Source organism: Streptococcus ferus DSM 20646, from assembly GCF_000372425.1.
Lineage (GTDB): Bacteria > Bacillota > Bacilli > Lactobacillales > Streptococcaceae > Streptococcus > Streptococcus ferus.
Map to the genome: position 1 here is coordinate 1 of NZ_AQVD01000007.1, position 55,741 is coordinate 55,741.

68 protein-coding genes and 1 rRNA gene (1 of these 69 cut by a window edge) are annotated in these 55,741 nt (G+C 41.0%); 6 read left to right on the forward strand and 63 right to left on the reverse strand.

Translation table 11 applies throughout. The features are described from left to right. From A3GY_RS0108675 to A3GY_RS0108870, 42 genes are all read right to left on the reverse strand, one after another. Positions 1-112 (reverse strand): 16S ribosomal RNA (locus tag A3GY_RS0108675); the annotation flags it as partial. 136 nt (positions 113-248) lie between these two features. Further along, positions 249-1,556 (reverse strand): glutamate-cysteine ligase family protein, encoded by a 1,308-nt coding sequence (locus A3GY_RS0108680; protein WP_018031013.1) that lies wholly within the window; start codon positions 1,554-1,556, stop codon positions 249-251. 221 nt (positions 1,557-1,777) lie between these two features. Then, the gene (rplQ, locus tag A3GY_RS0108685) at positions 1,778-2,164 is read right to left on the reverse strand and encodes a 50S ribosomal protein L17 (RefSeq protein ID WP_018031014.1); all 387 of its coding nucleotides are present in this window, start codon (positions 2,162-2,164) and stop codon (positions 1,778-1,780) included. 18 nt (positions 2,165-2,182) lie between these two features. Continuing rightward, positions 2,183-3,121 (reverse strand): DNA-directed RNA polymerase subunit alpha, encoded by a 939-nt coding sequence (locus A3GY_RS0108690; protein ID WP_018031015.1) that lies wholly within the window; start codon positions 3,119-3,121, stop codon positions 2,183-2,185. Positions 3,122-3,170: 49 nt separating this feature from the next. Continuing rightward, positions 3,171-3,554 (reverse strand): 30S ribosomal protein S11, encoded by a 384-nt coding sequence (rpsK, locus tag A3GY_RS0108695; protein WP_018031016.1) that lies wholly within the window; start codon positions 3,552-3,554, stop codon positions 3,171-3,173. A 17-nt stretch (positions 3,555-3,571) separates the two neighbouring features. Continuing rightward, the gene (gene rpsM / locus A3GY_RS0108700) at positions 3,572-3,937 is read right to left on the reverse strand and encodes a 30S ribosomal protein S13 (protein ID WP_018031017.1); all 366 of its coding nucleotides are present in this window, start codon (positions 3,935-3,937) and stop codon (positions 3,572-3,574) included. 17 nt (positions 3,938-3,954) lie between these two features. Next, a complete protein-coding gene (gene rpmJ / locus A3GY_RS10170) occupies positions 3,955-4,071 on the reverse strand; it encodes a 50S ribosomal protein L36 (protein WP_000868345.1) in 117 nt (38 codons plus the stop codon). Between the two features lie 25 nt (positions 4,072-4,096). Further along, on the reverse strand, positions 4,097-4,315 hold the full coding sequence (infA, locus tag A3GY_RS0108705) for a translation initiation factor IF-1 (RefSeq protein ID WP_001040189.1): 219 nt from the start codon (positions 4,313-4,315) through the stop codon (positions 4,097-4,099). 117 nt (positions 4,316-4,432) lie between these two features. Then, positions 4,433-5,074 carry an adenylate kinase gene (locus tag A3GY_RS0108710; protein WP_018031018.1) on the reverse strand — a complete coding sequence of 214 codons (642 nt, stop codon included), beginning with the start codon at positions 5,072-5,074 and terminating at the stop codon, positions 4,433-4,435. 93 nt (positions 5,075-5,167) lie between these two features. Then, the gene (gene secY, locus A3GY_RS0108715) at positions 5,168-6,472 is read right to left on the reverse strand and encodes a preprotein translocase subunit SecY (RefSeq protein WP_018031019.1); all 1,305 of its coding nucleotides are present in this window, start codon (positions 6,470-6,472) and stop codon (positions 5,168-5,170) included. Next, positions 6,472-6,912 (reverse strand): 50S ribosomal protein L15, encoded by a 441-nt coding sequence (gene rplO / locus A3GY_RS0108720; RefSeq protein ID WP_018031020.1) that lies wholly within the window; start codon positions 6,910-6,912, stop codon positions 6,472-6,474. Before rplO ends, secY begins: the two co-directional genes overlap by 1 nt. A 215-nt stretch (positions 6,913-7,127) precedes the next feature. After that, on the reverse strand, positions 7,128-7,310 hold the full coding sequence (rpmD, locus tag A3GY_RS0108725; RefSeq protein ID WP_018031021.1) for a 50S ribosomal protein L30: 183 nt from the start codon (positions 7,308-7,310) through the stop codon (positions 7,128-7,130). 13 nt (positions 7,311-7,323) lie between these two features. Continuing rightward, complete coding sequence (rpsE, locus tag A3GY_RS0108730; RefSeq protein ID WP_018031022.1) at positions 7,324-7,818, reverse strand: 30S ribosomal protein S5; 495 nt, start codon at positions 7,816-7,818, stop codon at positions 7,324-7,326. An 18-nt stretch (positions 7,819-7,836) separates the two neighbouring features. Further along, positions 7,837-8,193, reverse strand: a complete 357-nt coding sequence (gene rplR, locus A3GY_RS0108735; protein WP_026161999.1) for a 50S ribosomal protein L18 — start codon at positions 8,191-8,193, stop codon at positions 7,837-7,839. 97 nt (positions 8,194-8,290) lie between these two features. After that, the gene (gene rplF / locus A3GY_RS0108740) at positions 8,291-8,827 is read right to left on the reverse strand and encodes a 50S ribosomal protein L6 (RefSeq protein WP_018031024.1); all 537 of its coding nucleotides are present in this window, start codon (positions 8,825-8,827) and stop codon (positions 8,291-8,293) included. Positions 8,828-9,151: 324 nt separating this feature from the next. Continuing rightward, entirely contained in the window at positions 9,152-9,550 is a 399-nt protein-coding gene (rpsH, locus tag A3GY_RS0108745) for a 30S ribosomal protein S8 (RefSeq protein ID WP_018031025.1), read from the reverse strand. A 269-nt stretch (positions 9,551-9,819) separates the two neighbouring features. Beyond that, complete coding sequence (locus tag A3GY_RS10175; RefSeq protein ID WP_001085697.1) at positions 9,820-10,005, reverse strand: type Z 30S ribosomal protein S14; 186 nt, start codon at positions 10,003-10,005, stop codon at positions 9,820-9,822. Positions 10,006-10,022: 17 nt separating this feature from the next. Next, positions 10,023-10,565: a 50S ribosomal protein L5 gene (rplE, locus tag A3GY_RS0108750; RefSeq protein WP_018031026.1), complete on the reverse strand. Its 543-nt coding sequence runs from the start codon at positions 10,563-10,565 to the stop codon at positions 10,023-10,025. Between the two features lie 23 nt (positions 10,566-10,588). Then, positions 10,589-10,894, reverse strand: coding sequence for a 50S ribosomal protein L24 (rplX, locus tag A3GY_RS0108755; RefSeq protein WP_018031027.1), 306 nt, complete (start codon positions 10,892-10,894; stop codon positions 10,589-10,591). A 70-nt stretch (positions 10,895-10,964) separates the two neighbouring features. Continuing rightward, positions 10,965-11,333 (reverse strand): 50S ribosomal protein L14, encoded by a 369-nt coding sequence (rplN, locus tag A3GY_RS0108760; protein WP_018031028.1) that lies wholly within the window; start codon positions 11,331-11,333, stop codon positions 10,965-10,967. A gap of 24 nt (positions 11,334-11,357) precedes the next feature. Then, a complete protein-coding gene (gene rpsQ, locus A3GY_RS0108765) occupies positions 11,358-11,618 on the reverse strand; it encodes a 30S ribosomal protein S17 (protein ID WP_018031029.1) in 261 nt (86 codons plus the stop codon). A 24-nt stretch (positions 11,619-11,642) separates the two neighbouring features. After that, positions 11,643-11,849, reverse strand: a complete 207-nt coding sequence (rpmC, locus tag A3GY_RS0108770) for a 50S ribosomal protein L29 (protein WP_018031030.1) — start codon at positions 11,847-11,849, stop codon at positions 11,643-11,645. A 9-nt stretch (positions 11,850-11,858) separates the two neighbouring features. Then, a complete protein-coding gene (rplP, locus tag A3GY_RS0108775) occupies positions 11,859-12,272 on the reverse strand; it encodes a 50S ribosomal protein L16 (protein WP_003062852.1) in 414 nt (137 codons plus the stop codon). Positions 12,273-12,275: 3 nt separating this feature from the next. Continuing rightward, entirely contained in the window at positions 12,276-12,932 is a 657-nt protein-coding gene (rpsC, locus tag A3GY_RS0108780; RefSeq protein WP_018031031.1) for a 30S ribosomal protein S3, read from the reverse strand. A 12-nt stretch (positions 12,933-12,944) separates the two neighbouring features. Next, complete coding sequence (gene rplV / locus A3GY_RS0108785; protein WP_018031032.1) at positions 12,945-13,289, reverse strand: 50S ribosomal protein L22; 345 nt, start codon at positions 13,287-13,289, stop codon at positions 12,945-12,947. 15 nt (positions 13,290-13,304) lie between these two features. After that, positions 13,305-13,583, reverse strand: a complete 279-nt coding sequence (rpsS, locus tag A3GY_RS0108790; protein WP_000533765.1) for a 30S ribosomal protein S19 — start codon at positions 13,581-13,583, stop codon at positions 13,305-13,307. Positions 13,584-13,901: 318 nt separating this feature from the next. After that, positions 13,902-14,735: a 50S ribosomal protein L2 gene (gene rplB / locus A3GY_RS0108795; RefSeq protein ID WP_018031033.1), complete on the reverse strand. Its 834-nt coding sequence runs from the start codon at positions 14,733-14,735 to the stop codon at positions 13,902-13,904. A gap of 17 nt (positions 14,736-14,752) precedes the next feature. After that, positions 14,753-15,052 (reverse strand): 50S ribosomal protein L23, encoded by a 300-nt coding sequence (locus A3GY_RS0108800; protein WP_018031034.1) that lies wholly within the window; start codon positions 15,050-15,052, stop codon positions 14,753-14,755. Continuing rightward, on the reverse strand, positions 15,052-15,675 hold the full coding sequence (gene rplD / locus A3GY_RS0108805; protein ID WP_018031035.1) for a 50S ribosomal protein L4: 624 nt from the start codon (positions 15,673-15,675) through the stop codon (positions 15,052-15,054). The genes A3GY_RS0108800 and rplD overlap by 1 nt, the downstream gene beginning before the upstream one ends. A 24-nt stretch (positions 15,676-15,699) precedes the next feature. Further along, entirely contained in the window at positions 15,700-16,326 is a 627-nt protein-coding gene (gene rplC / locus A3GY_RS0108810) for a 50S ribosomal protein L3 (protein ID WP_018031036.1), read from the reverse strand. A 219-nt stretch (positions 16,327-16,545) separates the two neighbouring features. Then, positions 16,546-16,854 (reverse strand): 30S ribosomal protein S10, encoded by a 309-nt coding sequence (gene rpsJ / locus A3GY_RS0108815; protein WP_003046044.1) that lies wholly within the window; start codon positions 16,852-16,854, stop codon positions 16,546-16,548. Between the two features lie 225 nt (positions 16,855-17,079). Further along, positions 17,080-18,354, reverse strand: a complete 1,275-nt coding sequence (locus tag A3GY_RS0108820; protein ID WP_040804170.1) for an MATE family efflux transporter — start codon at positions 18,352-18,354, stop codon at positions 17,080-17,082. Positions 18,355-18,384: 30 nt separating this feature from the next. Beyond that, complete coding sequence (gene thrC / locus A3GY_RS0108825) at positions 18,385-19,869, reverse strand: threonine synthase (protein ID WP_018031038.1); 1,485 nt, start codon at positions 19,867-19,869, stop codon at positions 18,385-18,387. 120 nt (positions 19,870-19,989) lie between these two features. After that, a complete protein-coding gene (locus A3GY_RS0108830) occupies positions 19,990-20,856 on the reverse strand; it encodes a hypothetical protein (protein ID WP_145980029.1) in 867 nt (288 codons plus the stop codon). Between the two features lie 203 nt (positions 20,857-21,059). Further along, complete coding sequence (gene adhE, locus A3GY_RS0108835; protein WP_018031040.1) at positions 21,060-23,708, reverse strand: bifunctional acetaldehyde-CoA/alcohol dehydrogenase; 2,649 nt, start codon at positions 23,706-23,708, stop codon at positions 21,060-21,062. 195 nt (positions 23,709-23,903) lie between these two features. Continuing rightward, positions 23,904-25,688, reverse strand: a complete 1,785-nt coding sequence (locus A3GY_RS0108840) for an acyltransferase family protein (RefSeq protein ID WP_026162000.1) — start codon at positions 25,686-25,688, stop codon at positions 23,904-23,906. Further along, on the reverse strand, positions 25,685-26,065 hold the full coding sequence (locus tag A3GY_RS0108845) for an MORN repeat-containing protein (protein ID WP_026162001.1): 381 nt from the start codon (positions 26,063-26,065) through the stop codon (positions 25,685-25,687). The genes A3GY_RS0108840 and A3GY_RS0108845 overlap by 4 nt, the downstream gene beginning before the upstream one ends. Before the next feature lie 58 nt (positions 26,066-26,123). Further along, positions 26,124-26,561, reverse strand: coding sequence for a low molecular weight protein-tyrosine-phosphatase (locus tag A3GY_RS0108850; protein ID WP_018031043.1), 438 nt, complete (start codon positions 26,559-26,561; stop codon positions 26,124-26,126). 264 nt (positions 26,562-26,825) lie between these two features. Then, positions 26,826-27,824, reverse strand: coding sequence for a Holliday junction branch migration DNA helicase RuvB (gene ruvB / locus A3GY_RS0108855; protein ID WP_026162002.1), 999 nt, complete (start codon positions 27,822-27,824; stop codon positions 26,826-26,828). Positions 27,825-27,865: 41 nt separating this feature from the next. Then, positions 27,866-28,114 (reverse strand): hypothetical protein, encoded by a 249-nt coding sequence (locus A3GY_RS0108860; RefSeq protein WP_018031045.1) that lies wholly within the window; start codon positions 28,112-28,114, stop codon positions 27,866-27,868. Between the two features lie 143 nt (positions 28,115-28,257). Further along, positions 28,258-29,166 carry a helix-turn-helix domain-containing protein gene (locus A3GY_RS0108865; RefSeq protein WP_018031046.1) on the reverse strand — a complete coding sequence of 303 codons (909 nt, stop codon included), beginning with the start codon at positions 29,164-29,166 and terminating at the stop codon, positions 28,258-28,260. Positions 29,167-29,505: 339 nt separating this feature from the next. Next, a complete protein-coding gene (locus A3GY_RS0108870; protein ID WP_018031047.1) occupies positions 29,506-30,618 on the reverse strand; it encodes a vitamin B12 independent methionine synthase in 1,113 nt (370 codons plus the stop codon). A 250-nt stretch (positions 30,619-30,868) separates the two neighbouring features. Between A3GY_RS0108870 and rpmF the strand changes: the two genes are divergently transcribed. Beyond that, the gene (rpmF, locus tag A3GY_RS0108875) at positions 30,869-31,051 is read left to right on the forward strand and encodes a 50S ribosomal protein L32 (protein ID WP_018031048.1); all 183 of its coding nucleotides are present in this window, start codon (positions 30,869-30,871) and stop codon (positions 31,049-31,051) included. Positions 31,052-31,066: 15 nt separating this feature from the next. After that, a complete protein-coding gene (gene rpmG / locus A3GY_RS10180) occupies positions 31,067-31,216 on the forward strand; it encodes a 50S ribosomal protein L33 (RefSeq protein WP_002262412.1) in 150 nt (49 codons plus the stop codon). A 227-nt stretch (positions 31,217-31,443) separates the two neighbouring features. Here rpmG and A3GY_RS0108880 read toward each other — a convergent pair whose 3' ends face one another. The 16 genes from A3GY_RS0108880 to A3GY_RS10330 all read right to left on the reverse strand — a co-directional run bounded on the left by A3GY_RS0108880 (position 31,444) and on the right by A3GY_RS10330 (position 47,726). Then, entirely contained in the window at positions 31,444-32,337 is an 894-nt protein-coding gene (locus tag A3GY_RS0108880; RefSeq protein WP_018031049.1) for an aldose 1-epimerase family protein, read from the reverse strand. A gap of 64 nt (positions 32,338-32,401) precedes the next feature. Then, positions 32,402-33,808: a 6-phospho-beta-galactosidase gene (gene lacG / locus A3GY_RS0108885; protein WP_002941144.1), complete on the reverse strand. Its 1,407-nt coding sequence runs from the start codon at positions 33,806-33,808 to the stop codon at positions 32,402-32,404. 234 nt (positions 33,809-34,042) lie between these two features. Further along, the gene (locus tag A3GY_RS0108890; RefSeq protein WP_018031050.1) at positions 34,043-35,722 is read right to left on the reverse strand and encodes a lactose-specific PTS transporter subunit EIIC; all 1,680 of its coding nucleotides are present in this window, start codon (positions 35,720-35,722) and stop codon (positions 34,043-34,045) included. Continuing rightward, the gene (locus tag A3GY_RS0108895; RefSeq protein ID WP_018031051.1) at positions 35,722-36,039 is read right to left on the reverse strand and encodes a PTS lactose/cellobiose transporter subunit IIA; all 318 of its coding nucleotides are present in this window, start codon (positions 36,037-36,039) and stop codon (positions 35,722-35,724) included. Before A3GY_RS0108895 ends, A3GY_RS0108890 begins: the two co-directional genes overlap by 1 nt. Before the next feature lie 131 nt (positions 36,040-36,170). Continuing rightward, positions 36,171-37,004, reverse strand: a complete 834-nt coding sequence (locus A3GY_RS0108900; protein WP_018031052.1) for a PRD domain-containing protein — start codon at positions 37,002-37,004, stop codon at positions 36,171-36,173. A 187-nt stretch (positions 37,005-37,191) separates the two neighbouring features. Then, entirely contained in the window at positions 37,192-38,169 is a 978-nt protein-coding gene (gene lacD, locus A3GY_RS0108905) for a tagatose-bisphosphate aldolase (protein ID WP_018031053.1), read from the reverse strand. 1 nt (position 38,170) lies between these two features. Continuing rightward, the gene (locus A3GY_RS0108910) at positions 38,171-39,103 is read right to left on the reverse strand and encodes a tagatose-6-phosphate kinase (RefSeq protein ID WP_018031054.1); all 933 of its coding nucleotides are present in this window, start codon (positions 39,101-39,103) and stop codon (positions 38,171-38,173) included. A gap of 9 nt (positions 39,104-39,112) precedes the next feature. Then, on the reverse strand, positions 39,113-39,628 hold the full coding sequence (gene lacB / locus A3GY_RS0108915) for a galactose-6-phosphate isomerase subunit LacB (protein WP_018031055.1): 516 nt from the start codon (positions 39,626-39,628) through the stop codon (positions 39,113-39,115). A 26-nt stretch (positions 39,629-39,654) separates the two neighbouring features. Then, entirely contained in the window at positions 39,655-40,077 is a 423-nt protein-coding gene (gene lacA, locus A3GY_RS0108920; RefSeq protein ID WP_018031056.1) for a galactose-6-phosphate isomerase subunit LacA, read from the reverse strand. A gap of 205 nt (positions 40,078-40,282) precedes the next feature. Continuing rightward, on the reverse strand, positions 40,283-41,050 hold the full coding sequence (locus A3GY_RS0108930) for a DeoR/GlpR family DNA-binding transcription regulator (protein WP_026162003.1): 768 nt from the start codon (positions 41,048-41,050) through the stop codon (positions 40,283-40,285). Between the two features lie 168 nt (positions 41,051-41,218). After that, positions 41,219-43,243: a UvrD-helicase domain-containing protein gene (locus tag A3GY_RS0108935; RefSeq protein WP_018031059.1), complete on the reverse strand. Its 2,025-nt coding sequence runs from the start codon at positions 43,241-43,243 to the stop codon at positions 41,219-41,221. Between the two features lie 3 nt (positions 43,244-43,246). Then, positions 43,247-45,487, reverse strand: coding sequence for an AAA family ATPase (locus A3GY_RS0108940; RefSeq protein ID WP_018031060.1), 2,241 nt, complete (start codon positions 45,485-45,487; stop codon positions 43,247-43,249). A 10-nt stretch (positions 45,488-45,497) separates the two neighbouring features. Next, positions 45,498-46,271 carry a type II toxin-antitoxin system toxin PezT gene (gene pezT / locus A3GY_RS0108945; protein ID WP_018031061.1) on the reverse strand — a complete coding sequence of 258 codons (774 nt, stop codon included), beginning with the start codon at positions 46,269-46,271 and terminating at the stop codon, positions 45,498-45,500. Further along, on the reverse strand, positions 46,271-46,747 hold the full coding sequence (gene pezA, locus A3GY_RS0108950; RefSeq protein ID WP_018031062.1) for a type II toxin-antitoxin system antitoxin PezA: 477 nt from the start codon (positions 46,745-46,747) through the stop codon (positions 46,271-46,273). Before pezA ends, pezT begins: the two co-directional genes overlap by 1 nt. A gap of 84 nt (positions 46,748-46,831) precedes the next feature. Then, positions 46,832-47,389, reverse strand: coding sequence for a TMEM175 family protein (locus A3GY_RS0108955; RefSeq protein ID WP_018031063.1), 558 nt, complete (start codon positions 47,387-47,389; stop codon positions 46,832-46,834). Between the two features lie 196 nt (positions 47,390-47,585). Next, positions 47,586-47,726 (reverse strand): YciI family protein, encoded by a 141-nt coding sequence (locus A3GY_RS10330; RefSeq protein ID WP_018031064.1) that lies wholly within the window; start codon positions 47,724-47,726, stop codon positions 47,586-47,588. Between the two features lie 141 nt (positions 47,727-47,867). On the opposite strand from A3GY_RS10330, the gene A3GY_RS0108965 reads away from it, so the two are divergent. From A3GY_RS0108965 to A3GY_RS0108975, 3 genes are all read left to right on the forward strand, one after another. Continuing rightward, the gene (locus A3GY_RS0108965; RefSeq protein ID WP_026162004.1) at positions 47,868-48,377 is read left to right on the forward strand and encodes a phosphatidylglycerophosphatase A family protein; all 510 of its coding nucleotides are present in this window, start codon (positions 47,868-47,870) and stop codon (positions 48,375-48,377) included. Positions 48,378-48,458: 81 nt separating this feature from the next. Then, positions 48,459-49,079 (forward strand): CPBP family intramembrane glutamic endopeptidase, encoded by a 621-nt coding sequence (locus tag A3GY_RS0108970; protein ID WP_018031066.1) that lies wholly within the window; start codon positions 48,459-48,461, stop codon positions 49,077-49,079. Positions 49,080-49,292: 213 nt separating this feature from the next. Then, positions 49,293-50,447: a low temperature requirement protein A gene (locus A3GY_RS0108975; RefSeq protein WP_018031067.1), complete on the forward strand. Its 1,155-nt coding sequence runs from the start codon at positions 49,293-49,295 to the stop codon at positions 50,445-50,447. A gap of 27 nt (positions 50,448-50,474) precedes the next feature. Here A3GY_RS0108975 and A3GY_RS0108980 read toward each other — a convergent pair whose 3' ends face one another. Further along, positions 50,475-51,881 carry a prolyl oligopeptidase family serine peptidase gene (locus A3GY_RS0108980; RefSeq protein ID WP_018031068.1) on the reverse strand — a complete coding sequence of 469 codons (1,407 nt, stop codon included), beginning with the start codon at positions 51,879-51,881 and terminating at the stop codon, positions 50,475-50,477. Between the two features lie 358 nt (positions 51,882-52,239). Beyond that, positions 52,240-53,100, reverse strand: a complete 861-nt coding sequence (locus A3GY_RS0108985; protein WP_018031069.1) for an aldo/keto reductase — start codon at positions 53,098-53,100, stop codon at positions 52,240-52,242. A gap of 115 nt (positions 53,101-53,215) precedes the next feature. Here A3GY_RS0108985 and A3GY_RS09835 point away from each other — a divergent pair, with 115 nt between their 5' ends. Then, positions 53,216-54,121: a LysR family transcriptional regulator gene (locus A3GY_RS09835; protein WP_018031070.1), complete on the forward strand. Its 906-nt coding sequence runs from the start codon at positions 53,216-53,218 to the stop codon at positions 54,119-54,121. 9 nt (positions 54,122-54,130) lie between these two features. Here the strand turns inward: A3GY_RS09835 and A3GY_RS0108995 are convergent, their stop codons facing one another. The 3 genes in view from A3GY_RS0108995 to A3GY_RS0109005 are tightly spaced (at most 27 nt apart) and all read right to left on the reverse strand, a layout consistent with a single transcriptional unit that may run on beyond the window. Then, positions 54,131-54,790 (reverse strand): potassium channel family protein, encoded by a 660-nt coding sequence (locus A3GY_RS0108995; RefSeq protein ID WP_018031071.1) that lies wholly within the window; start codon positions 54,788-54,790, stop codon positions 54,131-54,133. A 12-nt stretch (positions 54,791-54,802) separates the two neighbouring features. After that, a complete protein-coding gene (locus tag A3GY_RS0109000; RefSeq protein ID WP_018031072.1) occupies positions 54,803-55,456 on the reverse strand; it encodes a potassium channel family protein in 654 nt (217 codons plus the stop codon). A 27-nt stretch (positions 55,457-55,483) separates the two neighbouring features. Beyond that, positions 55,484-55,741: the end of a cation-translocating P-type ATPase gene (locus tag A3GY_RS0109005; RefSeq protein ID WP_018031073.1), read on the reverse strand. It continues 2,535 nt past the right edge of the window; the window shows 258 of its 2,793 coding nt (coding positions 2,536-2,793); its start codon lies off the right edge, out of view — the gene reads right to left on this strand; its stop codon occupies positions 55,484-55,486.

Genomic DNA, 55,741 nt, shown 5'->3' on the forward strand with positions numbered 1-55,741 from the left:
GCGACTCATGATGAATGGTGGAGCAAGCTCCGGTATCCATCATGCGTTCCACTTGCATGTATTAGGCACGCCGCCAGCGTTCGTCCTGAGCCAGGATCAAACTCTCTGATAAAAGTTGATCAAACTCAAGCTATCACTAGCTCTTCCGTTTTATTGTTTCTTCATTGACAGGTTACTTCCGTAACCCGCACTTAACGTCTTGTTCAGTTGTCAAAGGGCTTTCTCCTTACGGAGACAACTATTATATTCTAGCACCTACTCTTACCTTTGTCAACTACTTTTTTGCGTTTTTGAAGAATTATGTCCAAATATTTTTCTTCCTGATAGCCCCTATCTTTTAAACCCTCTATGGCACACTCCAGCAAGCCTCTACTAAAAGCCGCAACAGCGGACTCAGACGCTTTAGAAAGATGCTTTTGAGAAAAATAGTGTCGCAATTCTCGTTGATTCATATGAACTTCTTCAAAGAAGGGACTTGTAGCCAGAAGGTCTTCCATGACTTCAAAATTAGCGAACAGACCCAAATGAAAAGCTGTTGGGGCGAAGGTTTGATTGAGAGGCTGCGTACAGACACTCCTAAATTCAATGGTTCCCCTGCGAGTGAGATCCTGATAGTGATAGCTTCTATGCGTGTTAAAATCTGCCTCTTCAGGAGCTATTTGATAACTGCGCCCATTTAAATCCCAGGCCTTAATAGAGCCTTGTGTCAAATAGTCACACGCTTGAATCGGTTCAAAATATAACACTTTTCCATCTCGCTCAGCTGTAAAGATGGCTGACTTAGATAGATAGGTAAAATAAGCTTCTTCGGACAGAAAGGGAGTTGGGCTAATACCTACATTTTCTTCATAAACACCATGCATAGAGCGCTCCCAAAAGAGATCTCTTGAAAGACGAGTATTCCAATCAGCTCCTGAGAAGGTTGAATTAGCAAAAAGATAGGCTTTGGCTGCTTCAATCTTATTGAAGGCATTAATCACACGTAAATAATTTTGCTGGCTAATATCAAGCTGCACCTGATTTCCGCAAATAAAGGAACCGTATTGTGGAAACTGATGATAGAAGCCAGTATTCTCTTTATGCTCTGATAGAGCTAAGAAATCCAAAAGCATTTGATAACGAGGAAGTTTTACGGCCCGATTGTCGTTTATGTCCCAGTATGGGTGAATACCTTTCCCTTGAATTTCATGGTCATATGGCCTCAAAAACAACTGAATCACTTCTAGATAGTGCTTAAAGCGAGTTTCGATTTCTTGTATTTGACACGCTTTACCGAAAGCCATCTCCAGAATATTATAAGAGACCTCAAAGAGAATGCGATCGTCATTCCTCGGATTAAAAATCTGAACAGGGTAACCATCTAGATCGCTTTTCTCAACTTGAAAGTCTAAAACTTCCACTAAATGGGGCAGCAAGGCCTTGGTAACAGATAAATCTGTTGCCCTACCCGTCAGGTTGACAATTGGAAATTCCAGCTCTGCCCCAATAAATAGTTCTGGATTCTCTTTGATATTGCTCAAATATAACTTTTTTAGGATTTCGGTAGCCTTGGTCATCTTTTCTCTCCTAAGTGTTTCCTAACATTATAACAAAAATCGGAAGGAAATCAAAAACGCCTACTTACGATATATTTCTAAATTTAGAGACATTTCGTAAATAAGCGTTCTACGACAATATGATGAGTGTTACCGCTAGTTTAACTAGCGGTAGACCAGAGCTAGACTAAGAACTATCTTTAATAGTCCCATCATCGTAACACTCAACAAAATTGATGATTTTATACTAATTCAATGATTGCCATTGGAGCTGCATCACCACGGCGTGGTTCTGTCTTAAGGATACGTGTATATCCACCATTACGTTCGGCATAACGAGGTGCAATTTCAGAGAACAGTTTTTGAAGAGCTGTTGTTGATGTGTACTCATCAGTAGCTTCATCATAATTTTCTGATGCAATTTCGTTACGAACAAAAGCAGCTGCTTGACGACGTGCATGAAGGTCACCACGTTTACCAAGAGTAATCATTTTTTCAACTGTTTTACGGATTTCTTTTGCACGAGCTTCAGTTGTCACAATTGATTCATTGATAAGAAGGTCTGTTGTCAAATCACGAAGCATTGCTTTACGCTGGGAGCTAGTACGTCCAAGTTTACGGTAAGCCATTTTATCCTCCTGTGTTATTTATTTATCGTTTTTTAAGCCTAAACCAAGGTCTGCTAGTTTTACTTTAACTTCTTCAAGACTCTTGCGGCCAAGATTTCTGACTTTCATCATTTCAGGCTCAGTTTTTTCTGTCAGATCGAACACGGTGTTGATACCTGCACGTTTCAGACAGTTATACGAGCGAACTGATAAATCAAGTTCTTCAATTGTACGATCAAGGATTTTCTCATCGGACGCTTTTTCCGTTTCCTTCATCACTTCTGTTGTCTTAGCAACTTCTGTTAAGTCAGTAAACAGGTTCAAGTGTTCCATCAGCACACGAGCCGATAAACCAAGGGCATCTTCAGGAATAATCGTACCATTTGTCATAATTTCAATGGTTAATTTATCATAGTTATCTTTACTACCTACGCGAGCAGGCTCTACTTGATAATTAACTTTTTTGACAGGGGTATAGATTGAATCTATAGCAAGTGTTCCAACTGGCGCACTATCATTTTTATTTTCTTCTGCTGGAACATAACCACGATTAGTAGCAACTGTGAGCGTCGCTTTCATGCTTGCACCATCAGCAATCGTAAAAAGATAATGATCAGGGTTCACAATTTCAATGTCGCTATCCGTCAAGATATCTCCGGCAGTTACTTCTGCTGGACCTTCAACATCAAGTTCCATTGTTTTTTCGTCTTCTACATAAGACTTTACAGCAAGTCCTTTAAGGTTAAGGATGATTTGCATCACATCTTCACGTACACCTGGGATTGTATCGAATTCGTGTAGTACACCATCAATCTTGATTGATGTTACCGCTGCACCCGGAAGTGAGGACAAGAGTACACGACGAAGAGAGTTACCAAGAGTTGTACCGTAACCACGTTCTAAAGGTTCGATGACAAATCTGCCGTAATCTTTATTTTCATCAATTTTTGTTATTATTGGTTTTTCAAACTCAATCATCTATTTTTACTCCTCTGAAACGAATCTTGTGTACTAGTAACAATTATGATTATACACGACGACGTTTTGGAGGACGAGCACCATTATGCGGTACAGGAGTCACATCACGAATTGCAGTAACTTCAAGACCGGCAGCAGCAAGCGCACGAATAGCAGACTCACGACCTGAACCAGGGCCTTTTACGGTAACTTCAACTGTTTTGAGACCATGTTCTTGTCCGGCCTTCGCAGCAGCTTCAGCAGCCATTTGAGCAGCAAATGGAGTAGATTTACGAGAACCTTTAAACCCAAGAGCACCAGCGGATGACCATGCCAGAGCGTTACCATGCACATCTGTAATCATAACAATTGTGTTATTAAAAGTAGCGTGAATGTGAGCAATACCAGATTCGATATTTTTCTTCACACGACGTTTACGTGTTGGTTTAGCCAATTTTTTTACCTCCTATTTTATTTTTTCTTACCAGCAATCGCAACAGCTTTGCCTTTACGAGTACGAGCGTTGTTTTTTGTGTTTTGTCCACGGACAGGAAGTCCACGACGATGACGGATTCCGCGGTATGAACCGATTTCCATCAAACGCTTAATGTTCAGATTGACTTCGCGACGAAGATCACCTTCAACCTTGATAGCATCCACTTCACGGCGGATGGCATCTTCTTGGTCAGTTGTTAAGTCTTTCACACGAATATCTTCTGAAACGCCTGCTGCAGCAAGAATTTTCTTAGAAGTTGGAAGACCGATACCATATACATAAGTTAGTGATACTACTACACGCTTGTCATTTGGAATATCAACACCAGCAATACGAGCCATTTTTTCTCCTTTCTATTTTATCCTTGACGTTGTTTGTGTTTTGGATTTGTTGGACAAATTACCATAACACGGCCGTTACGGCGAATCACCTTACAGTATTCGCAGATTGGTTTAACCGATGGTCTTACCTTCATGTTCTAATCCCTCCAAGTATTTCGATTATTTAAAGCGGTATGTGATCCGTCCACGTGTTAAATCGTAAGGACTCATCTCAACAGTAACCCGATCTCCTACTAAAATTCGGATATAGTTCTTCCGAATTTTCCCAGATACGGTTGCTAGAATTTGGTGTCCATTTTCTAATTCAACTGTAAACATCGCATTAGGCATCGTCTCAACGACCTTACCCTCAATTTCAATCACATCTTCTTTTGCCACGCAAAAGTACCCCCTAAATTTCGATTTGATGTCCTCTGAGCACAGAGGTAACAATTATAAGTCAGACTAGCCTATTATATCACGTCTTAAGGTCTTGTGCAAGTAGGCTAATTCAAATTATTTTAAGTTTGACAAGGCTTTTTCAATGTCAGCAAAAACATCCTGAATGTCTTGGTTGCCTTCAATATCTGTCACCAAATTTTCTTTGCGATAATGCTCAAGAATAGGTGCTCCCTGCGAAATATTGACATCCAGCCGACGTTTAACGGTTTCTGGCTTATCATCTTCGCGTTGGTAATAATCATTTTCATCATAGCCAGCTGCCGGCGGATTGAAAATCTTATGGAAGGTTTCGCCAGTTTCTTTATGGATAATGCGGCCACTCAGACGCTCCACAAGACTTTCCGGATTAACATCGATATTGATGACTCCATCCAGCTGAATCTCTAGAGCGGACAAAGCTGCGTCCAGAGCCTGGGCCTGTTCAATCGTTCTTGGATAACCGTCGAGCAAGAAGCCTCTTTCTGCGATATCCTTTTGAGAGAGACGTTCTTTTACAATCCCATTGGTGACTTCATCTGGCACGAGTTCTCCCTTGTCAATGTAGGATTTAGCCAGGAGCCCCATTTCAGTTTGATTGGCTATTGCCGCCCTAAACATATCTCCTGTCGAAATATGAATGAGTCCAAACTTTTCAACGATTTTTGCCCCCTGTGTTCCCTTACCTGCACCTGGTAAGCCCATAATTAAAAGATTCATTGTTCTCTCCTTATTTTATCTTCAAATAAATTCATCAACCGCTGACAAACTTATTAAAAAACAAAATAGAAGGTTGACTTCGTCAACCTGTATCTATTCTGTTACATTCATAAAACCAACATATTTTCTCTTTAAGAGATAACCTTCAAGCTGTTTGATACCTTCAATCCCAGTTGAAATAACAATCAAGAGACTGGTACCACCTAGAGCGACACTTGATGAAAGACCAAATGACTGCTGAGCAATAATAGGACTCAGCGCGACAAAGGCTAAGAAAACCGAACCAATTGTCGCCAGTTTTTTGAGCAATGAAGACAAATATTGTTCTGTTTCGCGCCCAGGTCTCACACTCGGGATATAAGAAGCGTTCTTTTGCAAGTTCTCAGCAGTCTTCTCAGGGTTGACCTGTACAAAAGTATAGAAGAAAGAGAAGAGAACAATCAAAATCGCATAAACTGCCATCCCGGTAGGGTTCGTGTAGGTCAGCCACTCTTGAAGAGTGGTCATCCAAGGAATATCTCGACCATTTTGGAAGAACGGAAGAATCGTGCTTGGAATGGTTGTAATAGAGCTTGCAAAGATAACAGGGATAACACCCGCTGGATTTACCTTTAATGGTAGGTAAGAACTAGTTGCTGCCCCTTTCTCTAACTTCGTATACTGGATTGGAATTTTATACTCCGCCTGCTGTACAAAAGTGGTAAAGAAAATAATAATCAGACTTGCAAGAACCAACAATCCTACGAAAATGAAAGAGCTAGTTAACTCACTTGAACGGATATTGACAAAATAGTCTTCATAAATGGATTTAAATGTGCTTGGAATTGATGAAATAATCCCAGCAAAGATAATCATAGAGACCCCATTTCCGAAACCTTTATCAGAAATCTGATCTCCCAGCCAAGTCACAATGACACTGCCGGCAGTCAGAATGACTCCAATAAGGACGTAGGTTTGGACATTGGGGGTTTGAACCAAGGACACACTGGATAGGGCACTGAAGCCTGCTGTGATACCGATTGATTGGAAAAAAGCAAGAACCAGCGAGATATAGCGCGTTGCTTGATTCAGTTTACGCCGACCAACTTCACCTTGCTTTCCCCATTCGACAAACTTAGGCAGGATATCCATCTGCAAAAGCTGAACAACGATGGAGGCTGTGATGTAAGGACTGACCCCCATTGAGAAAACAGAGAAGTTACTCATCGCATTACCACTGACAAGGTTAAGCATATTTAAGAAAGGCAAATCGCTTAACTGTTCCAAACTTTTGGCATTGATACCCGGTACCGTAATGATTGTACCAATACGGAAAACAAAAATGATGAAAATGGTGAAAAGAATCTTGTTGCGGACATTTTTCACCTTAAAGGCGTCTTTTAGAAGTCTAAAGAACATTAGATCACCTCGATTGAACCACCTTTAGCAGTGATTGCCTCTTGGGCAGATTTTGAGAATTTAGCAGCTTTCACTGTTAATTTCTTTGTCAATTCGCCGTTGCCAAGAATTTTAATTCCTGATTTTTCAGCTTTAACGATGCCTGCCTCTTTCAAAAGAGCAGGTGTTACTTCAGTACCATCTTCAAAGACATTTAACTTGTCAAGATTGACAAGCGCATACTCTTTAGCATTGATATTCGTAAAACCGCGTTTTGGAAGACGACGGAACAATGGTGTTTGTCCACCTTCAAAACCTGGACGGACGCCCCCGCCGCTACGAGCCTTTTGACCCTTTTGACCACGTCCGGCTGTTTTACCATTACCAGATGATGAGCCTCGACCTACACGGTTACGGACTTTACGAGAACCTTCTGCAGGTTTAAGTTCATGAAGTTTCATTTTAGTTTCTCCTTATGTGTAAAATGCTAGCGCCTTTACAGGGAAAAGGTGCTCCCTGTAAAAACTCGCCTATACCTTATTATGGCGCTTAAGTCGCCAAGTGTCAAACACCAAGCGACTTAACATCGTTATGACAAGCCAGTTTAACTTAGAAATATGCTATTCCTAATGCCAAACCAACTAGGTCTTCGTTAAAATAGTTTTTACCTTAACGCTTATTTAACATCTTCAACAGTTACCAAATGAGATACAGCAGTAACCATACCGCGGATAGCTGGTGTATCTTCTTTGACAACTGAACTGTTTAATTTACCAAGTCCAAGAGCAACAACTGTTTTACGTTGTTCTGGCTTACGACCGATTGGAGACTTAGTCAAAGTAATTTTAATTTGTGCCATGACTTCTCCTTTCTTATGCTAAATCAGATACTGAAACACCGCGAAGCGCAGCAACTTCTTCAGCACGTTTCAGTTGTTTCAAACCTTCAACTGTTGCACGAACAATATTGATCGGTGTGTTTGATCCAAGTGATTTTGAAGTAATATCCGCAATACCAGCCAATTCAATGACGGCACGAACAGAACCACCAGCAGCGACTCCTGAACCTTCTACAGCTGGTTTCAGCAAGACACGCGCACCACCAAATTCTGAACGAACTTCATGTGGAATAGTTGTACCAACCATTGGAACTTCAATCAGATTCTTCTTAGCGGCTTCTACTGCCTTACGGATAGCTTCTGGTACTTCTTGAGCCTTACCTGTACCAAAACCAACGCGACCATTACGGTCACCAACAACTACGAGAGCAGCAAAGCGAAGACGACGTCCACCTTTTACAACTTTTGTAACACGGTTAATCGCAACAACGCGTTCTTCAAGTTCAACTGCATTATCTTTAAATGCCATTCTTTAGTGTCCTCCCTTTTAGAATTTCAATCCATTTTCACGAGCTGCATCAGCCAAAGCCTTAACACGTCCGTGATAGAGATATCCACCGCGGTCAAACACCACTTCAGAAATACCTTTAGCTACTGCGCGTTCTGCAACGAGTTTGCCGACAACCTCGGCTTGTTCTGTTTTTGTTCCTTTTGGAACGTCTTTGTCAAGAGTTGAAGCACTTGCGAGCGTTACACCCGCTACGTCATCAATCACTTGAGCGTAGATGCCTGTATTAGAACGGAAAATGTTCAAACGTGGGCGATCAGCAGTTCCAGAGAGTTTACCGCGAACGCGACGATGGCGTTTTTGACGGATTTTATTTTTATCTGGTTTCGAAATCACAATTTTCACCTCTTATAATTTTATGCTTTATCAAACTGACAAAGTTAGATTTGGTTTTAAACAGAGAATAGAAAACACGGCCTTAAACCGGTAACTATTACTTACCTGTTTTACCTTCTTTACGGCGAACGAATTCACCGACATAACGGATCCCTTTACCTTTATATGGTTCAGGCGAACGAAGGCTGCGGATGTAAGCAGCTGTTTGACCAACAACTTCTTTGTTAATCCCCAAGACATTGATCGTTGTTGCAGAAGGAACTTCAAAAGTGATTCCTTCTGGAGCATCTACTTCATCTTGGTGAGACTTACCAACTGAAAGGACTAATTTTTTGCCTTGCAGCTGAGCACGGTAACCAACCCCGCGCATTTCAAGTTCTTTTTTGAAACCTTCCGAAACCCCTACAACCATGTTGTTGAGGTTGGCACGGCTTGTACCGTGGATGGTTTTCATTTCTTTAGAATCATTAGGGCGGTGAAGCGATACTTCGTTGCCTTCAATTTTGATTTCAATGTTTTTGTTGAACTCGCGAGTGAGTTCGCCTTTAGGTCCTTTTACAGTAACCACATTGTCTTTGTTGTTGACTTCAACACCAGCAGGCAATGTAATCACTTTATTACCAATACGTGACATAGTTAGTTTTCTCCTGTTAGATTATCAAGCCGCATCTACGACTAGTTTTCACGGGGGCACTCATGATACAAAGGGCGTTAAGAAGTCAAAGTAAAAATAGGAATCCTGACGAAGAAGCCAACGCTTCAAGGAAGGATTGTCTTTTTTACACAGACTTTAGCCCGTGTTCAAATGAGTAGGTTCCATAATACAACCAGCTAATCTGGCAGCATCATCCTTTTAGGTTTCAATTTCTAAACGGGTCAAGGCAGAGCGACGCGGGCTATACTCAAGTATACCAAGATGCTCTAACACAGGCCCATAACGAAATTGGAAGCTAAAAGATTACCAAACGTAGGCAAGCACTTCTCCGCCAACATTCTTTTGGCGCGCTTCTTTGTCAGTCAAAAGACCCTCAGAAGTAGAAATGATTGCAATTCCAAGTCCATTGAGGACTTTTGGAATGTCTTCACGTTTTGAATAAACACGAAGACCTGGTTTCGAAATACGTTTTAAGCCAGTGATAACTTTTTCACCATTTTGTCCGTATTTAAGGAAGACACGAATAATGCCTTGTTTGTCATCTTCAATCACTTCAACATTTTTTACGAAACCTTCACGCTTAAGGATTTCAGCAATTCCTTTTTTAATGTTTGATGCAGGAACTTCAAGCACTTCATGGTTTGCAAGATTTGCATTACGAATGCGGGTTAAGAAGTCTGCGATTGGGTCAGTCATAACCATCTGTTTTTTTCTCCTCTTACTAGCAGTTTGAATGATTCACTTGCTAGTTAATTCATGATACAAAGGGTGCTAAAGCTGAAACAACTGCGTCTCTTTTTACACAGACTTTCACCGTATTCAAATCAGCAAGCAAACCTTGTATCGGGTATGTTTTATAACATTTGAGTTCGAGCTACAACCTTGGAAAAGAAAGCAGATTTCCCCAGAAGTACACTTCATCGTTAAATCTCCTATCTTTACATTGATTGGTTCACACTCTCACATCTTTCTTACCAAGATGCTTTTGTTACGCCAGGAATTTGACCTTTGTAAGCCAATTCACGGAAGCAAACACGGCAAAGTTTAAATTTGCGGTAGACAGAATGTGGACGGCCACATTTTTCGCAACGAGTGTAAGCTTGCGTAGAGAACTTCGCTGGGCGTTTGTTCTTAGCAATCATAGATTTTTTAGCCAATATATTTACCTCCTAGATTATTTTGCAAAAGGCATTCCAAGGCCTGCAAGCAATTCACGTGATTCTTCATCAGTGTTAGCTGTTGTAACGATAACGATATCAAGACCGCGAACCTTATCAACATCATCAAAGCTGATTTCAGGGAAAATCAACTGCTCTTTCACACCAAGTGTATAGTTTCCGCGTCCATCAAATGAACGTGTTGGAACACCGTGGAAGTCACGGACACGAGGAAGTGAAACTGAAACCAATTTGTCTAAGAACTCATACATACGCTCACCGCGAAGAGTTACTTTCGCACCGATGGCTACCCCTTCACGAAGACGGAAGCCGGCGATTGATTTCTTAGCTTTTGTAATAAGTGGTTTTTGTCCTGAAATAAGTGCCAACTCAGCAGCAGCTTTTTCAAGGTTTTTTGCATTTGACACAGCATCACCAACACCCATGTTAAGAACAATTTTCTCAACTTTTGGCACAGCCATAACGGATGGGTAATTAAATTTTTCTGTCAATGCAGGAACTACTTCTTTAAGGTATTTTTCTTTTAAGCGATTTGCCATGTTACTTCTCCTTTCCTTCGTGATTAATCAAGCACTTCGCCTGATTTTTTGCTGTAACGAACTTTTTTGCCGTCTACAACTTTGTAACCAACACGTCCAGCAACACCGTTTTTGTCCAAAACTTGAACATTCGATGCGTGGATTGGCGCTTCTTTTTCCACGATAGCACCTTGAGGGTTTTCGTTATTTGGTTTTTGATGTTTTTTGATGATGTTAACACCTTCAACAACAACCTTGTTAACTTTTGGAAGTGCAGCAAGGACAGTAGCTTCAACGCCTTTATCTTTGCCGGTAATAACGCGAACTTTATCGCCTTTTTTTACAAACATTAAGATTTTCTCCTATATATTTCTTACGCCCACAAGGGCACCCTGATGAATTCAGGGGACTGAGTTTGTTTTAGAGTACTTCTGGTGCCAGTGACACAATCTTCATGAAGTTGCCTTCACGCAATTCCCGTGCAACAGGGCCAAAAATACGAGTTCCGCGTGGTGTTTTATCATCACGGATAATAACAGCTGCATTCTCGTCAAATTTGATGTATGAACCATCTGGACGACGAGCACCTGATTTAGTACGAACGATAACCGCTTTAACAACGTCACCTTTTTTAACCGCACCACCAGGAGTAGCTTGTTTTACTGATGCAACAATAATATCGCCGATGTTAGCGAATTTGCGTCCTGAACCACCAAGAACTTTAATGGTCAAGATTTCACGAGCGCCACTGTTGTCAGCAACTTTCAAACGTGTTTCTGTTTGAATCATATCAGTTTTCTCCTTTCAGGTTTATTAAATAATAACAGCTTTTTCCACAACTTCTACAAGACGGAAATGTTTTGTAGCAGATAGCGGACGTGTTTCCATGATACGAACTTTATCGCCTTCTTTAGCGATATTATTTTCATCATGTGCTTTGTATTTTTTAGAGTAGTTAATACGTTTACCATAGACTGGGTGGTTACGTTTCGTTTCAACTACAACAGTGATTGTTTTATCCATTTTGTCAGAAACAACACGTCCAACAAGGGTTCTACGTTGATTACGTTCCATTTAGATTTCTCCTTTCCCAATCTATTATTTCGTTTCAGTTTGCACTGTCTTGATACGTGCAATTTGTTTTTTCACTTCGTTCAAACGAGCAGTTTGATCAAGTTGCCCTGCTGCAGCTTGAAAGCGAAGATCAAAGAGTTCTTTCTTCAATTCGCTTTCCTTTTTAGCAAGTTCTTCTTGAGATAATCCACGAAGCTCTTTAACAAAATCTTTAATTTCTTGAAGTTTCATGTTCTCTCCTTATTCTGCTTCACGTTTCACGAACTTAGTTTTAACCGGCAGTTTGTGACTTGCAAGGCGAAGCGCTTCACGTGCAACTTCTTCTGATACTCCAGCAATTTCAAACATGACTTTGCCACGTTTTACTGGAGCAACCCAACCTTCAGGAGCACCTTTACCAGATCCCATACGTACACCGATAGCTTTAGCGGTGTATGATTTGTGAGGGAAGATTTTAATCCAAACCTTACCACCACGTTTCATATAACGGGTCATGGCAATACGAGCCGCCTCAATTTGGCGGTTGGTAATCCAGTGACTAGTGGTAGCTTGGAGACCGTATTCACCAAAAGCAACTTCTTTGCCGCCTTTAGCTTCACCGCGCATTTTCCCACGGAATTCGCGACGGTGTTTCACACGTTTAGGTACTAACATTTGTTATTTACCTCCCTTAGCTGTATTTTTACGAGCTGGAAGAACTTCACCGCGGTAGATCCAAACTTTAACACCAAGTTTACCGTAAGTGGTATCAGCTTCTTCCCAAGCGTAGTCGATATCAGCACGAAGTGTGTGGAGTGGAACAGTTCCTTCTGAGTAACCTTCTGCACGGGCAATATCAGCACCATTCAGACGACCAGATACCTGAGTTTTGATCCCTTTAGCTCCTGCACGCATTGTACGTTGGATCGCTTGTTTTTGAGCACGACGGAAAGCAACACGTTGCTCTAACTGACGAGCAATGTTTTCACCAACCAAGTGAGCATCAAGATCAGGTGATTTGATTTCAACAATGTTGATGTGTACTTGTTTTCCAGTTAATTTGTTTAATTTTGCACGAAGGGCATCAACGTTTGCACCACCCTTACCAATAACCATACCTGGTTTTGCTGTGTGAAGAGAAACGTTTACCTTGTTTACTGCACGTTCGATTTCAATGGTTGAAACCGCTGCGTCAGCCAATTCTTTTTGAATGAATTTACGGATTGCAAGATCTTCATGAAGGTAATCCGCGTATTCTTTTTCAGCATACCATTTCGCATCCCAATCACGAATGATTCCGACACGCATACCAATTGGATGTACTTTTTGACCCACGATTTTACCTCCTTATTTTTCTTCTACAACCACTGTGACGTGAGTTGTCCGTTTGTTAATTGGTGAAGCTGACCCTTTCGCACGCGGACGGAAACGTTTCATAGTTGGTCCTTCATTGGCGAATGTTTCAGATACTACCAAGTTAGCTTTTTCCAAACCAAAGTTGTTTTCAGCATTTGCGATTGCTGAGTTGAGAGTTTTCTCAACTACACGGGCAGCTTTGTTTGGAGTGAATTTCAAGATTGCGATTGCATCAGCAACGTTTTTTCCACGAATAAGATCAAGCACAAGACGTGTTTTACGAGGTGAAACACGGACTGTACGAGCCATTGCTTTAGCTGAAGTAATTTCTGCCATTGTGTCCTCCTCCTATTAACGACGTGTTTTCTTATCGTCAGCTGCGTGACCTTTATAGGTACGTGTTGGTGCGAATTCACCAAGCTTGTGACCTACCATGTCTTCCTGAATGTAGACAGGAACATGTTTGCGACCATCGTAAACTGCGATAGTGTACCCGATGAAACTTGGGAAAATCGTTGAACGACGTGACCAAGTTTTGATAACTTTTTTCTTTTCGTCATTGGCCTGAGCTTCAACTTTTTTCATCAAATGCTCATCGACGAAAGGCCCTTTTTTAAGACTGCGTCCCATTTTAGTGTTTTCTCCTTTAAAATATGTACCACAGCGGCTTGGGAGCAAGATAAAACCACAGCTGACCAGTTCATCACCCTGTCTCTGCACAGTTGACCAAGAGTTTCTTGTAGCTTTCCTACAGGAAACGTCAATCAACCACTGTGCCATTCAACAGTGATAACTGACTAGTAAACGGAATTTCAAATCCTGACTTACCCTACCGAGTTGGCGGATCTAAGCTAATAACCTGCAGCCATAGACACCAGAATGGTTGTCATGACCGAGGCATTCCGACAAAGTTTCGTAACGAGGTGACAGAAACTTCTGTTCAGTCGCCTATTTTTCGTTACGGCGACGTACGATCAGTTTGTCAGTTCTAGCTTTTTTGTTACGTGTTTTAAGACCAAGCGCTGGTTTACCCCATGGAGTAGATGGCGCTTTACGTCCGACTGGCGCTTTACCTTCACCACCACCGTGTGGGTGATCGTTAGGGTTCATTACAGAACCACGAACGGTTGGGCGGATGCCCTTCCAACGATTACGTCCTGCTTTACCGATATTGACAAGTCCATGCTGTTCATTTCCGACAACACCGACTGTTGCGCGGCAAGTTCCCAAAATCATACGAACCTCACCTGATTGAAGACGAACAAGAACATATTTGCCTTCTTGACCAAGAACCTGTGCAGAAGCTCCTGCAGCACGAACCAACTCCGCACCTTTTCCAGGTTTAAGCTCAATATTGTGGATAACGGTACCGACCGGAATGTTTGCAAGCGGCAGAGCGTTTCCAACTTTGATATCCGCATCTGGGCCAGAAACAATGCGCTGACCAACTTCAATGCCTTTCGGAGCAATGATGTAAGCCTTAACACCATCAGTATAGTGTACTAATGCAATATTTGCTGAACGGTTTGGATCATATTCGATTGTTTTAACAACTGCTTCAACGCCATCTTTATTACGTTTGAAATCAATCAAACGGTAGTGGCGTTTGTGTCCACCACCTTGGTGGCGAACAGTGATACGACCGTTGTTGTTACGACCAGCTTTGTTTTTAAGCGAAACAAGCAATGATTTCTCAGGAGTGCTTGTCGTGATTTCAGCAAAATCCAAAGAAGTCATGTTACGACGGCCATTTGTCGTTGGTTTATAAACTTTAATACCCACCTTAATTCCTCCTTAGATTATTCTGCTTCGGCAGCCGCAAACAACTCGATGTCTTTAGAATCAGCTGTAAGCGTGATGATAGCTTTTTTTGTTTTGCTTGTGAAACCTGTATAACGGCCAACACGTTTTGATTTTGGTTTGACAGTTACAGTACGAACACTGGCAACTTTAACGCCTTCAAAAGCTGCTTCGATAGCTTGCTTGATCAAAAGCTTGTGTGCACGAGTGTCCACTTCAAATGTGTATTTACCAGCCTCAAGAGCGTGCATTGACTTTTCAGTAATAACAGGTTTTTTGATTACGTCGTACAAATTCATTATGCAAGAACCTCCTCGATAGTAGAGATTGCTTCTTTTGTAACAAGAAGTTTGTCGCTGTTTACGATATCAAGAACACTTGCTGTAGCTGCTGTTGCAACTGTTACATTTGGAAGGTTACGAGCTGATAATTCAGCGAATGTGTTTCCTTCTTCAAGAATGACAAGTACTTTTGAATCAATGCTGAGGGCAGCAAGTACTGCCGCAAATTCAGCAGTTTTAGGCGCCTCAAATGAAAGAGCATCAACAGCAATCAGCTTTTCGTCAGCAACTTTTGCTGAGTAAACTGATTTTAATGCAAGGCGACGAACTTTTTGCGGAAGCTTGTAGCCGTACGAACGCGGAGTTGGACCAAAGACCACACCGCCGCCACGCCACTGTGGTGAGCGAATAGAACCTTGACGCGCACGCCCAGTTCCTTTTTGACGCCACGGTTTGCGACCGCCGCCAGCTACTGCTGAACGATTTTTAACAGCGTGAGTTCCTTGACGAAGGCTAGCACGTTGGCTGATGACAACATCAAAGACAGATGATTCATTTGGCTCAATACCGAAGACAGCGTCGTTAAGTTCAACTGAGCTAACTTCTTTACCAGTTTGGTCAAATAGTTTTACGTTTGCCATGTTAACTGATTTCCCCTTTCTTTATTATTTAGCAGCCTTAACTGCTGATTTGATGGTGATAAGAGATTTCTTAGCACCCGGAACATTACCTTTAATTAAAATAACGTTCTTTTCCGGTACAACTTGAACAACTTCAAGATTTTGGATAGTCACTCGGTTGCCGCCCATGCGCCCTGCTAAACGTTTGTTCTTGAAGACACGATTAGGTGCAACAGGACCCATTGAACCAGGGCGACGGTGGTAACGAGAACCGTGAGCCATTGGCCCGCGTGATTGCCCGTGACGCTTAATAACACCTTGGAAACCTTTACCTTTGGTTGTTCCAGTTACATCGACAACATCTCCAGCTTGGAAAGTGTCAACAGTAATTTCTGAACCGACTTCTAAGCCTTCAATGTTTTTGAATTCACGAATGAAGCGCTTAGGAGCCGTATTAGCTTTTGCTACATGGCCTTTGGCAGGTTTGTTACTCAATACTTCGCGTTTGTCATCAAAACCAACTTGAACAGCTTCATAGCCGTCGGTTTCAACAGTTTTCACTTGAAGAACAACATTTGGCGTTGCTTCGATGACTGTCACAGGAATAAATTCACCAGCTTCAGTGAAGATTTGAGTCATTCCCACTTTTTTCCCTAAGATTCCTTTTGTCATGAGAAAATATTTCCTTTACTTTATGATTTAAAAAGTTTTTTATGAGCGTTTTTTATGCTCAAAAAAGTTTTTAACGAGCGTTTTTCATGCTCAAGGTAAGATGCAGAAGGCGTCACACTCTCAGCAAAAACAGGAAATCTGACGAAGAAACATTTGTTTCTAGGAAGATTTATCATTTTTGCACAGAGTTTAGCCTGTGCTCAATTAGGCGAAATCAGATTAAAGTTTGATTTCTACGTTTACACCACTTGGCAAATCAAGCTTCATCAATGCATCAACCGTTTTTTGCGTTGGATTCACAATATCAATGAGACGTTTGTGGGTACGCATTTCAAACTGTTCGCGTGAATCTTTGTATTTGTGAGTCGCACGAATGATTGTGTAAAGGCTGCGTTCAGTTGGAAGCGGTACTGGACCTGCTACTGTCGCACCTGTACGGGTTGCTGTTTCAACGATTTTTTCTGCCGCTGTATCAAGTGTACGGTGTTCGTATGCTTTCAAACGGATACGGATTTTTTTGTTTGCCATCTTTTCTCCTCTCGTCTATTTAAGATAATAGGCTAGCTCCACAAGAAAACCGACAGGCGATTGCGTGGCAATGCAACCGAGCGTGTCGCAACCTCTTGCATCAAAGCTAAGGCTGTTTTTTACAGCACTAGAACATAATAACAGATTTGACAAGGCTTTGCAAGGGGTTTTTGCCTATTTTCCATAAAAAAACCAAAATCTTTGATTTTGGTTTTTAGGGTAAGTTTATCCAATATAGCGTCGGTACCTTTTATATAGGAAGAAATGTCTAAAAAGATTGTCTAGAACGGTTGCCATCCAAACGCCTGAAAGCCCTAGCTGAAGACTTATCCCTAAGAGATAACCAATCAAAACACGAATCAGCCACATCCCTATGCTGGTCGTGTAAAAAGGAAGCTTTGCATTTCCCAGTCCCTGCCAAATGGCTGTATAAACAAGCGTGCCTGCTGTAACAGGCGTTCCTAAAAAGGAAAATAACAGTACTGTTTGGCTGGCCTGGAGTGCTGATGTATTATCCGTGAAGAGGCGCCCCAAAACTGGGCCTAGCAGCAGAATAAATCCTGCCAGGACTCCCATAGAAAGCACAGCGATCAGGTAGATTTCGCGCTCAACTTGCCTGATTTGATCGATTTTAGCCTGTCCTAAATAATGGGCTGTTAGAACAACAGCCGCCGTAGACAGACCCAATCCCGGCATATAATTGAACTGTGTCAAGGTCTCCCCAATAGCATTCCCTGCGACCACTTTAGTCCCGAAAGTGACGATTAAAGCAACAATAACAAGGTCTCCTGCCCGCATCATCAGGCGCTCCAAGGAAGCAGGCAGGGCAAGCCGGAGCAAATCCCTGTCAATAGCCAGATGAAATTGCCAGTCCCAGACCTTTAATTTTAGCTGTTTGGCTAATATCAGAGTACCGATGGCACGTGATAAAACTGTCGCTGCTGCCACACCCTCCACGCCCCAGTTAAATAGAAAAATGGCTAGAGTTGACAATAGCGCATTAAGCAGGTTACTGACTAGGCTGACATACATCGGCAGGCGTACCCTGCCTCGAGCTCGCAGCAAACTTCCTAAACTGGTCATGAGGCCGAGAAAAAGAACGCCGCCTCCGACAAGTGCCAAGTAACGCCCCCCTATCTCACTAACGCTGTTTTGTGTTCCTAGTAACTTTAATAAAGTTGTCCCCCAGACTACTGAGATTACCCCTAAGATCAAACTAAGGATGATCGTCAGGCTGAGAGCATCATTTTGATAGCCTTGATAAGCCGACTGATCTTTCTGCGCTAGGCTCTTTGCGACTATACTCGTAATAGCTGACCCAATAGCAATGAAAAGGGCCTGATAGATTGTGATGATATTATTGGCAACGGCCACACCTGACACAGCACTGAGACCAAGCTGAGCAACTAAGTAATTGTCAACAAGGCCCATTAGCATTTGCAAAAGGTTTTCTCCCATGGCAGGCAGGGCAATATTTAAAATCTGTTTCTGATGTTTCATATCAAATAGAAAAAGAACCAACCGGTCCTTTTACACATCCAGATAGGATTCAACAGCTTTCTGCATAGCTGCAACCTCTACCACTTTGCGATGACGGATTGGGGCTGTTTCCAGACCTTTGACGGCCTTGGGAATGGCAACTCCTGATAAGTCATGGAGCTCTTGAACTGCTGCAAAATCATCGCCGCTGTCTTTTCCTTTGACCGCTTCCACAGCAACTCGCGGGAACTTATAAGGACTGGCTGTTGAAGCAATAATGGTCTTTGTCTGGTCGCCCGTCCTGTCACGGTAAGCTCGGTAAACAGCAGAGGCAACCGCAGTATGCGGATCCTCAATATAAGACAAGTCATCGTAAAGTCGTTTGATTTCGGCTGATGTTTCTCCCTCTGTCGCAAACCCCGCTTCAAAGAAATCAAGGATATCAGGATTGACAGCAGAAAGCTGGTACTCTCCCTTGTCAACTAAAGCTGTCATCAGTTCTCTGGTTTTGGCCGAATCATTGCCGACCAAATGAAAAATCAAACGCTCTAAATTGGAAGACACTAAAATATCCATAGAGGGGCTGCTGGTTACCTTGAACCTACGCTTTTTGTCATAAAAGCCAGTGGCAAAAAAGTCTGTCAGCACATTATTTTCATTGGATGCACAGATCAGCTTATGGACTGGGAGACCGATTTGTTTGGCATAGTAGGCCGCTAGGATATTGCCAAAATTCCCTGTTGGAACCGTAATGTTGATTTTTTCACCCTTTTCAAGCTGTCCATCGTTCAGGAGCTGAGCATAGGCATAGATGTAGTAGACAATCTGTGGCACCAGACGTCCGATATTCATTGAATTGGCAGATGAAAATTGAGCTCCCTTTGCCGCCAGCTTTTGACGAAGGCTTTCATCATTAAACATCTCTTTGACTTTGGTTTGAGCATCGTCAAAATTCCCTTCAATGGCAACAACATGCGTATTGTCGCCGACTTGGGTCGTCATTTGCAGCTCCTGAATCTTGCTGACACCGCCATTAGGGTAGAAGACGATAATCTCTGTACCAGCGACATCGGCAAAGCCTGCCATAGCGGCTTTGCCGGTATCACCAGATGTCGCTGTCAGGATAACAATCTTGTCGTCCACACCCTGTTTTTTGGCAGCTGTTGTCAAAAGATAGGGCAGGATGGAGAGCGCCATGTCCTTAAATGCAATAGTAGAGCCATGGAAGAGCTCTAAATGATACTGATCTCCTAGTTTGACAAGCGGCGCAATAACTGGGGTGTCGAATTTGGCATCATAGGCATTGTCGATGCAGAAGTCGAGCTCCTCTTCTGTAAAGTCATCTAAAAAAGCTGACAGAACTAATTTGGCAACTTCCTGATAAGAAGCCGATTTTAAACGGTCAAAGTCTAAATTGACATCTGGAAAATCAACAGGGGTAAAGAGACCCCCGTCTGTTGCCAGGCCTTGCAAAATGGCCTGACTGGCAGTTACCTTATTTTTCTCGTTACGCGTTGATTGGTACACTAGTGTCATGCGAATCCCTCTTTGTTAGTAATCTTTCATCTATCATACCATAAAATCTTTGAAATTGGCTAGATTATAGAAAATTCTGACAAATCCTCGTTATCCAAAGAAAAAGATGTGTGATAACCATCACACATCTGCATTAACACTGCCTGCTTTTTCGAATGTGATATCATCACCCTTTTCAGCATCTAAGATTAGCTTGTCTTTTTCTTTTTCAAAGAGAATAACATCTCCTTTGTTGATGTCCTCAACATAGGCATTTTTATTGTATTCTGTAATCGAAACGGTCTTAGAGAAACGGTTAACTTTACCACGGAAAAGCTCCCCGTGAATTTTACCTGTCTTGGTATCATAAGTTAAGCCTTCTTCTTCAGCACTTTCCTTAATGCTTGTCTCTAGACTCTTCTGCAGACTTTCCTGACTTGGCAAATTGGTGAAATAGGCATCCTTAATGGCCTGTTTTTCCTGGTCCGTCAGACTGTCACCGCCACTGCTTTCGAGATAGGCTTTCAGTTGTTCTTCAAATTGGTCATCTAAGAATTTGTAAACCGCCTTGGAGATCCCTTCTGCATCTACCGTATAACTGACAGTCATCAGTACCTTGTCATTTTTCGAGGTCATCTTGACATTGGCGTCCTTAAAGTACTTGCTTAAACTGAGGTCATAGTCTTCCGAATAGGTCGATAAGCTGTCTGAAACAGTCTTCTCCATTTTCTTTTCTAACTCACTGCTGCGCCAAGTTCCGTTGATGTCTCCTGAACTATAAAGATAGTAGGTATAGCCTCCAACAGATAAAAGAATAACGGCTAGCAAACCAGCAACAATGCCGATAATCAAACCTGTTTTACTGCGTTTTTTGCCTGAATCTTCTGGGGCATTGGGTGTTGGCGCCGAAAAAGCACCGCTGCTCCAAGCTGCTGAAAATTCATCCTGTGTCGGCGGGCGACCATTTTTGTTTTCAAAATCCTTCAACCATTCTTCTTGTGTCATCATAAGTCTCCTTAATTCTTTTTGCCATTCTATTTTAATATAATCCGGCCATTTTCGCAATAGCCCTAGTAATATTAAAGGGATTGGTCATCTGGCTTCAGCAAATACAATCATCGAGGAACTTCACTCCAATGCCAGCCGAATGAACCATCGAACGAAAACAAAAGGGATGTTCAAACATCCCTTTTGTTTATGGTTGATAGACTTTATTTTCTTCGACCTGGTTTTTTAGCATAACCATAGTAAGCATCTGCCATGATTTCTTCCATGTCTGCTACCATTGGCAAGCGTGGGTTCGCTGGTGAACATTGGTCTTCATAGGCAAGAAGAGCAATTTCATGCAGGCTGTCTTTCCAAGTTTTCTCATCGATACCTTGGTCCTTGAAGTTCATCTTGATACCAACGGCAACACCGAGGTCATAGACTGCTTTCGCATAGGCTTCAACGGCTTCTTCTGGTGTTGAATGAGGTAAACCTAACATACGCGCAATGTCTTGGAATTTCTCATCAGCTTTCCAGTAGTTGTACTTAGGCCATGTAGTGGTCTTAGATGGACGAGTACCGTTGTAGCGGATAACGTAAGGAAGCAAGATGGCATTGGTCCGACCGTGAACAGTGTGGTGCACCCCACCAATCTTATGGGCCATAGAGTGGCTCATTCCAAGGAAGGCATTGGCGAAGGCCATACCAGCCATGGTTGAAGCGTTGTGCATCTTTTCACGTGCTTCCGGATCAGCTGTTTTCACAGATTTTTCAAGGTATTGGAAGACCAACTTGATGGTTTGAAGGGCAATACCGTCTGTGTAGTCGTTGGCGAAGTTAGAAGTATAGGCTTCTGTCGCATGGGTCAAGACGTCCATACCAGTATCCGCTGCGATAAAGTCAGGCACTGACTCTACCAAGGCAGGGTCAACGATGGCGATGGTTGGGGTCAATGAGTAGTCAGCCAATGGATACTTGCGGTTGTTCTTCTTATCAGAGATAACGGCAAATGGTGTGACTTCTGAACCGGTACCAGATGTGGTTGGGATACCAATGTATTTAGCTTTTTGGCCTAAATCAGGGAATTTGAAGGCACGTTTGCGGATATCCATGAATTTTTGAACGAGGTCACGGAAGTCCACTTCTGGTTGTTCGTAGAAGAGCCACATTCCTTTGGCTGCATCCATTGGAGAGCCTCCGCCGAGAGCGATAATGGTGTCTGGTTGGAAGGCACGCATTGCCTCAGCACCGCGTTCAACCGTTGAAATATCTGGATCTGGTTCAACATCAGAGAAGACTTCAACAGTTACTTTATTAGGACGAAGATTTAATTGATCAATCACACGTTGGACAAAGCCGAGTTTTTCAATGGATTTATCCGTTACAATCATTACTCGATTCAAGCCTTCTGCGGTTTGGAGGTATTGAATAGAGTTGCGCTCGAAGTAAATTTTTGAAGGAACTTTAAACCACTGCATATTATTTCTACGTTTCCCTACTTTCTTGATGTTAAGAAGGTTGATAGCAGATACGTTATCACCAACTGAGTTGCGACCGTATGAACCACATCCAAGGGTCAATGATGGGATAAAGGCGTTGTAAACGTCCCCGATACCACCGAAAGTAGATGGAGAGTTCCAGATGATACGCATGGCTTTCATTTCGGTACCGAAACGTTTCGCCAGTTCTTCGTCTTTTGTATGGATGGCAGCTGAGTGGCCAAGACCGTTGAATTCTACCATTTGGCGAGCTTTCTTCAAACCATCTTCCACATCGTCCGCTTTCAAGACGGCGATGACTGGAGAGAGTTTTTCACGTGTCAATGGCTCATTTGGTCCTACTTCTGCACATTCTGCCGCCAAAATGTTAGTTCCTTCTGGAACTTTGAAGCCTGCTTGTTCTGCAATCCAAGCTGCTGGTTTACCAACGATGTCCGCATTCAGCTTAGCACCTGCACAGTCCTTGCTGTTGGCTTTCACGCCGAAGCAGTATTCTTCCAAGAGGGCTTTTTCTTTTTTGTTGACAAAGTAAGTCTTGTAAGACTTGAACTCTTCCACGAAGTCTTTGTAGATTTCTTTGTCGATGATAACTGCCTGCTCTGATGCACAGACCATACCGTTGTCAAAGGATTTAGACATAACGATATCGTGAGCTGCTTGACGGATGTCCGCAGATTTTTCGATGTAGGCAGGGACGTTACCAGCACCTACACCAAGGGCAGGTTTACCGCATGAGTAAGCAGCACGCACCATGGCATTACCACCTGTTGCCAGAATAGTTGCGATGCCATCATGGTTCATCAGGGCTCCTGTTGCTTCCATAGACGGCTCTGTAATCCATTGGATACAGTTTTCAGGCGCACCTGCTTTTACCGCTGCATCGTAAACGATTTTGGCTGCATGGGCAGATGATTCTTGAGCAGACGGGTGGAAACCAAAGACGATTGGGTTCCGTGTTTTTAGGGAAATCAGAGCCTTAAAGATGGCTGTTGAGGTTGGGTTAGTTGTTGGAGTCACCCCGCAGATAACACCGACCGGTTCTGCAATTTTTGTCAAACCTGTAACTGGGTCATCTTCAATGACACCAACGGTTTTGACACCGCGCATATTGTTGACAACGTGTTCACAGGCGAAGAGGTTTTTGGTGGCCTTGTCTTCAAAGACACCGCGACCCGTTTCTTCCACCGCATGAGCGGCCAAGATACCGTGCGCATCCAATGCTGCTACGGATGCCTTAGCCACAATGTAGTCCACTTGCTCTTGGTTGAGTTTACGGAACTCATCGAGAGCCACCAAACCCTTTTGAACCAGCTCATCAACGTGCTTTTCAGCCATTGCTTTCTTCTGCTCAGGGGTTACTTTTTTGTCAGCCATAATTTTCCTCCGCTTTTCTAAACAAACTTGCCTTGATAAGTTTGTTAAAAAATTCACATTTATTTTTATGAGTCTATTATAGCACTTTTTTTTAGTTTGTAAACCGTTTCACAAGAAAATTGTGATTTTTTTTACAAAATCTCTTGAGGTCAGCTTTTCTAATTGAAAAAAACTCGCCTAAAGCGAGTTTCTGGGCTAAGTGTCCCCTTTGGCTGGGTTTTTAGCAGCTTTTTGAATGGCATCCTGAATCGTCTGAACATAAAGTTTAGCACCTTCTGTACTGGAATCGCTGTAATGAACCCCGTCTGAGCCATTCCAAATTTCAGGATGGGCAATGGCCGTTTCATACCAGTCTGCAATCGTCACAAACGCATATTTTTGAGCCAAATCCAGTTCATAATTACGCAGTTCAGGAATACGCCCGTCCTTGGCATTATAAGGCGTGACGAAAATGAGCCGATGTCCATCTGGCAAACCATCAATGAATTTCTGAAGGCTATCTTGATAGCCTCCGACAGAATTGACACCGACAGCGATGACCACTGTTTTAGCCAGTGTGTTACTGTCTATCTGATTCTGAAAAATGTCATAGGCTGAAGTGAAATTACGGCTGACCGCCGCATCAAGCTGAGCTTCTGGCAATATTTCGGTAAAGGTGCTGCTGGCCCGCAAGGCAACCGAATCACCAATAATCGAAACATTGCTGATTGCCGAAGCATCTCCGGCGGCCAGTGTATGAGTACGGTTCATGTTGTTATCTGCCTGATTCAGCGAATCAACTAAAAGATTGGTCTCAAAACGGCCGACTTTAGGAGCTGTGAGTGAGATGGCGAGCGTGATAACACTGAGCAAGGCAAAACCGCCATAGATCCATTTTTGATAAGGAGAGAGGTCAAGTGTCAAACCAAAGAAGTCTGATTTTTTTCCAGCAATATAAGGTTCGATAATATAGTAGGAAAGGACTGCAAAAGCAACTGAGAAAACGAGCGTAAAGAGCACCGCCAGCCAATTCGGCATCAGCTGACTAAAGATAATGTAAAACGGCCAATGAAAGAGATAAACGCTATAACTAATATCTGAAAGAAAAGTAATGAAACGCGGCTCTTCTAAGTTTGGCGTCTTATCATTCAGTACACGCGCCGTATAAATCATCACAGCGGTAAAGAGACTTGCCAAAAGAAAACCAAATAGATAGGTCAGCAGATGGTTGAAATCTAACAACAGACTCAAAAGCAGAAGGAAACCTGCACTTCCAGCCATTACTATAAGAACTTTTTTGGTCGGCCAAAGCTGAACATTTTTTTTGAAACGCCCCGTCGTCTCTCTGACCCCTGTCAGGGTAGCTAAGACTGCTCCCAAGAAGAAAGGGAAGATATGGGTGAACGTAGAGAAATAAATCAGGGAAAAATTGCTGACAAAGAAAGCTCGGATAAACATACTCAAAAAGCTAAGCAAAAATAAACCGCTGGCAATCAAGAAGACAAGACCGCGAAACTGCTTATGGTTTGCCACCCTCTTTCCCAAGAACCAAAGCAGGAAACCCCAGAAGACATAAAAGTGAACTTCAATGGCTAAACTCCACGTATGCACAAAGAGGTGGGGGATAAACTGACTTTCATAGTTTCCTCCAGTGAAAATCTCGTAAAGATTGGTCGTAAAACCGAGAGCTGCCGCTATTTGACTGCCGATACTGGATACGAAATCCCGACGAATCAAAAACGTAAAGGGCATGCTGATCAGAACCATCAGAACGAGCGGCGGAACAATCCGATAAAAACGCCTCTTAAAAAAACCTAAGAGATCAATGGCTTTAGAACGAGTATACTCATCAATCAAAAGGGCGGTAATGAGGTAGCCCGAAAAGGTGAAAAAGATGTCTACACCAATGAAGCCTCCTGGGAAGGCTTGTTTAAAAAAATGATAGAGTAAAACGAGCAGCAACCCCGTTACCCTAATAAAAGAAAACCACTTTATTCTCATTTCTGATAAATCCCTTGTTTAAATGTTCCCTTGTAGACTTTCTGATTTTTCGCTGTTAAGACGCCTTTCCCATCAGCTAAGCCCTTTTTAAATTCACCGACATAGGACCAGCCGATACTTGATTTAAACGTTCCCTGACCACTGAAAACACCATCTTCAAATTGACCTTCATAAGTGTCTCCATTAGGGTAGGTCAGTTTCCCCTGACCATTAAATCGGTTGTTGACCACGGTTCCGGTATAGGTCATCTTTCCATTTTCATACGTTAAAGTCGCCTGGCGTTTGCGGTTCACAAAGAAAACAGAAAGTCCCAAAATAAGGATAATCACAACTGCGAGTATCTCCAGCTGGTTTCTCGTTATTTTTATAGATTTCATACGTTTTTCAATCACTTTTCTACTCTTTCATCGGACCCTGTTCTTATCATTAAGAAAGCTAGTCCTCTTCTGTCTGAAGTTTGGCAAGCCAGTCTTGGCAGCCTCTTTTAACCAAAGTATAGGTCTCTTCAAAATCACCGGTATAGTATGGATCCGGCACGCCCTTGTCATCAAATAGATGTATCTTATGGTCAAAAAGCCCCCGCGATAGGCGTTTTAAGTCCGCAACATTCTCCTTATCCATACCAATGATATAATCAAAATGCTCTAGATCCGTCAGCTTCACCTGCTGAGATCTTTTTGTTTTCTGGTAAGGAATCTGATATTTTTTAAGAATCGTCTGTGTCCCGTGATGAATAGGGTTGCCATGTTCCCAGTTAGACGTTCCACGGCTTTCGACTTCAATCTCGACACCAGCAGCACAGGCTTTCATCACAAATTCAGCCATGGTGCTGCGACAAATATTTCCCAAACAGACAAAACAGACTTTAGTCATGACAAACTCCTTTCCTACTATTATAACAGAAAACTTGTGTGAGCATAACGAAAATGGCAGGAGAATTTCACAGACAGCCAAAGCAGGTGTCACCTGTCTGGACCTCTGCTGCAGCGAGATTTCCTGCAAGCGACTAGAAGATGGCGCTAACACAAGGCGGTATACAGCCAAACAGACAGAAAAGGCGGCGAGAAACTCCCAGACAAAAAGCCCCTTTAACGGAAGAAAGGGACCCTTATAGTAAGGTCAGCGAGATTTCGTTTGTCAATCTTTTGTGTAAGGATAGCCAAGATGCTCATAAGCTTTGGCTGTCGCCACCCGACCATTGCGGGTTCGCATCATAAACCCTTTTTGAATGAGGTAAGGCTCATACATATCCTCAACGGTCTCACGCTCCTCTGCAATATTAACCGATAAAGTCCCTAGCCCGACCGGCCCTCCCTGATACATCTCAATCATGGTTTTCAGGATTTTCTGATCAACGTAGTCCAATCCTTCTCGATCGACATCCAGCATGGTCAGCGCCTTATCCGTGATGCTGCCATCAATAAGGCCATCGCCTTTAATTTGGGCATAGTCTCTAACACGCTTTAACAGACGGTTGGCAATCCGAGGCGTTCCGCGGCTGCGCCGAGCCAGCTCATGAGCCGCTTCCTGAGTGATCTGCATGTCAAATACTTCTGCTGTCCTCTCAACAATCTCCGTCAAATCAGACAGGCCATAGTATTCCATATGCCCTGAAATCCCAAACCGAGCACGCAGAGGATTGGAGAGCATACCCGCGCGGGTCGTCGCACCAATCAACGTAAAAGGCGGTAAGTCCAAGTGAACACTGCGAGAAGATTCACCTGCACCGATCATGATGTCAATGTAAAAGTCCTCCATAGCACTGTAAAGCACTTCTTCGACGGCCATCGGCAGGCGGTGGATTTCATCAATAAAAAGGACATCTCCCGGCTCCAGCTCATTTAAAATGGCCACCAAATCACCCGCTTTTTCAATGGCCGGGCCACTGGTCTGTTTGAGATTCACTCCTAGCTCATTGGCAATAATAAAAGCCATGGTTGTCTTTCCCAGACCCGGTGGGCCAAATAGAAGTGCATGATCCAGGGCTTCATCACGCAATTTGGCAGCCTCAATAAAAACGTTTAACTGTTCCTTGACCTTATCTTGGCCAATATATTCCTTAAAATACTGGGGGCGAAGTGTCCTTTCAGAGCTTTCTTCGTCTCCCATTATGTCATTGTCTAATAATCTTGTCATAGCCTTATTGTAACATCTCGCAGGCAAAGATTCAAAAAGTATCACGGCTTATTTTCATCGATGATCTCAAAATGTTTGGCAACACGCGCCCTATCCTTATCTGAAAACCGAAGCAAAGCGTTCCGGTCTCGGATGTCCAACGCATCTGCCGCCTCAAAACGACTGAGAGAGAGCCTTTTTGCTTCCCACGGGTTAAAGCTGACAATCTGACGTGCCAGCAAATCCCCCTTCTTGAAGAACCAAAGCCGCTGTTTAGAACTTGTTTTGTTCAGAATGAATAATTTTTTCAATTAGTGTTCTCCGAATTCTTGTAGCTTACAATCCCCACCAAGATAAACCTGTTAAAAAACGAAACATTGCTTTCTCCTTTCTCTTATTTTATGGCTTTATTATAGAAAAGAGCATAAAAAAATAACAGGACATTAATGTCCTGTTATTTTTTTAAATCTTGTGCCCACTCTTCTTCTAATTTTTCTGCCAAATAAGCATTTCCAATTAATTGAGCAAGCATCACAGCAGAATGATAGCTTTCCTCAGCCTTTTTAACATCATTTTTAACTAATAAATAATATTTCCATTCTAAAATGTTTACAACCGGTTTCTTATGAAAATCATGAATTTTTTGCATGATATTATTTGACAGCAGAATAATTTCTTCTATTTCCTTGTGCTTTTTGAGTAGAAAAAAGAGTTCAAAATTATTCAAAAGAACATTATTTAACATAAAAAGATCATCTAAGGGCAAACTGTCTCCCTGACAAATTAGCACTTCGATAATACGATCAAAAGCAGACTGTCGAAATATTGAGTCTTCTAAGCCATTTATGGTGAGGCATGATAAATATAAGTCAATAATAATTAAATCATTTAGCTGATAGTAATCTTTTAAAAGAACCTGATCAAAATAGTCATTTAAAATGCCTCGCCCAAAATTGATATTGTCACTAAAGTGAATATCCAGCTTTGATTGCAATGCATCCATAATCAGTTGCTCATCTTCTGGTAGATGATCGTAATAGTTATTAAAAATATCATCAAAAAGAGACTCCCGTTCTTCCAACTTTGCTTGATTTCCATAAGTTGGTGTATGCAACAGGAGGTATTTAATTTCTTTGTACCGCCGCGGGAGCTCTACAACCTCTCCATCTGTTAAAGTTCCAACGCTAACCCCCAACCGAGAGGCAATGTAGACAACTTTACTAAGGTTAGGCAGCGACTGACCGTTTTCAATGCGTGTCAGCTGCCGGATAGACAGTTCCGTTTCGTCTTGGCAGAAGATTTCTTTGGTTAGCCCTTTTTCCGCTCGCAGCTCTCTGACTTTAATCCCAAAATTCTTTAACATCCATTTTCCCAATCTTGTTATTACTAATAGTTTACTTAATTATATTAAAATTAACAAGTTTTTTATGACGCTTTCTTGTTAAGCTACAAGATCTGAACAGTTGAAACAAAAAATCTATCAAGTAACTTTACTTTACAAAAACCTTTTGATATACCGTTAAAGTTGACGCAAGTCATATTAACCCCAAAATAAATAAGGCCTAAAGAGCCCTTTATATCGGCTCTATAATTTCTGTAGTGGGTAAAACCTCCGCTAGATGTTATAGAGCCAGAAAAACTCTCCAAGGAAGGCTTCCTTGGAGAGTAGAAGATTTCTTTTCAAATTCAAAATGACTGGAAATTAACCCCAGACCTGATCTGTGATGGTCTTGATGAGGCGGAGCTTCTTCCATTCGTCTTCTTCGGTCAAAATGTTGCCCTCTTCCGTTGAAGCAAAGCCACATTGGGTGGAAATGCCGATGTTTTTCAGCGGAATGAGCTTGGCTGCTTCTTGAATCCGGTCAATGACTGCATCGATATCTTCCAGTGCTGGATCCTTGGAAGTAATGACACCTAGCACTAATTCCACCTGGTCACGGCCATTCCAAATGTCCACGATAGGGGCAAAATCTCCTGATCGCTCATCGTCATATTCTAGGAAGAAAATATCGTAGTTGAGCTGACCCAAGTACTTGGCCACTGTCTGGTAGCTCCCTTCAAAGAGGTAGGTAGACTTGAAGTTGCCTCGGCAGATATGGGTCGCCACTGTCAAATCTTCTGGCAGACCTTCCAAGGCCTTATTGATGACATAGACATCATCCTCCGCAATCTCCTCATAGATCCGGCGCTGCTCTGGCTGATCCTGATAGGTCTCCAACTGCTGAATCAGGTAAGCCCAAGTGGTGTCGTCCAGCTGGACATAGCGGGCCCCCAAGTCATAGAAGCGCTGGATGGTATCATGGTAAGCCTTGGCCAAACCATCGAGAAAGTCTGTCCAACTCTCATAGTAGTCTGCATAAAGGTCACTGCGGTGGTCCCGCTTGATAACCAGCGATGGACTTGGAATGGTCACTTTGGGTGTCACTCCTGCTGGTGTGATGGATAGAAGATACTCAAAATCACGGTAGAAAGGATGGTTGGGGTTTTCAGCTACCTGTCCATTAAGCCGGACATTGGTGGTTCTGGTCTTGGCACCGTGAAACTTATAGGAAGCCTCTTGCTGGTAGGCTTCAAAGCCTGTCAATTCCCAGAGGAAGTCCAAGTGCCACCAGGAACGGCCAAACTCACCGTCTGAGATCACTTCCAGGCCATTTTCGACCTGATGATGAACCAGCTCCTTGACCAGGCGGTCTTGAATGTCCAAGAGTTCTTCCTTGCTAATCTTCCCTTGGGCAAAGGCCTCACGCGCCTCTTTCAAGGCTTGGGGGCGAAGATAAGAACCGACATGATCGAAGTGAGAATGAATTTTTGCCATAAGAAAACTCCTTAAAAATTGATATGTTCATTGTAAGGGGAAAAGCTATAAATGTACAATATATATTTTTTATGGTTTCCGATAGCTTTTGGCTATATCAAGAAGTCTGCTCTGCTTTTTCCAAAAAATCTGTCAAGTAACTTTACTTTACAAAAATCTTTTGATATACTGTTAAAGTTGACGCAAGTCATATTAACCCAAAAATAAATAGGGGCTTATAGCCCATCATATCTTACGGAGGAAAGAAAAAATGGCAGTACCTGCACGTCGCACATCCAAAGCGAAGAAAAACAAACGTCGTACACACTACAATTTGACAGCTCCAACTGTGAAATTTGACGAAACTACTGGAGATTACTCACGTTCTCACCGCGTGTCCCTCAAAGGATACTACAAAGGACGTAAGATTGCTAAAGCTGCAGAAGCAAAATAATAGAAGGGAGATACCATGCGCGTAAACATTACACTTGAACATAAAGAATCTGGTGAACGCTTGTACCTTACTTCAAAAAACAAACGTAACACTCCAGACCGTCTTCAATTGAAAAAATACTCACCAAAATTGCGCAAACACGTGATTTTTACTGAAGTGAAATAGGGATTCACTACACGTCAATAGACAGTAGAAACCTTGATTTTATGCGATTTTTGAAAGATGAACTTTCAATACATTGCAGTATAAATCAGTCGAATCACTACCTTTTTCACTACCTTTTTTGAAATAAGATTTTGATTCGGATAAGTAATAAAACCCACTGGCTGATTAAAGTCAGTGGGTTTTTTGAGTGTTTTCCGTAGAATATTTAAATTACTTAACTATGGTATTTACTCAATAATAATATCAAAATGTTTTTTATCAACTTCTTTTGGAGCCACGTAACTAATATTGCGTTTGGCATTGAATATGTCAGATTCTTCCAGTGATGTAGAGAGTCCGCTCCAAGGTTCTAATGCAATAAATGGACTCTGATTTGTAGTTGACCAAATCACTAAATATGGAAAATCATCAAATGCAATCGAAAGAGTCTTCTGATGATTTTTAGATTTCAAGGTTACCTTTCGCGATGCTAATTGATCCAATGTTACGGCATCATGCTCAAACAGTTGATAGGACAAGTCCAAGGTCTTTTGATTTTCCAAGAATGGCTGACGATCTCGCAGATCAAGTAAGCCAGTTTCTGGAAAACTTCTTGGAACTGTACAAGATTCTACTTTTTCAAATTCTAAATAATAGTCTTCATAACTCTCACCATCTAACAAAGGACAATTAAAACCTGGGTGACCCCCAATAAAGTAAGGTAGCCTTCTATGTCCTTCAAGATTTTTCACCCGATATTCAGTTCGAATTGTATTGCCAAGTAGTGAGTAGTTAATGGAAAGTTCAAATTCAAATGGGTAATTTTTTACGGTTTCTTCATTTGATGAGATAGAAAATTCCACAGAATTTTCAGTTCTTCTTACATTTTTGAACATCATTTTTCGCACAAGTCCGTGCCTTGGAATTGTGCCTGTAAATGTCGGTCTTTCTGCAGGTTCATAGATTGCCCAATCATTTCGTAAACTTCCGCAAATTGGAAATAGAACTGGTGCTTGACCGCTCCAATAGGTCGGATCTCCTTGCCAAAGATACTCGACACCATCATTGTCTTTTATCGAAGTAATTTGCCCACCTAATTCAGAAAATTGTACTGTTAAGTTCTCATTTTTTAATTCGAACATAAAAACCGCCTCCCTTATATGAAAACAAGGATGCTAACTTGAGCTAGGCATCCTTGTATTATTTTTATTCAATAACCTGTGTTTCTGCTACTTTTTTATACCAATAAGCACTTTTCTTTGGATAGCGTTCTTGGGTCTCAAAGTCAACATAGAACAAACCATATCGTTTCTCGTATCCGTTTGACCAAGAAAAGACATCCATCAAGGACCAGATGAAATACCCTTTAACATTGGCACCATCTGAGATAGCATCTGAAATCACTTCTAAATGCTTTTTCACATAATCAATTCGACCATCGTCATAGACTGTTCCATCTACAAATTCATCTTTATAGCCTAGGCCGTTTTCAGTGATGTAGATTTTCTTATAGTTTGGATAGTCATTTTTCACACGCATGATTTGATCATAAAGGCCTTGCGGATAGATAATCCAATCCCAGTCCGTTTTTGGAATATCGACTGGGGATTCTCTACGACCAACTCCCTTGATTTGATACTTAGAACTTCCCTTTTCACCTTTACCATTATGGATAATTTCAGTCTCACCGTCATGAGCCCTCATCCAATCACTCATATAGTAATTGATGCCCAAGAAGTCGTTCAAATCTTTTGCGGCATCTAAGGCAGCGAAGTCTTCATCACGAAGGTCTAATTCCCCACCATTTACTTTCAGAATATGTCGAACGCCTTCAAGTGTTTTTTCAGAATAGTAACCCAAGTATGTAGCATCGAGGATAAATTTATTATGAATAATATCTTCTAGTTCCGCTGCACGAACATCGTCAGGATTGGTTGGATCATAAGGATATTTCGTTGGCAATGCGTGTACAACACCAATTTCTCCACTATAACCAGCATCCTTGTAGAGCTTAACTGCCTTGGCATGTGAAACCATCATATTGTGGTGAGATTGGAATACCTTAGCTAAGTCATACTGAATCCCTGGTGGGAACTTACCTACAAGATACTGTCCGTCACCAATTGGACCGATTTCATTAAAGGTTGTCCAGTAATTAACTTCAGGGAATTCTTTGAAGCAAAATGCTGCGTAATTGACGAAGTGTTCAATGTTATCTCGATTCAGAAAGTCACCATTAGAATGTAGCGTTTCTGGTGTATCAAAATGGTGAAGCGTTACAAATGGTTCTACGTGACGTTTATGGCATTCCGCAAATAATTTATGGTAGTACTCTACTCCCTTTGGATTCACTTCTCCAAAGCCTGTTGGGAAAATACGAGACCACGCAATCGAAATCCGAATGCCATTTACCCCAAATTGTTCACTTAGTTCTAAATCAACTGGATAACGATTATAAAAATCAGAAGCTGGTTCCGCAGTGTACCAGTAATTATCTTCTAGATACTTGTCCCACGCAACACGACCTTTTCCATCCGTCTGTGTAGCACCCTCTGCTTGATATGCTGCAGTTGCTCCACCAAATATAAAATCTTTCGGTAATGTTTTAACCATATGCCTACCTTCTTCTATCAAAAATAAATAAAGGGGTAGGAGTTGGAGATGTTAACTCCCTCCCCTTTTGATTAAGAACCTGTATTCACAAGTGAAGTGCTTGTATATAAGAGATAGTTTTTCGCTAATCAAGGCAGTTTTTTGAAGGAATACTGACTGTATTTTGAAAAAAACTAACGATGAGTAGCTGAAAAACTAGCCTTAGATGGAAGTGCTGAACTGTGAATGTAGGTTCTAAAACTGTTGTTTGACAAAGTCAAGAGCACCTTGACCATCACGTGTGAGTTTAATGTATTGAGCCCCTTCAGTTTTGGCGAGTTTAATGCCCAATGCATCGGTTTCTTGTTTCATATCATCGTAGTTTGATGCTACTTGAGGTGCAAGGATGACTAATTGATACTCTGGCAAAATCTCACGGTGTGCCCCATAACTTCCTGCTGTAGCTGTAACTGGAACACCATATTCTTTTGCAGCTTTAGTTAGAGCGTTGGCAAGCAATCCGCTTGTACCACCCCCTGCACAAAGTACCAAAACATTTGTTTGTTCAGAAATTTCGGTATCGACTGCAGCTTTTTCAAGAATAGCATCCGCTTTGGCAGTATTAAAGTTAGCTGCCACTTTCTCTTTTAAGCTATTTTCTACTTTCCCTGATTGTTCTTCAGCAAGAATTTGCTCATCGTAAACTTTCAAGAATGGATAATAGATAAGTACATCGACAACTACCAATAAGATAGCTAGTGCAAAGGCAAGTGGAGCAAAGTTTGTTCCCATTACAATCCCCAATGGTCCTGGAGTTGTCCATGGCAAGTTAACGCTGAAACTGTTCATTTTTAGCGTATCAACAAAGAATTTGAAAATCCATACGTTGACAATTGGAGCTAGAATAAATGGCACAAAGAATACTGGGTTGAGTACGAGTGGGGCACCAAACAAGATTGGTTCGTTTACTCCAAAGAATGTCGGAACAACTGAAGCACGTCCAATTGCTTTGTTTCGTTTAGACTTGGTTAACCACATAAACATGAATGGCACAACCAAGGTAGCACCTGTACCACCCATGGTAACGATAAACATTTGAGTACCTGAAGTAAGGATTTTATCAGCATGTTGACCCGCCTGTAAAAGCTGGAAGTTGGTTTCAATATTAGCATAAGTAATGGCTGCAATTGCTGGCTCAACAATTGATGGACCATGGATCCCTACAAACCAGAACAAGGCATATGCACCAAAGATAATCGTAATTCCCACATAACCATCTGCTGCTGTAAATAATGGCTCAAATAATTTCAAGATAGCTTCAGCAACATTTGTTCCAACGAATTGACGTGTCACAATGTCAATCCCATAAAGTACAAAGATAGATAAGGCATAGGGAATAATATCCTTAAATGCTTGTGACACATTCGGTGGAACCTCTTCAGGCATACGAATGGTGACGTTGTTTTTCACACAGATCTTATAGATATTGACCGTAATAAAGGCTGCTAGAAAGGCTGTCAAGAGGCCTTTTGTCCCCATATAACCACTATCAAAACCAGCTTTAATTTCATCAGAAGCTAACAACAAGAATCCTGAAACGGAAGCAATCATGGTTGAGATAAAATTGATTTGGTTAGTCTTTGATAATTGACGGTTGAAAGCATCTGTCAGTGATTTTGCAGTTGTAGCTGCCACCAATACGGCTACAATTCCCATTGTATAGACATAGGGTTTCATAATAGCAGTTACAGCTTTATTAGACCAAGTAAACCCAAAAATATTTGGCACAAAAGCCACCAATAGGAAGATACTTGAGAACAAGATGACTGGCATGGCTGCGATAAAGCCATCACGGATAGCCCTTAAATAAGGGTTTCTCGAAATCTTTTCAAAGAAAGGCTTCCCTTTCTCAATGAATGCTATCAATTTATTCATTACTTATCACCTCGTTTGTAAAGTTCAATCATATGACTCATCATATCTTTCAATAATAATGTTGTCATGAGATGGTCTTGACCATGCATAAGTGTCACACTAAAGGCTAAATCCTCACCAGCCGCTTCTTTTTGCAACAAACTTGTCTGAGCATGATGGGCTTCAACAATACAAGCATTGGCAGCTTCAACTAGTTCTTCTGCTTTTGCATAATCACCTTTTTGAGCAGCGGCAAGTGCCTCCATCAAACGAGAACGAGCATCACCAGCGAACGCAACAATCTCAAAACCTAATAAGGTCATTTCTTCTCTGTTCATAATATGAACCTCCTATTTTTTTATGTACTCAATGGAAATTCAATTCAGACTAGGCGACGAAAACGCAGATAGAACTAAAGTTCATCAAGTTGAGGCAACAACGTCTGAATTGGATTTACGAAGAGTATGATTTACAATAACCGTTGAATATGTAACACAATATAGAACCTTTCACTGTCATTGACAGGTTCATCAACCAATGTTGTGATCATCTCAAAAATCTGACTTCCAATCAGGTAAGCTCTTGGATTCTGGAGCTTGATATACTGTTCCAAACTAGCAATCGATTCATTTGACTGATGGGATCTATCTAAGTAATTCAGAAAATAGGACAGATGAATCATAAAACGATCATAAAAATTGCTATTTTCTTTTGAGCGTTTAATCCCATTCTCCGTTAGAATTTGTTCAACATCTGTTATAATTTTTTTGCTGATGTCATGTTCTTCACTTGTGGGATGAATGGTTTCACCCTTGGCATTAATTAAGTGAAGGGCAATTCTACCAATCTCATCATTTGGAAAATCTTTTAGCAACTTTTCACGAAACATAGCTAAGGCTTCACGCGCCATTTTATATTCCAACGGATATTCGGCTGAAATATTGGGTAACCTACTTTCCTGATAAGTATTTTTCAATACCGCCTGATAAGAACAATAGATATGGTCTGTCAGTGTCACATAGAGATATTCTTGTACAGGATAGTGATAGGTCGCTACTAGATGATTGATAACCGTGTAGGTTGCCGAAATAAAATCTAAGGGAATATCTTTTAATAAGGTTAGAAAATTTTCTTTGGCCTCATCATTTTTTAGCGAAAAGATATTCTCTATCTTATCCTTAACAATTAAATCCCCTTTCTTCTTTTGAAAGGTTATACCTAATCCCATCACGACTGCCTGTTCCCCGTGTTCATTTTTCACCAGAGCAGCGTTATTATTTAGCGACTGTATAATCCTAAACATATTGCCTCCTCTATTTTTAAGCAAAAAAAGACTACAAACAAACCGAGAATACACTACTCTCAAATCCATTTGTAGTCTTGCCTAATCGAATTAGTTACAATCCACTCTATTCTTGCTGATGAGACTATTATAGCATATTCTCAGAAAATGTAAACCCTTTCTTTTTAGAAAATGGTTATTCTTTATATTATTTTTCTAGCCAAGAAGTTGCTGTTTGAGACAAGACCGCATCCAGTCCTTCAATATTTTCACGACCAACAGTTCGTAACCATTCACGTGCTGCTTCTTCCCCCTGTTCAATATAGACTGGCACAGCACCTGCCCATGTTGCACGACCGCATAAGACACCGTTAAATTTTGCACCTGATTCATGTGCAAACACTAGTGTATCTTGGAAAAGCTTAGCTGAAACGCCTGCACTTAGATAAATGTATGGCAAATGAGTTGATGCTTCTTGTTGACGGAAATATTCGGCTGCTTCTTCTTTTGGATAAACGACTTCCCCTGTTCCAAAGCCTTCTACAAAATTCATGTTCACAGGTACTTCTACCTTGAGAACATCTACTCCAAAACGTTCATCCGAAAAGACTTTCATAGCTTCATTTACTTTTCTAGGTTTAACTTTCGCAAATTCAACACTGGCATTGTCTTCAATCGTTTCATCGTAGCTCAAAATTTCCAAGAAGAATGGCAAACCTTCTGCCTGACATTCTGAACCCAAACGTTCAATATAGGCCTGTTTTTGAAGATTGACGTATTTGTCTCCATCAACATCATAATAGAGTAGGAATTTAATGGCATCTGCTCCCTCTTCTTTTAGTCGTTTTACAGACCATTCTACTAGGCAATCTGGCAAACGACTTGTAGAGCTGGTGTCATAGCCAGTTTTTTCATAAGCCAAAAGTAATCCACATTGTTCATCACGGGCGCGTGAAGCTGGCAAACCAAATTCAGGATCTAAAAGAATAGAGGAAGAAAACTGTGTTAATTCTTCAGAAACTAGAGTTTTTAGCTCTTCCATCTGCTCCACAGTAGGTTCTTCTACTTGATGTTTTGCCATCATTTTTTTCAAGGCTCCACGTTGGTCGAAGGCAAGAGCTGAAATAACCCCTGCTTCATTGCTGACTTTTTCCATATATTTTCTTTTTTCTGCTGTTAATACCATCTTAAACCTCCTCGACTTCAATTTGAGAATACAATACTTCTGAATGTTCTAAGTTGACATAACCTGTCTGTTCTTCCTGAGCATTTAACATACCCAAAACATTTGCATTTTTTAGTAGTTCTACATCAGGTAATGCATGCGCCAAACTAGCTGCTATTCCTGCAACTGTTGAATCACCTGAACCTACTGGATTGACGACATTTATTTTTGGAATTCTGACACGATAGAACTTGTCATTGTGCTTGGCAAAAGTCCCCTTTGCACCCAATGATACGACTATCCATTCAATTCCTTGGAATAATTGACCTGACAGAACTGCTTTCAATTCTTGAGTATCATCTGTGACATCTTTTCCAATTAACTGTGATAACTCTTCTGTATTTGGCTTAATAACTGTCGGCTTCTGCTGACTTTCCAAAACTTTTTTCAGCGCCTCACCAGAACAATCCAGAACAACAGCTACACCGTATTTTTTACAAAGTTCTACAATTTCTACATAATAATTGCTAGCAAGTCCCTTAGGCAAACTTCCTGAAATAGCAACAACATCTACATTGTTCAGGATAATTTCTAGATGTTCGATAAAATTCAAGGCTTCATGTTCTTGAATAGTTGGTCCTTGTTCTAAAATCTCCGTCTGTTGACCATCGTGAAGGATCGCAATGCAATTACGTGTTTCATTCCCAATCTCCACAAAGGAATTTTTAATATCATTTCGAGTGAGTTGTTTCTTTACATAACTTCCAATCTCACCACCAATAAAACCAGTAGCCACAACATCTTCACCGATTTGTTTCAAAACTCGTGTCACATTGAGCCCCTTGCCTCCAGCTGTTTTTTGAACGTTTTCTACTCGATTGACAGTATCCAAATGAAAGGTATCCAATTGATAGGCAATATCAACCGACGGATTTAAAGTGATCGTCAAAATCATGTGAGCCTCCTAGTCGTGGTATTCTCCACGATCCCACTTTTCAAGAAATTCTGTAAAGAACTCTGGATTAGCCTGCTCTTGATTGAGCGTTTCAACTGCAGCAATCTTTTCGATCAAACGTTTGTTTTCTTCAGTTGGTTTGTATTCTGCTTTAATGAAGGCTTCAATGATGTCGCACATAAGCAACTCACCCGTAATTTTCCCACCAAAACCAATGACGTTGGCATTTAACTCTTCCTTAGCGTAAAGTGCAGAGGTCATATCACGAACCAAAGCTGATCGAACACCAGGAACCTTGTTTACAGCATTGTTGATTCCAACACCTGTTCCACAAATACAAATTCCCAAATCTGCTTGTCCGCTTGCAACAGCTTCACCAACTTTTTTACCAAAGATTGGGTAATGCGTACGGACATTGTCATATGTCCCAAAGTCCAAAACTTCATATCCTTGATTTTTCAAATAATCTACCACAGCGATTTTTTCATAGGTCACAATATGGTCACAACCGATTGCAATTTTCATCTCTTATTCTCCTTTGTTTACAACAATTAGCACATTTTATTTAGCATATCAACACGAATTTGGTGACGGCCGCCATCATACTCACCTTCAACAAATCCTTTAACGATATTTTTAGCAATTCCTTCTCCTACAATCTCACTACCGATTGTAATAATACGCGAATTGTTGTGTCCTCTTGTCATATAGGCAGAGCGTTCGTCTGAAACTTCTGCAGCAATCATGCCTTTGACTTTAGTTGCGGTCATAAATGGACCAACGCCATAAGCATCAATCACAATACCAAGATTTCCTTCTTCTTGATTGACTGCTGCAACTACCGCCAAAGTTGTATCAACAAAATCACTTCCATCACTGACATCTTTAAAGTCATATGATTTTTCTAGCAAATAATCTTTAATAACGTCTTTTAGTTTTGAGCCCGCTGGATCAGCACCGATAATGATTGTCATAACCTATCTCCTAACAAAAATAGAAAGTTGTAGCCATATGTGGCAGAAAATCGTTGTTTTGCAAAACTTAGAAAAAGCGTTTTCGCTTTTTATGTTTAAATTATACAATCAAACAAACATAAAGTCAACATATTTTGTTTTATTTTTGTTCATTTTTTTCTTATACAAACAAAAAACCAACATTTTGCTGTTGGTTTTGATAATTTTATGATTTTGTAGAAATAATTTCAATGTGGTTATGTAATAATTGGTAGTTTTCATCCTTTGCATTCATATCTGTCACTAGAGCAGTTACATCATTCAAATCACAAAAGGAAGTAAAATCATCTTTTCCAATTTTCGAAGCATCTAGCAGTAGATATTTTTCTAAAGAATGTTTAATGGCAAGGTTTTGCGTATAGGCTTCAGCGAGGGTGGAGGTCATGACATCAGTCCCCTTAAGTCCATTACCTGAAAAGAAGATCTTGCTGAATCGCATTTTTTCTAGACTTGTATTGGTAATTTCTCCTACAAACGATTCTGTTACTTGGCGATATTCTCCCCCCAAGAGAAAGACTTGAAACTCCTCGGTCTTCTTTTGAGATAAGATGGTAAAAACAGGCATACAATTTGTGATGACAGTTAGGCGAAGATTTTTAATGGCTTCAGCCAGAAAGGCAACTGTTGTGCCAGGACCTAAAAATACCGTGTCTCCATCTTCTATCAGTTGTGCAGCTCTTTCTGCTATCTCTTGCTTGGCTTCCTTATTTTGAATGTGTTTCTCAGAATGAGAATATTCACGATATTGAAAAGCCTTATTACTTCTAGCACCGCCGTGTATTTTAGTTAAGACCCCCTGCTCTTCCAACTCTATAAAATCACGTCGAACGGTCATATCAGTAACATTTAGCAATTCAACAATCTCAGAAATTCGAACTGTGCCTTTTTTGTTTACCAATCGTGTAATTTCTTCTAGTCGTTCTCGTTTATTCATGTTTAATCCTTTGTTGTTTTTTTACATTATATCAAAAATCAACTAGAATATGTTGGAATCTTGAACATTTGTTCGAAATTGATTGGAGGTTATTTTCTAGCATCGTTTGTTTGGAAGATATCACATTAGTGAAAACAACGAGAGCAGGAGTTCTAAAACGAAAGATCATTATGTTAATTTTTGAACATCGCCAAAAATATTTCCTATATTTTCTAACACATCTTCATAGGTATTAGAAATATAAATTACATGAAGATTTATTTTTGCTCTTGAGCACGCTACATAAAGTAAGTTACGAATTTCTTGAAATCTATTATCCTCAAAAGTTGTAGAATTATAATTTTTAAAAAAATATTTACAATAATCAGTTTTTCTAGCAAATTTGTCTTGCAGTACTACAACTACATTATCAAATTCAAGGCCTTTTGAACCATGTAATGTATAATAGCTAATTCCCTTATTTTTTAAGTCATCAAAAATATAATTATACCACTTGATAAATTGAGAAACATCTAGATTAAAAAATTCATCAATAACTGACATTTCTCTCTCCATTTCCTCCTCTGAATCCTGGAAATAATAAAAATAATCATAGGCACGATTCTTTATATTCACTAAAATGTTATCAGCAGTATCATCTATTGCGAATATTTTTCTTAAAATATCTTCACCTGAGATTCGTTCTCGAATATTAGCAATGTCATCAAGACATTCATTAATTGTCAGTTTTGAAAGATTAATTTTTCTTGAGCTACTAATAAATTGTTTCATCTCTGCAAATGTGAGTGTTGATTTATAAGAAGTTACAAACTGGACAATCTCTCTAACTGTTGAATTATCGTCTCCTGTCTTTTGAATAAAGTCTATGAAAGTTAATATTTCTCTTAAAAACCATCCCATATGTTGTAAGTTCTGCTGTAAAAATTCATTAGTCACATTTTCATAGCTAGTACCACTAAATCTAGGAAATTTTTTCAAAACTGACAATATTTCATCAAATCCTCGGGCCTTTGAAATATCATCATTTTTCATTAGTAGACAAGATGTATTATTAGCCAGGCTATTTTCCTGTAAAAAAGTATCTAAACTAAAGTCTTCGCCAGCTATGTAAAAATTATAAGATCCATTATCAAAATCACTATATATGGATTGTTGACCAAAATTGTCATTCCTAATTTTTTCAATCAACTCTACTATTTGCTTAGAAGAACGGCGATTGAAGATTTTCTCAATACTCTTATATTCTTCTTTATTTGGCAGAACACCTACTCCTGAACCATAAATATTTTGTAAGGAATCACCAAAAAATCCCACTACTAAGTTTTTCTTAGAATTTGAATATTCCCTGACGCTATTGATAATAGCAACAACCTTTTCATCTGTATCTTGATACTCATCAACTAAGATATACGGATATCTATCTGAAAATAGTCTCTTTAACAAATTATGACTCGTAATAATATTTTTACAATAAAGCAATAATGTATCATGACTAATTACATAATTCTCAAGCTTATCTTTATTTCGAATTGGATTATAGATTATTTTTCCGGATTTCTTATTCTCGATTTCCGTTAGTGCTATTTCTAATTTATACTTATTATTAATATGACTAACTAGACTACGAAACTTAGAAATATTTTTTAACAAACCATCTTTTTCAAAATAATCACTATAAGCTAGAATTGCTGCTTTAAAATCAACTGCAGGACTACTAGGTGTATTGTAGAAAACTTTCAAAAAGTCTTCATTACAGATAACTTTTTGAAACTCAATCTGATTCACATGACTAGATAGCGAATTTTCACTTATCTTTTGTTCAATTCCAGAAAGTTCCTCTCTAATTTTTTTCTTATGTTCTTCAGTCAGTAGTTCTTGCTGAATCGCAATAAATCCCCAAAGAAATTCATGAATTGTAGATACTACAACCGAAGTATTTTTTCCAACTCGATCAAGAATCTCATTTTTTGCAGCATTAGTATAAGTAATACACAAGATTTTTTGATTACTTAACTTTAAATTTTCTCCCCTCGTCTTCAAAATATGCTCAATTGATTTTTGAAGTGCATAAGTCTTACCTGCTCCTGCACCGGCATCGAAACAAAAGCTCTCAAAATTATCTAAACATTCATTAATTTCTTGCTGAATGTCTAACTCTAGCTGTTTATTTTCTGGACTAATCGTATATGTCATCGTTTACTCCTTGAAGTAATCGCAAAGCGACTTTAAACCTGATTCAATATATTTAGGAAGTTTGAGATTAAAAGTATCATCAGTTACAGATAGATATACTAACCCTGTAGAAAATTTTGATTTCCCATCAGATAATTTAACCTGGTACATATAAGATTTATCAACTATATTTGAAGTTTCATCAATATCCCCAAAATATTTCATATTCGGATGAACATATTTTAAAAGTTTAATCAAAGATTTCTTGTACAAATTTTCATCTCCATTACCTATTGCATTTGTTAAAACAACTGCTTCTTCAAAACTAGTAGCATAATATCCGTTTATAATGCCTTGGGAATATATCAAAATGTTGTTAAACTCAAAAGCCAACTCCTCTTTATTTGTAAGCATATCAATTATCTTTTCGTTAATTTCATTGCATTTAGCTTTGTCATTATTTAACTCTTTTTTTATAAAGTGCTGTATAGTTCCATTTGTACTCATCAAAGAATCTTTTAAGTCACCATATTTTGCTTCTAAATTAGCAATATTTGATGGAATAATATCAGGACTATCATTATCCTTTATATCCACTATTTTTTCGGATTCTGATCTTTTTAAATCTAAATCTGTAAAAATAACAGTCTTAATACCTAATAAATCTAACAAGCTAGTAAACTGATGTGCATATGCACCATCAATCCTATAAACTTTAACATGATGATTTTTCAAAACGGGATGTCTATCAATTTTGTATCTGAGATAAGTTTCTTCTGAAACTCCCTCAACTAAAACCACTGCATCCGCAAAGAAAATATCTGAAACCTCTAGCCTTAAATACTTCTTTATATATCTATAAGATTTTTTGTCAATACCTCTACCAGACACTATTTTGTCATCACTTATGTTTTTAATAATATTATTCACGCCTGCTTGACCTAAATAACTAATATTATTAAGAGTATTTCCTGATTGAATTTTACTGTTTAAAATATGTGTTGAGTGAGTCGTGATGATAATTTGAAATTTATCTAGCTGGTCTTTTTCTCTCAGTAAGGTGGCAATTGCTTTTGAAATGTTTTTTATAAATAATTCTTGCATCTGGGGGTGCATAAATGACTCTGGTTCTTCAATACAGAGAATATTTACTGAGCCATTAATATCCTTCTCACTATATAATTCAATATAGTCAACAATCTTTGCGATAATAACCATCAAATTTGTATAACCCATGCCAAACTGGCTTTCAGGTATATTGTTATTTCCCTCCTGATACTCATAAATAATGCTATTCTCAAAAATCTTCTCTAAAGTTACATCTGGATGCAAATTCATCTTTAAATTCTTAATTGACTCAATGCTAGAAACTGCATTTTGAAGAATATCCTTAATTTTGCGATCAACCATATTCTTTACTTGAGAATTAATACTACCAACTAAGCTATCAATTTCTGTAATATCATTATTTTTTACATAAGTTGAAACGATTTTATTGTAGGCTTGCGAAAGTGTCTTATCATTTTTTACCGTATTTGCTTCTATTGTCTCTACCTTTAGTAATGAAGATAGAGAAAATTCTTTAGCAGGCTCCTCTCTTCCCAGCGGATAACAATTTAATACAAAGTAATTACTGCTAAATAAACCTAAAAATTTTCGGTATTGAAGATCTTTTTGATATTGCTCGTTCCCCCCTAAATAACCTCTCTTAATTTTAACAAGTTCCTCTAAGAAAGACTGAACATCAGCAATTTCATACCTAACATCGACAGTTACTTCTGCAACCTCCTCACTTGCGTGAGTTCCAATTGTCTCTATCCCCCCTAGAATTAATATATCTTCGAAACTTGAAATCAAATCATTGCCATCATCAATTCCTAATACTAATTGAAACTCTAGTTTAGGAAAGTCAGATTTAGCAATACTTTTTATCTCTTCTTCGGATTTACTATCAATATTCTCTTTATACCAATCTGATAACATTTTTAAATTAAAATCTGTATACTTGAAAACATTTCTACTGCCAGACTTGGTATTTTGTAGTGTATGTAGTAATTTAACAATTGTACTTTTACCAGAATTATTTTTTCCTACGATTAATGATGAACTTTTTGATATATATTTTTCTGTTATACTTATCTTTTCCGACTCTGTTTCCGTTTCAGTACCTGACCTATCTGGCCATTTACTATGAGCAAAGTTAATAGTCTGAACGTCTTCGCCATATTTTCTATAATTTTTTATTGACAAACTTTTTAAATACATATCATATCTCCTACAAATTTTCTTTTATTACTGAAATCTCTCTTAACCGCTCTTGCCCCATCTTCAACATCTCTTCCTCGACTTTACTCCATTTTCCAAAGAGGCATTCTTGTAACACTTCTGCTGCGGAACCTTCATCGGTTTCAGAATCGTAGATACAAGTTCGATCTCTCTGATAAATCTGAATCTGGTCAAAGAGTTGCTCTCTTTCTAACTCCCTCAAGTTCTCAACCAAGTTCTCAACAATCCCATCATGGTGTTCTTTTGATGTTGCCCTGGCCTGATTAGGATCGATGACATAAAGTTCTTCGTAACGAATCAAGGTGCTGAGATAGGACAATTCTGGTTTGGTACCAATTACAGCTAAAGAAACTTGGTAACCTTTAGAAGCTAATAATTGAGCAGTCTGACGAGGAACTTGAGTGGTACGCAAAGTCCCTTCAATCAGCAAATGATAACCTTGTGTACTAAGTTCATCAACCAGATACTCTACCATTTTTCCTGCAAATCCCTTGGTATAGTCCACGCTGTCCTTGCCATACTTTTCTTGCAGTGCTAGGTAATTGGGGTGTTGAGAACGATAGCTGTCACCATCGATGATAATGATATTGCCTTGAAATTCCTTTTGTTTAATTCGATGAATCGTTGTCTTACCCGCTCCGCTTTGTCCACCAAGTAAGATAGCTTTCGGTTGGTCCGGAATAGTTTTTCCTCGGGTTAAGGCCCGAATGGTTCGCTGCAAGGCCTTCTGAAACTCAGCCTCACTAAATTCTTCCAGTCTCATTAAGCCACCACCCGATGATGCACCATGTCCAACATCCGCTCAATACCGTCTAAATAGCCATTGTAACGCTCGATTTCATCGAAAGTATCGACAAGATAAATTTTCGTATTGATCAATTCAGCCAAATCATCACTCATGAGAATCCAAGGATTGGCTTCATCATCAAAAGCAATATCCTGACTATCCTGATAACGATAGAGCTGGGATAAAATGGCTGCCCCACGTTCTTTAATGACTTCTACTTTTAAGGTCAATTGGTAATCTTCAACGGGTGTTAGCATTTTGTCCTCCCCTACAATATCGACATAAGAAATGTTAAATTCTTGGCAAATGCGATCGATCAGTTCTGTTGAAACGGTGCTGGTTCCATTTTCATACCGACTCAGGCTATTGCGGGAAATCCCAACCATTTCTGCAAATTCGGGCTGCGTCAAATGATGTTTGTGTCGTAAAGATTTTATATTGTCTCCAATCATAGATAATATCCTCCTCATATTTAATATCATTATAGCATAAAAAAGAACAAACGCACCAAATTTGGTGCGTTGCGTTGTTTGTAACTAAAGTGATCTCGGAATAATAAGCACAAGAGCCGTAATCAGCACGGACCACATCATAGCTGATGGGAAGACCGTCAGGGTTAGAATGAGGCCTAAGAGTTTGAGGGCGATGTCCAACACCATGATGCGATTATGGCCAAAGGCTAGGGTTCTTGCGACAGAATCTTCCGCTACTGCAGCCAGTTCTTGGTACATCCACACGTTTGTCAGGGAGACCAAGAGCACCACGATGCCGTAGAGGGCTTGTGCGACTGAGTTGTTAAAGTTTGTCGCTACGATATTAGTGGTATAGGGGAAGAAAGAGGAGAAAAAGAGCAGGAGCAGGGAAATCCACACCAGCTTATTATTGATTCTTGTAATATTGTCCCAGGTCCGATGCATATTGACCCACATGGTTCCAATCCAGAAAAAGGAGATGGTGTAGGCAAAGAGATTCATCCGCAAATCCCAGACGGCTGCCCAGGTCAAACTGGTCGGTTTTTCAAATTCCAAGATTAATATCGTCACGATAATGGCAATCACGGCATCCGTAAAAGCTACCAAGCGTTCTTTTGACATCGATTTCCTCCATTTCTTTTTCCATTATAGCATAGAAAAGGCTGCTATCTGGAATCTCGCAACTACTTTGGAGGTTTAGAAGCAGATAACTGGTGGCTTTCGCTTGCTGATGAAATCAAATACTGAAACACTTTCAAATCTGCTTTAGACTGCTGTTTTTCAGCCATTATCAACACAAAATGATATGGAAACTGTCTCAACTAATAAAGGCTGCTAAGCCATTTGCAGATTTCGTCGGGATAAATTCTATGATGTCATAGCTTGCCACCTCATGGATAAAAAACGGATCTTCTGCAATGATTTTTTGGATTTTTTCCTGTGACTCGGCTTTTGCCAAAAATAACCCCACCCACTCTGGGAACTTTGGCTATTTGCCAGAAACGATGGGTAACCGTAAGAAAACGAATTCTAGGCCAATTTCAAACGATTTTTTGCTATAATAATCTTGGAAGGATCAATGAAGAAAGGTAGGTAGATGATGAAATCAGACAAGGAACTCCGACTGAAATCGCTGGCGCTGTTGGAAGAGCGCGGAGTGGCTATTGCGGATATTGCGGACTTGGTCCTCTGCCTCCAGAATCAGTACATTGAAGATTTGACCTTAGAAGAGTGTATTGACAGTGTCAATGCGGTGCTGAGTAAGCGTGAGGTGCAAAATGCCATTATCACTGGCATCGAGTTGGATATGCTGGCAGAACAGAAAGAATTGTCCCAGCCACTCAATGATATTCTGATGGAGGATGAGGGGCTCTACGGGATTGATGAAATTTTAGCCCTGTCGATTGTCAATGTGTTTGGCTCGATTGGCTTTACCAATTACGGCTATATTGACAAGATAAAACCGGGCATTATTAAACAGCTTAACAGCAAGGACGGACAGCACTGCCATACCTTTTTGGACGATATTGTCGGTGCGATTGCCGCTTCAGCAGCCAGCCGAATTGCCCACAGCAGCCCTGATAAAAGCGCCATTACCAATCAAAACTAATGACTGAGGCTGTCCGTTCATTTGTTCTTTTTGCTGTAAATGTCCGCAGTTGCTTACAAAACGTGAAAGGAAGGTAGAATCATGTATGTTATTAGTCAAATGATCAGTTCTTTGCTGCAATTAGCTATTGTCTTGCTTTTGGCTTTCGTTTTAAAAGCAATCTTTCAAAAAAACAAGCAGCCTTATTTAGAATGGATTGGTCTTAAAAAAACAGCTATTGATTATAAAGCCATTTTGCTCATTTCTGCCAGTTATTTAGTGATTGCTCTGCTGCCTGCCGGCTGGCTTTATCAGGGTGGTCAAATGAATAATGCCGATGCTCTGACCGTCAAGGCCTATCTCGCAAATGGACTGGATGTTCAGACCCTTCTCGTTATCTTGCTTTGGGCGGTGATTCAAACCTCCCTTACCGAAGAGATACTCTTTAGAGGCTGTCTCCTAAATACCTTCAGACAGTTTACCAGTCCTCAAAAAGCCAATGTGATACAGGCGTTTTTGTTCTCCCTCATGCACCTCCCAGCGCTGACAAACTATGGTCTCCTGCCAATGGCAGTCATGGGGCTGATGACCTTTCCAATCGCCTACGCGCTAGGCTGGCTGGTTATCAATAGATCTCACTTCAGTATTATGAACACTTGGATCATCCACGCCAGCGTTAACGTGATTTCTCAAATAGGCATCTTGCTCTTTTACATTAAATAAATGTGCTTTAAACCAAAGGAAGTGGGACAAAAATCGGGATTTCGTAGACATCGATTTTGTAGTCCCACCCCCGCACAGTTGATTAGGGATAAGGACTTCCAATCAACCACTGCGTCAAACTGTTGCAGCTATTTATATGACAAGCCTAGGGATTTTTGTCCCAGGCTCTTTTTCTATGTTATAATAACTCAGATAACGATTTAGGAGGAAAACATGCCTAAGATTTTATCCAAGCGTGTGTCGAATTACGAACTCTTTTTTGACCTGGCTGTTGTCTTGGCCATCGGTCAGCTGACGTCAGCCATGCATATCAGCCACATTGGCGGTATGGAGATTTTTGCCTTTATCATGGCCAATATTATTCTCTTTAATGTCTGGATCAACGAAGTTTTTTATTTTAACAAATATGGGGATTCGAGGATTCATGATATCTACACCATCATTGCACTGATGTTTGTCATTGGCAATATCGCCCTCAACTTTGATGTGGATTTTGATCATTTTTATGCCGGCAGCTCGGTTGTCCGAATCTTTAATCTTCTCTTGATGGCAGCCTATGCCATTATTGCGCTGCAACATTTTTTAAAGGGGCGAAAACTTGGCTTTTCTCAGGACATCAAGCTCAGCATGTGGACGCAGATTATCTTCGCCCTGGCTCCGGCAGGCTTTGCCTTGGGGCTCATTCCTGTTAATCTTTGGACCATGGGAATCTATCTGATTCCTAACCTATTGCCACTCTTGACGCAGAGATACTTTGACCATCGTTCGGTTAATTTTCCCCATGCTGTGGAACGGCTGCAGCTGGTGACTATTTTGACCTTTGGCGAGACGGTCATCGGGATTATCAAGACCTACCCCTTGAGCGACAGTCTCTTTCTTGGTGCCCTTTTCTTTTTCGGGATGGCCACCCTCTTTGTCTTTTACATGGGACAAACTTTTTTAAATCTCAACCATCATCAGGAAACAGCTTCTACAGCCCTCTTCTACGCCCATCTGCTGATTTTTATCGGGGTTAATGTCTTTACGGTAGGCACGGAATTTTTGGCTGACCACCACCATGCTGATCTGGGCTTTATCCTATTCTTCTGTGGCATTATCAGTTTTTACGCCGGGGTACTCGCCACCTCCCCTTACAATCAAGACATCTACCGTCTGACCAAAAAGGCCTGGCTCCAGTATGGCCTGACCTTGGCCCTGGCCTTGGGCCTCATGCTTTTCTTTCGGCACCAGCAGCTGGTTTTGGTCTTAATCTTGATTGTTCTCAACCGCTTGATGATGCAGTTCAGCATAAAGAATCGCCGCAGAGCCCGCGAACGCTATCAAATCCCTCACCCAGACCCTAATCAGAACATCCGCGATTTTTCATAATAAAAAGGACTGAATCAGTCCTTTTTATTATCTGCTCTGGGCGTTCATCCAGTCAAAGATATTACTGTATTGGATGCCCTTGACAGTCGCCTTGCTGTCACCGCCCTGTGTTGGATTGGTGGCTACCAGACCAGACAGACCATCCATTGACGCCACGTTGGACGTGTTTTGAACCCCTGTCACCTGATCATTAAAGAAGTAAATCCAAGACCAATGACCATTGTAGTTGGTGCCCGGCAAGTCCGTTCCAATCGCACTTTCATAGTAGGAAATCCATTTATTTTCAGCGCCGCTGTCAATGATGGCCTTGTAAAATGGTAGAGCGCTGCTGTCTGGTGTAATGGACGCATCGTTTGCCGTATGAATCAGCCACATCGGCTGGTCTTTCAGACTATTCTTAGTCGCATCATCCAAACGGTACACGGTCTTGCCCTGATCATCTTGAGTTTGATAAGGGTAAGGGGATGCAATCGGAATCAAAGCTGCAAAATAGTCTGGATAGCTTGTCCCCATTTTAAGCGTCATGCCGCCACCGTTGGATGCACCTGCGAGGTAAATCCGATTGGCATCGACATCTGGATGGCTGCTGACATAGGCATCAATGGTTGCTTTCAGACTTTCAGCGTACTGTGAATTAAAGGAATCATCAACCCAAGCACTCGGTGATTGCGGCACTAAGACGTGAGCCCCTTTTTGAGAACCTGTCCCTGTCGAGCTGAAATGGCTCTGAATGGGGTCCTGTGTCAGGGCAGTCACCTCACTTGCCAACAGTGGCAAATTAAGGTCTGTCCCTGCTTCACCGATCCCATGCAGCCAGACAATCAGCGGATTCTTCTCACCGCCTGCAGCATTTTGCGGTTGGTAAGCAGCGTAAGCTAGGCTGCTGGTTCCGCGTTCTGAAAAACGATCGGCCGTTGGTGTGATTTTATTGGCAATGGCCTCCTGTTCGGAGCTGACTAACTGGTTTCTGCGATTCCGTTCTCCTCTCAAGCTGAGATTAGAGACGACAACCACGTAGGAAGATACCCATTTGTTGCGATAGGTACTCAAATCAAATGTCAGAGGTGAGGCTGACTGACTAGGATCGTCCGGATTATAGCCCACTTCCAACTCTAAGGTGAGGTAACGGCTGCTGCCGTTTTGGGCATTGCCTTGTGCATCAGACAGGTAAGCCCCTTTAACCTGACGGGCAACACCCGCTGTTGTCACACTAGTATCCGACTGAAGGGCTACTCCTCTCACATTGGCATTGGTCTCCAAAACAACCTTTGAAACGCCAGGACCAAATTCATAATTCTCCAAAACAAGACTGGTTTTCGTCACTTGAATACTTGAAGTAGAACGATTACGTCCCCAAGCTTCCGACTGCCAAACACTGCCAAAGGCCACTGTAACAGCCACAATTAAAATAAACCATTTTAGATAATGACGCATAACGATTTCTCCTTTTATCCCCTAAATAATGTCAAATGTCAAGGCATGAAAGATAAGTCACAATTCATTATCTTAATGGTTTCTCCTAAAACTTATCCTTTATTTTCATGCACTACACTCTTTGATAAAGACTGCTTTCTTCTGTCAACCCCCTCCTTAATGAGGATTTTAGAAGAAAACTGTTACAGAATCACGACAAAAAAGACAAGGACTGGTTACGGCTTTGTGATAATTTAAACATTAGTGTTAATCAGCAAATAACAACTGTCTCTCTATCGTTTTGACTGCAGTTTTATCATTTATTTCTCCTAATATCAAAAAATCCCCTAAGGGGCTTTTGGTTTACTCTAAGCGCTTCTTAGTTTTTTAACTGAGCCAGGCTGGTGCCAAAAATATGTTCGATGGCTACTGGATCACGGTGGTCAAAGAATTGACTCTGATTCCTGTCCAGCTGGCTCATCAGCGCCATATCCTCATCGCTTAATTCAAAATCAAAGACATCTATATTTTCCGCCATCCGTTCCGGACGAACTGACTTCGGAATCACAACAATGCCTCTCTGGAGCAGCCAGCGCAGGATAACTTGACCTGTCGACTTGCCATAGGCTGCGGCGATTGATGCAATGGTTTCATTGGTGAAAATGCCATCCTTACCTTCTGCAAAAGGAGCCCAAGCTTCTGCAACGACATCTTCTGATTGGAAAAAGGCAAGGTCTTCCTGCTGCTGAAAGAAAGGATTGATTTCGATTTGATTGACTGCAGGTTTAACCTCACTCATCAACACTAAGTTTTGATATTGGTCTGGGTAAAAATTTGACAGACCGATGGCGCGCACTTTTCCTGCTTGATAAGCTTCTTCCATTGCACGCCAAGCTCCAGCCACATCGCCGTAAGGCTGGTGCATCAGATAAAGGTCCAAATAGTCCAAGCCGAGCTTCTCAAGTGAGCGATCAAGTGCCTTTCCTGCCTTTTCATAATTGGCATCGGATACCCAAAGCTTTGTGGTAATGAAAAATGCTTCTCTAGGGATATCACTTTTTTTGATGGCACGGCCAACAGCTTCCTCATTGCCATAAGCAGCTGCTGTATCAAATAAGCGATAGCCAGCCTTAATCGCATTCAGAACCGCTTCTTCGCATTCTTTCAGATCGGTCACCTGAAAAACACCGAAACCGAGCTGAGGCATTTCCACACCGTTGTTTAATGTGATTGTTTGCATAGGATGTCACCTCTATTTCTATTTAGATGTTTTTATTATAAACCTAGCATTCCCACTTGAAAATGACTTCTTAAGTATGTTAGTATACACTTAACGTATACTGGAAGGATTTGCTATGATAGACCCCTACCTACTTGAACAGTTCGTCGTATTTTCAGAAACAGGCACTCTAGCAGAAACGGCTCAGCGCTTGATGATTACCCAGCCCAGTGTAACACGTAATATGCAGAAGCTGGAAGACCTGCTCGGTGTCACGCTTTTTGAGCGGAAGCCTAACAAAATCCACTTGACGCAGACTGGTCAGCTGGCAGCCACAGAGGCTAAAAAACTTCTTGCGTCTCAGGAAGCCTTTATCCAAAAAGTTCAGGCTTTTGAGTATTCACAGCAGCACATGACCCTTACTTCGGTTGCCCCTGGCCCTCTTTTTCTTGTCAAGCATCTGCCCAAAGAAGAGAGAGAAGCTCTTGAATGGTCTGCCGATTTACTGCCACCTGAAAAAAGCGAAGAGGTTCTGCTCAACCACCGTTTTAACCTCGTGATTTCTCATCAGGAAATACAGTCTGACCAGATTGAATCCTTCTATCTGGGAACAGAAAGTTTAGAGGTTAATCTCGATCCCTTCACTCAATTAGCCAGCCAGTCTCAGGTCACTTTTCAGGATCTTAAGGGCATGAGTTTTGTCGTACTGACCGATATTGGGATTTGGAAAAAGCTTATTCAAGAGGCAATCCCCGAAGCTAAATTCCTGTATCAGGAGGACTTGACCGCTCTGTCGGAGCTGACCCAGTACTCGGCTTTTCCCTTCTTCTCAACTAATCTCTCTCCTTTTAATCAAGCCCCCCTTTCTCAGTCACAAGGGCTGAGAAAAAAGCTCCCCATTACTGATGAAACGGCTTCGGTAGCTTTCTATGCCACCTACCTGAAAACCAACAAAAGCAGGCTGCTTCCTCTTCTGAAATGTCTGCAAACCATCTGGCAGAAGGGAGCCGCAGAAACGAAAACCGCATTAAAACGACCCTAGGGTCGTTTTTTAAGTAAAGAGAGCTTCCAGCTGCTTTTGGCCTGAGCTGTTGGTATAAGCTAAAATATGATCTTTGGCCTGCAAGACAGTCTGGCCGTTAGGAATAATATTTTCTCCCTGACGGTGAACTGCAATCAAGATAGTATCCGCCGGAATTGCTAAATCTTTGATGGCTACCTGCTCGACAGAAGACCCTTTGGGAACCGTCAATTCAACGATGGCATTTTCGTCATGATTGAGCTTCATTAGGGTCACAGCGCTGTCCATGTTAAACTCATTGATAATGACGCTGGCTAAAAGACTGGCTTGGCTGACCTGACTGTCCACCCCCATATTCGCATCAAAGAGCCACTCATTTTTAGGATTATTGACACGCGCCACCACTCTGGGAACGCCGTAATTAAATTTAGCCACTGTCGACCCGACCAGATTGACATCGTCTTGCCCTGTCAGATAGGCAATAGCATCTACCTGATCAATCGCACATTTTTCTAACAAAACCGGACTAGTCCCATCTCCTAGGCGATAATCGGCATTTGGCAGATCCAGCTGATTTTTAGCCAGAATCGCCTCCTTCTCTTCAATAACCGTTACCTGATGGTGGGAGTCCAGCAGCTGTTTGGCAACATAAGCCCCTACTTTTCCACAGCCAACAATAATAATTCTCATGCGAACGCCTCCTTATACCAGAATCAGATCTCTTAGACTGGCAACCGCTTCTGTCGGTGCAGCCACGTGTAAGATATCTCGTGAGTGCAACATGGTCTGGTCATTGGGAATAAAGGTTTCATTCTTCCGGCTGAGCGCCACGACCCGTACTTCATGAATGGGCACTACATCTGCAATCCGCTTGTGATCCAGCAACGGTGGAACCACCAGACGAACAACCTCAACAGTCGAGTGGCCATTCCCCAAACTCAGCACAGTATCCACATGTTCAAAGGTCAGCAGCTTTTTGGCGCGTTCGACTCCCCACTGTGTTGTCGCAAGAACCTGAATCCCCAGCGCATTATACAAATCAACCTTGCTGGAGTCATAAAGGCGGGCGATCACTTTGGGCACCTGATAATACTCCTTGGCAATTCGGGCAACCAAAGCATTGGTATCATCACTCTGCGTACAGGCAATCAGGCTGTCTGCCTTATCAATTCCAGCGGTTTGTAGGATATCTCGATCAAATTCGACCCCAAGGAAGCTCTGCCCCGTAAAATCACTTTCCAATGCGGCCAAACGGCATTTATCAGCTGTAATCACGGCCACATCGTTTCCTTCTGAACTGAGTTCATTGGCCAAGCCTGATCCCAGACGGCCGCAGCCAACAATAATTATCTTCATTTTTCCCCTCCTTAGTGAAATAAGCTCTTACGTCCGTTTCCTGAGATAAGCTTTTCGGATTTCTTCAATGCCTAAGATTGGCAGCGGACACAAAAGCAAGTAGAGCCAATGCTGCCAGCCAATCGCAGCGGTATTGAAAAGACCGTGGCAAATCGGCAGGTAAGCTAAGAGACAGAACAAGAAAATTTCAAAAAACATCCCAAAATTGATGGTTTTATTTGACAACAGACCGATTGTAAAAGCTGACGCACGCTGCGTACGTGTATTCATAACCATGCCCAGCTG

What these genes read in the sequence shown, in the direction of transcription:
- A3GY_RS0108865 (WP_018031046.1), bottom strand. Translation starts at nt 29,166, where the DNA reads ATGTTAAAGAATTTTGGGATTAAAGTCAGAGAGCTGCGAGCGGAAAAA.
- rpmC (WP_018031030.1), bottom strand. Translation starts at nt 11,849, where the DNA reads ATGAAACTTCAAGAAATTAAAGATTTTGTTAAAGAGCTTCGTGGATTA.
- A3GY_RS0108935 (WP_018031059.1), bottom strand. Translation starts at nt 43,243, where the DNA reads ATGACATATACGATTAGTCCAGAAAATAAACAGCTAGAGTTAGACATT.
- A3GY_RS0108930 (WP_026162003.1), bottom strand. Translation starts at nt 41,050, where the DNA reads ATGAATAAACGAGAACGACTAGAAGAAATTACACGATTGGTAAACAAA.
- rpsQ (WP_018031029.1), bottom strand. Translation starts at nt 11,618, where the DNA reads ATGGAACGTAATCAACGTAGAACCCTTGTTGGACGTGTTGTTTCTGAC.
- rpsS (WP_000533765.1), bottom strand. Translation starts at nt 13,583, where the DNA reads ATGGGACGCAGTCTTAAAAAAGGGCCTTTCGTCGATGAGCATTTGATG.
- rplV (WP_018031032.1), bottom strand. Translation starts at nt 13,289, where the DNA reads ATGGCAGAAATTACTTCAGCTAAAGCAATGGCTCGTACAGTCCGTGTT.
- rplQ (WP_018031014.1), bottom strand. Translation starts at nt 2,164, where the DNA reads ATGGCTTACCGTAAACTTGGACGTACTAGCTCCCAGCGTAAAGCAATG.
- A3GY_RS0108980 (WP_018031068.1), bottom strand. Translation starts at nt 51,881, where the DNA reads ATGCGTCATTATCTAAAATGGTTTATTTTAATTGTGGCTGTTACAGTG.
- A3GY_RS0108995 (WP_018031071.1), bottom strand. Translation starts at nt 54,790, where the DNA reads ATGAGAATTATTATTGTTGGCTGTGGAAAAGTAGGGGCTTATGTTGCC.
- A3GY_RS0108680 (WP_018031013.1), bottom strand. Translation starts at nt 1,556, where the DNA reads ATGACCAAGGCTACCGAAATCCTAAAAAAGTTATATTTGAGCAATATC.
- A3GY_RS0108820 (WP_040804170.1), bottom strand. Translation starts at nt 18,354, where the DNA reads ATGAAACATCAGAAACAGATTTTAAATATTGCCCTGCCTGCCATGGGA.
- lacB (WP_018031055.1), bottom strand. Translation starts at nt 39,628, where the DNA reads ATGAAAATTGCAATCGGTTGTGACCATATTGTGACCTATGAAAAAATC.
- rpmG (WP_002262412.1), top strand. Translation starts at nt 31,067, where the DNA reads ATGCGCGTAAACATTACACTTGAACATAAAGAATCTGGTGAACGCTTG.
- rpmJ (WP_000868345.1), bottom strand. Translation starts at nt 4,071, where the DNA reads ATGAAGGTAAGACCATCGGTTAAACCAATCTGCGAATACTGTAAGGTG.
- rpsE (WP_018031022.1), bottom strand. Translation starts at nt 7,818, where the DNA reads ATGGCATTTAAAGATAATGCAGTTGAACTTGAAGAACGCGTTGTTGCG.
- A3GY_RS0108910 (WP_018031054.1), bottom strand. Translation starts at nt 39,103, where the DNA reads ATGATTTTGACGATCACTTTAAATCCGTCGGTTGATATTGCCTATCAA.
- A3GY_RS0108900 (WP_018031052.1), bottom strand. Translation starts at nt 37,004, where the DNA reads ATGTTTAGGATTATACAGTCGCTAAATAATAACGCTGCTCTGGTGAAA.
- rplD (WP_018031035.1), bottom strand. Translation starts at nt 15,675, where the DNA reads ATGGCAAACGTAAAACTATTTGACCAAACTGGTAAAGAAGTTAGCTCA.
- rpmD (WP_018031021.1), bottom strand. Translation starts at nt 7,310, where the DNA reads ATGGCACAAATTAAAATTACTTTGACTAAGTCTCCAATCGGTCGTAAG.
- A3GY_RS0108975 (WP_018031067.1), top strand. Translation starts at nt 49,293, where the DNA reads ATGCCTAAGATTTTATCCAAGCGTGTGTCGAATTACGAACTCTTTTTT.
- rplO (WP_018031020.1), bottom strand. Translation starts at nt 6,912, where the DNA reads ATGAAACTTCATGAACTTAAACCTGCAGAAGGTTCTCGTAAAGTCCGT.
- A3GY_RS0108710 (WP_018031018.1), bottom strand. Translation starts at nt 5,074, where the DNA reads ATGAATCTTTTAATTATGGGCTTACCAGGTGCAGGTAAGGGAACACAG.
- A3GY_RS0109000 (WP_018031072.1), bottom strand. Translation starts at nt 55,456, where the DNA reads ATGAAGATAATTATTGTTGGCTGCGGCCGTCTGGGATCAGGCTTGGCC.
- rplE (WP_018031026.1), bottom strand. Translation starts at nt 10,565, where the DNA reads ATGGCAAATCGCTTAAAAGAAAAATACCTTAAAGAAGTAGTTCCTGCA.
- A3GY_RS0108955 (WP_018031063.1), bottom strand. Translation starts at nt 47,389, where the DNA reads ATGTCAAAAGAACGCTTGGTAGCTTTTACGGATGCCGTGATTGCCATT.
- A3GY_RS0108690 (WP_018031015.1), bottom strand. Translation starts at nt 3,121, where the DNA reads ATGATTGAGTTTGAAAAACCAATAATAACAAAAATTGATGAAAATAAA.
- A3GY_RS0108830 (WP_145980029.1), bottom strand. Translation starts at nt 20,856, where the DNA reads ATGATGACACAAGAAGAATGGTTGAAGGATTTTGAAAACAAAAATGGT.
- lacD (WP_018031053.1), bottom strand. Translation starts at nt 38,169, where the DNA reads ATGGTATTAACAGCAGAAAAAAGAAAATATATGGAAAAAGTCAGCAAT.
- rpsJ (WP_003046044.1), bottom strand. Translation starts at nt 16,854, where the DNA reads ATGGCAAACAAAAAAATCCGTATCCGTTTGAAAGCATACGAACACCGT.
- pezA (WP_018031062.1), bottom strand. Translation starts at nt 46,747, where the DNA reads ATGATTGGAGACAATATAAAATCTTTACGACACAAACATCATTTGACG.
- A3GY_RS0108895 (WP_018031051.1), bottom strand. Translation starts at nt 36,039, where the DNA reads ATGAACAGAGAAGAAATGACCTTATTAGGTTTTGAGATTGTTGCGTTC.
- A3GY_RS0108965 (WP_026162004.1), top strand. Translation starts at nt 47,868, where the DNA reads ATGAAATCAGACAAGGAACTCCGACTGAAATCGCTGGCGCTGTTGGAA.
- rplF (WP_018031024.1), bottom strand. Translation starts at nt 8,827, where the DNA reads ATGTCACGTATTGGTAATAAAGTGATTACATTGCCTGCTGGTGTTGAA.
- A3GY_RS0108800 (WP_018031034.1), bottom strand. Translation starts at nt 15,052, where the DNA reads ATGAATTTGTACGACGTAATCAAAAAACCTGTTATTACTGAAAAGTCA.
- A3GY_RS0108890 (WP_018031050.1), bottom strand. Translation starts at nt 35,722, where the DNA reads ATGAATAAATTGATAGCATTCATTGAGAAAGGGAAGCCTTTCTTTGAA.
- secY (WP_018031019.1), bottom strand. Translation starts at nt 6,472, where the DNA reads ATGTTCTTTAGACTTCTAAAAGACGCCTTTAAGGTGAAAAATGTCCGC.
- rpmF (WP_018031048.1), top strand. Translation starts at nt 30,869, where the DNA reads ATGGCAGTACCTGCACGTCGCACATCCAAAGCGAAGAAAAACAAACGT.
- A3GY_RS0108940 (WP_018031060.1), bottom strand. Translation starts at nt 45,487, where the DNA reads ATGTATTTAAAAAGTTTGTCAATAAAAAATTATAGAAAATATGGCGAA.
- rplN (WP_018031028.1), bottom strand. Translation starts at nt 11,333, where the DNA reads ATGATTCAAACAGAAACACGTTTGAAAGTTGCTGACAACAGTGGCGCT.
- ruvB (WP_026162002.1), bottom strand. Translation starts at nt 27,824, where the DNA reads ATGACAAGATTATTAGACAATGACATAATGGGAGACGAAGAAAGCTCT.
- A3GY_RS0108970 (WP_018031066.1), top strand. Translation starts at nt 48,459, where the DNA reads ATGTATGTTATTAGTCAAATGATCAGTTCTTTGCTGCAATTAGCTATT.
- A3GY_RS0108845 (WP_026162001.1), bottom strand. Translation starts at nt 26,065, where the DNA reads ATGAAATCTATAAAAATAACGAGAAACCAGCTGGAGATACTCGCAGTT.
- A3GY_RS09835 (WP_018031070.1), top strand. Translation starts at nt 53,216, where the DNA reads ATGATAGACCCCTACCTACTTGAACAGTTCGTCGTATTTTCAGAAACA.
- A3GY_RS0108880 (WP_018031049.1), bottom strand. Translation starts at nt 32,337, where the DNA reads ATGTTCGAATTAAAAAATGAGAACTTAACAGTACAATTTTCTGAATTA.
- adhE (WP_018031040.1), bottom strand. Translation starts at nt 23,708, where the DNA reads ATGGCTGACAAAAAAGTAACCCCTGAGCAGAAGAAAGCAATGGCTGAA.
- rpsH (WP_018031025.1), bottom strand. Translation starts at nt 9,550, where the DNA reads ATGGTTATGACTGACCCAATCGCAGACTTCTTAACCCGCATTCGTAAT.
- rplP (WP_003062852.1), bottom strand. Translation starts at nt 12,272, where the DNA reads ATGTTAGTACCTAAACGTGTGAAACACCGTCGCGAATTCCGTGGGAAA.
- rpsM (WP_018031017.1), bottom strand. Translation starts at nt 3,937, where the DNA reads ATGGCTCGTATTGCTGGTGTTGATATTCCAAATGACAAGCGTGTAGTA.
- rplC (WP_018031036.1), bottom strand. Translation starts at nt 16,326, where the DNA reads ATGACAAAAGGAATCTTAGGGAAAAAAGTGGGAATGACTCAAATCTTC.
- pezT (WP_018031061.1), bottom strand. Translation starts at nt 46,271, where the DNA reads ATGAGACTGGAAGAATTTAGTGAGGCTGAGTTTCAGAAGGCCTTGCAG.
- lacG (WP_002941144.1), bottom strand. Translation starts at nt 33,808, where the DNA reads ATGGTTAAAACATTACCGAAAGATTTTATATTTGGTGGAGCAACTGCA.
- rplX (WP_018031027.1), bottom strand. Translation starts at nt 10,894, where the DNA reads ATGTTTGTAAAAAAAGGCGATAAAGTTCGCGTTATTACCGGCAAAGAT.
- A3GY_RS0108840 (WP_026162000.1), bottom strand. Translation starts at nt 25,688, where the DNA reads ATGAGAATAAAGTGGTTTTCTTTTATTAGGGTAACGGGGTTGCTGCTC.
- A3GY_RS0108870 (WP_018031047.1), bottom strand. Translation starts at nt 30,618, where the DNA reads ATGGCAAAAATTCATTCTCACTTCGATCATGTCGGTTCTTATCTTCGC.
- thrC (WP_018031038.1), bottom strand. Translation starts at nt 19,869, where the DNA reads ATGACACTAGTGTACCAATCAACGCGTAACGAGAAAAATAAGGTAACT.
- A3GY_RS0108850 (WP_018031043.1), bottom strand. Translation starts at nt 26,561, where the DNA reads ATGACTAAAGTCTGTTTTGTCTGTTTGGGAAATATTTGTCGCAGCACC.
- lacA (WP_018031056.1), bottom strand. Translation starts at nt 40,077, where the DNA reads ATGACAATCATTATCGGTGCTGATCCAGCGGGCTCAAAACTAAAAGAC.
- A3GY_RS0108985 (WP_018031069.1), bottom strand. Translation starts at nt 53,100, where the DNA reads ATGCAAACAATCACATTAAACAACGGTGTGGAAATGCCTCAGCTCGGT.